Annotated in this window: 52 protein-coding genes and 1 tRNA gene (2 of these 53 cut by a window edge); 37 read left to right on the forward strand and 16 right to left on the reverse strand. The window is 72.0% G+C overall.

Annotation, left to right across the window (positions count from 1 at the left end; all coding sequences use genetic code 11):
* On the reverse strand, window positions 1-531 hold the 5' portion of the coding sequence (locus ACIGXW_RS11085) for a hypothetical protein (RefSeq protein ID WP_399572100.1). Its footprint begins 75 nt before the window's first position; the window shows 531 of its 606 coding nt (coding positions 1-531); it begins with the start codon at window positions 529-531; the stop codon falls past the left edge of the window.
* Between the two features lie 94 nt (window positions 532-625).
* On the reverse strand, window positions 626-1,741 hold the full coding sequence (locus ACIGXW_RS11090; RefSeq protein WP_399572102.1) for a LuxR C-terminal-related transcriptional regulator: 1,116 nt from the start codon (window positions 1,739-1,741) through the stop codon (window positions 626-628).
* Window positions 1,742-1,949: 208 nt separating this feature from the next.
* Here ACIGXW_RS11090 and ACIGXW_RS11095 point away from each other — a divergent pair, with 208 nt between their 5' ends.
* The 3 genes from ACIGXW_RS11095 to ACIGXW_RS11105 all read left to right on the forward strand — a co-directional run bounded on the left by ACIGXW_RS11095 (window position 1,950) and on the right by ACIGXW_RS11105 (window position 3,299).
* The gene (locus ACIGXW_RS11095; RefSeq protein WP_071964414.1) at window positions 1,950-2,255 is read left to right on the forward strand and encodes a helix-turn-helix transcriptional regulator; all 306 of its coding nucleotides are present in this window, start codon (window positions 1,950-1,952) and stop codon (window positions 2,253-2,255) included.
* Between the two features lie 104 nt (window positions 2,256-2,359).
* Complete coding sequence (locus ACIGXW_RS11100) at window positions 2,360-2,947, forward strand: DUF6875 domain-containing protein (RefSeq protein ID WP_399572105.1); 588 nt, start codon at window positions 2,360-2,362, stop codon at window positions 2,945-2,947.
* 169 nt (window positions 2,948-3,116) lie between these two features.
* Window positions 3,117-3,299 carry a hypothetical protein gene (locus tag ACIGXW_RS11105; protein ID WP_071964412.1) on the forward strand — a complete coding sequence of 61 codons (183 nt, stop codon included), beginning with the start codon at window positions 3,117-3,119 and terminating at the stop codon, window positions 3,297-3,299.
* Between the two features lie 179 nt (window positions 3,300-3,478).
* Here the strand turns inward: ACIGXW_RS11105 and ACIGXW_RS11110 are convergent.
* Window positions 3,479-3,550: transfer RNA gene (locus ACIGXW_RS11110), tRNA-Arg, on the reverse strand.
* 106 nt (window positions 3,551-3,656) lie between these two features.
* On the opposite strand from ACIGXW_RS11110, the gene ACIGXW_RS11115 reads away from it, so the two are divergent.
* From ACIGXW_RS11115 to ACIGXW_RS11235, 25 genes are all read left to right on the forward strand, one after another.
* On the forward strand, window positions 3,657-4,157 hold the full coding sequence (locus tag ACIGXW_RS11115) for a PleD family two-component system response regulator (RefSeq protein WP_399572107.1): 501 nt from the start codon (window positions 3,657-3,659) through the stop codon (window positions 4,155-4,157).
* Between the two features lie 44 nt (window positions 4,158-4,201).
* A complete protein-coding gene (nrtL, locus tag ACIGXW_RS11120) occupies window positions 4,202-5,023 on the forward strand; it encodes an ArgS-related anticodon-binding protein NrtL (RefSeq protein WP_399572110.1) in 822 nt (273 codons plus the stop codon).
* 15 nt (window positions 5,024-5,038) lie between these two features.
* On the forward strand, window positions 5,039-6,430 hold the full coding sequence (gene lysA, locus ACIGXW_RS11125) for a diaminopimelate decarboxylase (RefSeq protein WP_360907003.1): 1,392 nt from the start codon (window positions 5,039-5,041) through the stop codon (window positions 6,428-6,430).
* Between the two features lie 104 nt (window positions 6,431-6,534).
* Window positions 6,535-7,827 (forward strand): homoserine dehydrogenase, encoded by a 1,293-nt coding sequence (locus ACIGXW_RS11130; protein WP_071964407.1) that lies wholly within the window; start codon window positions 6,535-6,537, stop codon window positions 7,825-7,827.
* Window positions 7,828-7,871: 44 nt separating this feature from the next.
* On the forward strand, window positions 7,872-8,954 hold the full coding sequence (gene thrC, locus ACIGXW_RS11135) for a threonine synthase (RefSeq protein WP_071964406.1): 1,083 nt from the start codon (window positions 7,872-7,874) through the stop codon (window positions 8,952-8,954).
* A gap of 330 nt (window positions 8,955-9,284) precedes the next feature.
* Window positions 9,285-10,199 (forward strand): homoserine kinase, encoded by a 915-nt coding sequence (gene thrB, locus ACIGXW_RS11140; RefSeq protein ID WP_071964405.1) that lies wholly within the window; start codon window positions 9,285-9,287, stop codon window positions 10,197-10,199.
* Window positions 10,200-10,613: 414 nt separating this feature from the next.
* Entirely contained in the window at window positions 10,614-12,710 is a 2,097-nt protein-coding gene (gene rho, locus ACIGXW_RS11145) for a transcription termination factor Rho (protein ID WP_399572114.1), read from the forward strand.
* Between the two features lie 324 nt (window positions 12,711-13,034).
* A complete protein-coding gene (locus ACIGXW_RS11150) occupies window positions 13,035-14,153 on the forward strand; it encodes an LCP family protein (RefSeq protein WP_399572118.1) in 1,119 nt (372 codons plus the stop codon).
* A 137-nt stretch (window positions 14,154-14,290) separates the two neighbouring features.
* Complete coding sequence (gene rpmE / locus ACIGXW_RS11155) at window positions 14,291-14,515, forward strand: 50S ribosomal protein L31 (protein WP_058046284.1); 225 nt, start codon at window positions 14,291-14,293, stop codon at window positions 14,513-14,515.
* Between the two features lie 112 nt (window positions 14,516-14,627).
* On the forward strand, window positions 14,628-15,707 hold the full coding sequence (prfA, locus tag ACIGXW_RS11160; protein ID WP_399572121.1) for a peptide chain release factor 1: 1,080 nt from the start codon (window positions 14,628-14,630) through the stop codon (window positions 15,705-15,707).
* A 96-nt stretch (window positions 15,708-15,803) separates the two neighbouring features.
* Window positions 15,804-16,649, forward strand: coding sequence for a peptide chain release factor N(5)-glutamine methyltransferase (gene prmC, locus ACIGXW_RS11165; RefSeq protein ID WP_399572123.1), 846 nt, complete (start codon window positions 15,804-15,806; stop codon window positions 16,647-16,649).
* A gap of 65 nt (window positions 16,650-16,714) precedes the next feature.
* Entirely contained in the window at window positions 16,715-17,362 is a 648-nt protein-coding gene (locus ACIGXW_RS11170; RefSeq protein WP_360907013.1) for an L-threonylcarbamoyladenylate synthase, read from the forward strand.
* Window positions 17,359-18,012, forward strand: a complete 654-nt coding sequence (locus ACIGXW_RS11175) for a protein-tyrosine-phosphatase (protein ID WP_360907015.1) — start codon at window positions 17,359-17,361, stop codon at window positions 18,010-18,012. The genes ACIGXW_RS11170 and ACIGXW_RS11175 overlap by 4 nt, the downstream gene beginning before the upstream one ends.
* 73 nt (window positions 18,013-18,085) lie before the next feature.
* Window positions 18,086-19,411 (forward strand): serine hydroxymethyltransferase, encoded by a 1,326-nt coding sequence (gene glyA, locus ACIGXW_RS11180; RefSeq protein ID WP_399572126.1) that lies wholly within the window; start codon window positions 18,086-18,088, stop codon window positions 19,409-19,411.
* A gap of 112 nt (window positions 19,412-19,523) precedes the next feature.
* The gene (locus ACIGXW_RS11185) at window positions 19,524-20,840 is read left to right on the forward strand and encodes an MraY family glycosyltransferase (protein WP_399572129.1); all 1,317 of its coding nucleotides are present in this window, start codon (window positions 19,524-19,526) and stop codon (window positions 20,838-20,840) included.
* A 350-nt stretch (window positions 20,841-21,190) separates the two neighbouring features.
* Entirely contained in the window at window positions 21,191-21,628 is a 438-nt protein-coding gene (locus tag ACIGXW_RS11190) for a hypothetical protein (RefSeq protein ID WP_071964965.1), read from the forward strand.
* Window positions 21,629-21,892: 264 nt separating this feature from the next.
* Window positions 21,893-22,705 carry a F0F1 ATP synthase subunit A gene (gene atpB / locus ACIGXW_RS11195; protein ID WP_071964964.1) on the forward strand — a complete coding sequence of 271 codons (813 nt, stop codon included), beginning with the start codon at window positions 21,893-21,895 and terminating at the stop codon, window positions 22,703-22,705.
* An 82-nt stretch (window positions 22,706-22,787) separates the two neighbouring features.
* The gene (locus ACIGXW_RS11200) at window positions 22,788-23,030 is read left to right on the forward strand and encodes a F0F1 ATP synthase subunit C (protein ID WP_071964963.1); all 243 of its coding nucleotides are present in this window, start codon (window positions 22,788-22,790) and stop codon (window positions 23,028-23,030) included.
* A 40-nt stretch (window positions 23,031-23,070) separates the two neighbouring features.
* Complete coding sequence (locus ACIGXW_RS11205) at window positions 23,071-23,634, forward strand: F0F1 ATP synthase subunit B (RefSeq protein ID WP_071964962.1); 564 nt, start codon at window positions 23,071-23,073, stop codon at window positions 23,632-23,634.
* Window positions 23,631-24,446, forward strand: coding sequence for a F0F1 ATP synthase subunit delta (locus tag ACIGXW_RS11210; protein WP_071964961.1), 816 nt, complete (start codon window positions 23,631-23,633; stop codon window positions 24,444-24,446). Before ACIGXW_RS11205 ends, ACIGXW_RS11210 begins: the two co-directional genes overlap by 4 nt.
* A 148-nt stretch (window positions 24,447-24,594) precedes the next feature.
* Window positions 24,595-26,166, forward strand: a complete 1,572-nt coding sequence (gene atpA / locus ACIGXW_RS11215) for a F0F1 ATP synthase subunit alpha (RefSeq protein ID WP_071964960.1) — start codon at window positions 24,595-24,597, stop codon at window positions 26,164-26,166.
* A 2-nt stretch (window positions 26,167-26,168) separates the two neighbouring features.
* On the forward strand, window positions 26,169-27,089 hold the full coding sequence (locus ACIGXW_RS11220; RefSeq protein WP_399572132.1) for a F0F1 ATP synthase subunit gamma: 921 nt from the start codon (window positions 26,169-26,171) through the stop codon (window positions 27,087-27,089).
* Complete coding sequence (gene atpD, locus ACIGXW_RS11225; protein WP_399572135.1) at window positions 27,090-28,532, forward strand: F0F1 ATP synthase subunit beta; 1,443 nt, start codon at window positions 27,090-27,092, stop codon at window positions 28,530-28,532. It abuts the gene before it with no gap.
* Between the two features lie 129 nt (window positions 28,533-28,661).
* Window positions 28,662-29,039, forward strand: coding sequence for a F0F1 ATP synthase subunit epsilon (locus ACIGXW_RS11230; RefSeq protein WP_360907030.1), 378 nt, complete (start codon window positions 28,662-28,664; stop codon window positions 29,037-29,039).
* 122 nt (window positions 29,040-29,161) lie between these two features.
* On the forward strand, window positions 29,162-29,629 hold the full coding sequence (locus ACIGXW_RS11235) for a DUF2550 domain-containing protein (protein ID WP_399572138.1): 468 nt from the start codon (window positions 29,162-29,164) through the stop codon (window positions 29,627-29,629).
* Window positions 29,630-29,680: 51 nt separating this feature from the next.
* Here ACIGXW_RS11235 and ACIGXW_RS11240 read toward each other — a convergent pair whose 3' ends face one another.
* Window positions 29,681-30,259 carry a hypothetical protein gene (locus ACIGXW_RS11240; RefSeq protein WP_399572141.1) on the reverse strand — a complete coding sequence of 193 codons (579 nt, stop codon included), beginning with the start codon at window positions 30,257-30,259 and terminating at the stop codon, window positions 29,681-29,683.
* 158 nt (window positions 30,260-30,417) lie between these two features.
* Between ACIGXW_RS11240 and ACIGXW_RS11245 the strand changes: the two genes are divergently transcribed.
* From ACIGXW_RS11245 to ACIGXW_RS11255, 3 genes are all read left to right on the forward strand, one after another.
* A complete protein-coding gene (locus tag ACIGXW_RS11245; RefSeq protein ID WP_399572144.1) occupies window positions 30,418-31,620 on the forward strand; it encodes a sensor histidine kinase in 1,203 nt (400 codons plus the stop codon).
* The gene (locus ACIGXW_RS11250; RefSeq protein WP_399572147.1) at window positions 31,617-32,279 is read left to right on the forward strand and encodes a response regulator; all 663 of its coding nucleotides are present in this window, start codon (window positions 31,617-31,619) and stop codon (window positions 32,277-32,279) included. The genes ACIGXW_RS11245 and ACIGXW_RS11250 overlap by 4 nt, the downstream gene beginning before the upstream one ends.
* A gap of 129 nt (window positions 32,280-32,408) precedes the next feature.
* The gene (locus ACIGXW_RS11255; RefSeq protein WP_399572520.1) at window positions 32,409-34,424 is read left to right on the forward strand and encodes a glycosyl hydrolase family 18 protein; all 2,016 of its coding nucleotides are present in this window, start codon (window positions 32,409-32,411) and stop codon (window positions 34,422-34,424) included.
* A gap of 111 nt (window positions 34,425-34,535) precedes the next feature.
* On the opposite strand, the gene ACIGXW_RS11260 is transcribed toward ACIGXW_RS11255, so the two are convergent.
* The 3 genes from ACIGXW_RS11260 to ACIGXW_RS11270 are packed head-to-tail and all read right to left on the reverse strand — an operon-like array spanning window position 34,536 to window position 36,686.
* Window positions 34,536-35,108 (reverse strand): cob(I)yrinic acid a,c-diamide adenosyltransferase, encoded by a 573-nt coding sequence (locus tag ACIGXW_RS11260; protein ID WP_360908803.1) that lies wholly within the window; start codon window positions 35,106-35,108, stop codon window positions 34,536-34,538.
* Between the two features lie 13 nt (window positions 35,109-35,121).
* Complete coding sequence (locus tag ACIGXW_RS11265) at window positions 35,122-35,877, reverse strand: ABC transporter permease (RefSeq protein ID WP_399572149.1); 756 nt, start codon at window positions 35,875-35,877, stop codon at window positions 35,122-35,124.
* 11 nt (window positions 35,878-35,888) lie between these two features.
* Entirely contained in the window at window positions 35,889-36,686 is a 798-nt protein-coding gene (locus ACIGXW_RS11270; protein WP_399572151.1) for an ABC transporter ATP-binding protein, read from the reverse strand.
* A gap of 80 nt (window positions 36,687-36,766) precedes the next feature.
* Between ACIGXW_RS11270 and ACIGXW_RS11275 the strand changes: the two genes are divergently transcribed.
* From ACIGXW_RS11275 to ACIGXW_RS11290, 4 genes are all read left to right on the forward strand, one after another.
* Window positions 36,767-37,408 carry a TetR/AcrR family transcriptional regulator gene (locus ACIGXW_RS11275; protein ID WP_399572154.1) on the forward strand — a complete coding sequence of 214 codons (642 nt, stop codon included), beginning with the start codon at window positions 36,767-36,769 and terminating at the stop codon, window positions 37,406-37,408.
* Between the two features lie 182 nt (window positions 37,409-37,590).
* The gene (locus ACIGXW_RS11280; RefSeq protein ID WP_360908795.1) at window positions 37,591-38,439 is read left to right on the forward strand and encodes a 3-hydroxyacyl-CoA dehydrogenase family protein; all 849 of its coding nucleotides are present in this window, start codon (window positions 37,591-37,593) and stop codon (window positions 38,437-38,439) included.
* 137 nt (window positions 38,440-38,576) lie between these two features.
* Window positions 38,577-38,930, forward strand: coding sequence for an STAS domain-containing protein (locus ACIGXW_RS11285; RefSeq protein WP_071965166.1), 354 nt, complete (start codon window positions 38,577-38,579; stop codon window positions 38,928-38,930).
* A gap of 299 nt (window positions 38,931-39,229) precedes the next feature.
* Window positions 39,230-41,884: an ATP-binding protein gene (locus ACIGXW_RS11290; protein ID WP_399572156.1), complete on the forward strand. Its 2,655-nt coding sequence runs from the start codon at window positions 39,230-39,232 to the stop codon at window positions 41,882-41,884.
* A 73-nt stretch (window positions 41,885-41,957) separates the two neighbouring features.
* Here ACIGXW_RS11290 and nucS read toward each other — a convergent pair whose 3' ends face one another.
* Window positions 41,958-42,629, reverse strand: a complete 672-nt coding sequence (gene nucS, locus ACIGXW_RS11295; RefSeq protein ID WP_360908791.1) for an endonuclease NucS — start codon at window positions 42,627-42,629, stop codon at window positions 41,958-41,960.
* A 206-nt stretch (window positions 42,630-42,835) separates the two neighbouring features.
* Here nucS and ACIGXW_RS11300 point away from each other — a divergent pair, with 206 nt between their 5' ends.
* Entirely contained in the window at window positions 42,836-43,228 is a 393-nt protein-coding gene (locus ACIGXW_RS11300) for an SCO5389 family protein (protein WP_071962670.1), read from the forward strand.
* Between the two features lie 126 nt (window positions 43,229-43,354).
* Here the strand turns inward: ACIGXW_RS11300 and ACIGXW_RS11305 are convergent, their stop codons facing one another.
* Window positions 43,355-44,380: an LLM class flavin-dependent oxidoreductase gene (locus tag ACIGXW_RS11305; RefSeq protein ID WP_071962669.1), complete on the reverse strand. Its 1,026-nt coding sequence runs from the start codon at window positions 44,378-44,380 to the stop codon at window positions 43,355-43,357.
* Between the two features lie 203 nt (window positions 44,381-44,583).
* Here ACIGXW_RS11305 and ACIGXW_RS11310 point away from each other — a divergent pair, with 203 nt between their 5' ends.
* On the forward strand, window positions 44,584-44,916 hold the full coding sequence (locus tag ACIGXW_RS11310) for an ATP/GTP-binding protein (RefSeq protein ID WP_071962668.1): 333 nt from the start codon (window positions 44,584-44,586) through the stop codon (window positions 44,914-44,916).
* A 13-nt stretch (window positions 44,917-44,929) separates the two neighbouring features.
* Here ACIGXW_RS11310 and ACIGXW_RS11315 read toward each other — a convergent pair whose 3' ends face one another.
* The 7 genes from ACIGXW_RS11315 to scy form a co-directional block, all read right to left on the reverse strand.
* Entirely contained in the window at window positions 44,930-45,880 is a 951-nt protein-coding gene (locus tag ACIGXW_RS11315) for an ABC transporter permease subunit (protein WP_071962667.1), read from the reverse strand.
* The gene (locus ACIGXW_RS11320) at window positions 45,877-47,049 is read right to left on the reverse strand and encodes an ABC transporter ATP-binding protein (protein ID WP_399572158.1); all 1,173 of its coding nucleotides are present in this window, start codon (window positions 47,047-47,049) and stop codon (window positions 45,877-45,879) included. The genes ACIGXW_RS11315 and ACIGXW_RS11320 overlap by 4 nt, the downstream gene beginning before the upstream one ends.
* 90 nt (window positions 47,050-47,139) lie before the next feature.
* On the reverse strand, window positions 47,140-48,000 hold the full coding sequence (locus tag ACIGXW_RS11325) for a hypothetical protein (protein WP_399572160.1): 861 nt from the start codon (window positions 47,998-48,000) through the stop codon (window positions 47,140-47,142).
* Window positions 48,001-48,046: 46 nt separating this feature from the next.
* The gene (locus ACIGXW_RS11330) at window positions 48,047-48,817 is read right to left on the reverse strand and encodes an ABC transporter permease (RefSeq protein WP_071962664.1); all 771 of its coding nucleotides are present in this window, start codon (window positions 48,815-48,817) and stop codon (window positions 48,047-48,049) included.
* Between the two features lie 2 nt (window positions 48,818-48,819).
* Complete coding sequence (locus ACIGXW_RS11335) at window positions 48,820-49,818, reverse strand: ATP-binding cassette domain-containing protein (protein ID WP_071962663.1); 999 nt, start codon at window positions 49,816-49,818, stop codon at window positions 48,820-48,822.
* 167 nt (window positions 49,819-49,985) lie between these two features.
* Window positions 49,986-50,924 (reverse strand): cellulose-binding protein, encoded by a 939-nt coding sequence (locus ACIGXW_RS11340; protein WP_071962662.1) that lies wholly within the window; start codon window positions 50,922-50,924, stop codon window positions 49,986-49,988.
* 122 nt (window positions 50,925-51,046) lie between these two features.
* Window positions 51,047-56,015: the 3' portion of a polarized growth protein Scy gene (gene scy, locus ACIGXW_RS11345; protein WP_399572163.1), read on the reverse strand. 137 nt of this gene lie beyond the right edge of the window; 4,969 of the gene's 5,106 nt are visible here — the last part of the coding sequence; the start codon falls outside the window, past its right edge — the gene reads right to left on this strand; it ends in the stop codon at window positions 51,047-51,049.

Consider the following 56,015-nt stretch of genomic DNA (forward strand, 5'->3'; position numbering starts at 1 on the left):
ATCAGGCGTTCCGGCCTCCGGGGCGGCGAGAGGAGGAAAGGCGAGGGCCAGCAGCGGCGCGGCGCACTGCCGGCCCGAGACGGTGAGGCGGAAGCCCCGCGGTACGTAGAGGACTTCGCCCTTGTGCAGCCGCATGCGCAAGGGGTCCGGGCGCCCCGGCGGCTGGACGCCGCAGTCGCAGCCACGGTCGACCGGGACGATCAGCAGATCGCCGTCGGCCGTGATCCGCCGTCCCGGCGGGCCGGGCGGGGCGCAGGCGTAGAAGGCGGTCACGGGGCGTTCGAGCGCGCCGCCCAGAGAGCCGGCCAGCGGTTCGGCTTCCGGGCCCGCGGGGACCGGCTCGCCCCGGGCCGGCGCGGCCGCCGCGGCGATCCGGGCCGCGGCCCGCGCGGCGAGGCCGTCGAGGAGGCCGGCCGGCTCGGTCTCCGGCCACACCAGGGCGGCGCTGTGCCCCCGGTGCACCGACAGGGCCAGCGCGATGTCCCCGGCGTACGTGCGGATGTCCCCGCCCGTGACGTCGGCGTTGTGCATGGGCCCCCTCCGGCCGGTCGGCACACCTGGGAGGATCCTCCCCGGCCCGGGCCGGGGGTGCCAGTCACGAATTCACGGTCCCGTGACGGGCCCTTCACGCATCGGCCGTCCCCCGGGCGCCCGCCGGACCCTTCTGCTCCGCTTCGTCGCCCCCGGTCAGGCCCGCACGGGCGGCCAGGATGCCGGCCTGGAAGCGGCTCTCCGCGCCGAGGGTCTCCATGATGTCCGCGATGTGGCGGCGCGTCGTGCGCAGCGACATGCCCAGCCTGCGGGCGATCGACTCGTCCTTCAGACCGGCCGCCAGCAGCCGCACGATCGTCAGGTCCACCTCCTTGGCGACGCGTTCGAGCCCGTCCTGGCCGGCCTCCGAGAACGGCGTGGCATGGGTCCAGGTCTGCTCGAAGATCTCGCAGAGGTAGGCGACGACGGACGGCTCCCGGATGGCAACGGCGCCCCAGGTGCCGAGGCGGTCGGGGATGAACGCCAGCTCGCGGTCGAAGATGATGATCCGCCCGAACAGCTCGTGCGCGGTGCGGTACTCCGCCCCCAGCGCCGAGGCCGCGGCCACGTAGGCCTGGCTGGGCCCGTTGAACCGGGCGGTGTGGTGGTAGAGCGTACGGATGCGGATGCCGCGCTCCAGCAGCGCGGTGTCACGGGCGAGGGCCTCGGTCATGGCCTCCGGGTCGCGGGTGCCGCCCGGCTGGACGGTCGTCATCTCCGTACGGCACTCGGCGGAGGCCCGGTTGAGGGCGGCCCGCACCTCCTCCAGGCTGGGGATGACCTCCAGGGCGCCGGGGGAGGCCTCGGCGCGGCCGCGCAGGAAGCGCTCCCGCAGCCGCTCGAAGTCGTCGCGCACGCGCTGCAGACGCAACTGGTCCTGGTGGATCGACTCCTGCAGCGGAGCGGTCAGCGCGGTGACGACCGCGTCGGGGTCGACGGCCCGGGCCCGGGCGTGCGGGCCGGTCGTGGCCCCTGCCGTCCGGCCGGCCGGGGCCTCGGGGATCACCAGCCGAAGGGCCGTCAGTTTCTCGAGTGCCGCCCGGGTATCGTCGGGGCTGAGCCCCAGGTCGGAGGCTGCGCGCAGCGGATCGGCGCTGTGGTGGTCGAGCACCCAGCCGTAGACGGCGGTCTCGTTCTCGCCGAGAGGGGCCGGGCCGTGGGCTGTCGATGAGGTGTCAGAGGCGCGATCGTCGCATATGTTCATACTCATTCCCTGCTCGCCTTGCTGCCAGACAGCTTGGTGATCCGTTCCATGCGTGGTGGTACGGCCGGGAATCCGGCAAGCTGTCCCCTGCTGGCCAGGCCCCCCACCACGGGACGCCCCGCACCCGGACCACTGTGCGGATCTTAACGACGAATGCCCGTAATAGCGGTCAACTGAAGGCGCCCGTGCCCCTCGAGGAAGACAGGAAGACAGGATGAGTCAAGGGATACCGCAGGCTCTGGCGGTGCTCTCCGAGCGGGAACTGGAGGTGCTGGGCCACCTCGCGGACGGCCACACCTACGCCGCCATCGCCCGCCGCATGGGGGTGAGCGCCCACACCGTCGACACCTACCTGCGTCGTATCCGCGGCAAGACCGGCATCCGCAACCGCACCCAGCTCGCCCTCCTCGCCGCCTCCTTCGGCCGTCCCCACCCGGCCGCGCCGCCGGCGGCGTCGCCGCTGGCCTCGATGCCGCGCCTGGCCGCCTGGCCGCCGCGTACGGGTCCCGACATCACGTGACTTGAGGGGCGCCTGCGGGGGCAGAAAACTCTCTCGTATCCACCGTCTCGAGAGAGGGACCGAATGCTCCGTGGTCCATGCCGTCCGTTCACCGAGGCCGCTCGGTGATCCCCCTCGCCCTGAACGCCTCCCGGGTCCTGGCCGACCCGAAGGCCCCTGCCTGGGCGGCGGACACCGCCCGCTGGGCCCGCGACGAACTGGGCAGCCCCGTACCCGCCCTCGGCCGCCCCGGCACACTGTGCCCCTACATGCCCAAGGCGCTGCGTGAGGAGCGCGTCGAACTCCTCGAATGCCCCCTGCCCGGCCTGAGCGCCGCCGATCTGACGACCCATCTGAAGCGCGCCGCCCGGGAGTTCGCCGAGGAGGCCGGCCGCCTGGAGCCGGCGGAGGCGCTGCTCAGCTGCCGCATCGTGGTCTACACCGCGCTGGCCGTGCCGGACCGGGTGCTGACCGAGGTGCGCCGCCGGGTGAAGCCGCTCCTGCTCGCCCAGGGCCTGACGACCGGCGAGTTCTTCCCGGAGAACGACGACAGGAGCGTGCGCAACGCCACCGTGCCGATCGCCCGGTCGCCCTGGCCGGCCCTCGTCCTGCGACACTCCACCCCGCACGACCGGATCTTCCTCGCCGACCAGCCGGAGCTCTACCGGCTCTTCCGCGAGGCGGGCCCGGGCGTAGCCGCCACCGCGGCGTAACCAATCACCCCTGATGCCCTACTTGGGGATGCTTTATCCCCCATTCCCTTTCGTGCACGGCAGTTTGGTGACATACGTGATCACTGGCCGCCGGGTCGCATGCCCCCGCATAGTGGTTCTGCCGGCCGCGACCGGCGCACCTCCACACCCCGCGATACAAGAGGACCCCATGAAGCGCATCGCCGCCCTGGTCACCGCCGCCGTCGCCGCGGCCCTCCTCGCCGTGGCCGTCACCCCCGGCCACGAGGCGGCAACCGCCGGGACCACCCAGGCGAGCGCGGTTTCCCAGCACGTCGTGGCCGCCCCGGCGCCCCACCGCCCGGGCAACCCCGACAGCAGCTGGGGCGGCTGACCTCCCCCCACAGCCGCCCACCCGAGGCCCCGGCCGTCGAACCCCCCAATCGACGGCCGGGGCCCCACCATGCGCCCGCACGCCCTCGCCCCGCCGCACCCGCGAAGATCCGCATACGCAAAAGACCCCGCCTCCAGCATTTCTGCTGGCGGCGGGGTCTTCCGGCACTTCCAATGAAGTGCCCCCGGCAGGATTCGAACCTGCGCACACGGCTCCGGAGGCCGTTGCTCTATCCCCTGAGCTACGGGGGCGTGTCATCCGCTCGTTCGCGGCGACGGAAAGAACATTACCAGCTCCCGGGGGGTGTGCGGCAACGGTGATCGAAAACTGGCCGGTGGTCGCCCGGGTGGGGTGGAAGTGGGGAAAAGCCGGACGCGGGAAGGGGGGCGCGCCTACTCTCGGGTTGTGCCTGGCTTGTCCGGCCGGGTCCTTGTTGTGGACGACAACAAGGTCATCCGGCAGTTGATCAGGGTCAACCTCGAGCTCGAAGGCTTCGAGGTCGTGACCGCGGCCGATGGTGCCGAGTGCCTGGAGATCGTGCACCGGGTACGGCCCGACCTGGTGACCCTCGACGTCGTCATGCCCCGGCTCGACGGACTGCGCACGGCCGCCCGGCTGCGGGCCGACGCGCGGACGCGGGACATACCGATCGCGATCATCAGCGCCTGCACCCAGCCGGAGGCGGAGAGCGGGTGGACCGTCGGAGTGGACGCGTTTTTGGCCAAGCCCTTCGAGCCCTCGGAGATGGTCCGGCTCGTACGGCGGCTCATGCGCCGCCATGGGGGAGAAGGGGAGGAAGGGGTGCCGGAAGCCATGGCGCCCGGGGAGGCCGGGCCGGTCGTCCGTCCCGCTGGGTGAAACCTGTTCGCGGAGCGGGCCCCCTTCTCCCCTAGGCTTGCCCTGTGACCCCCGCCGATCTCTCCCGCACCGTGTTGCACACCGTGCGCCGCGCCGTCGAGGCCGACGAGCTGCGCGCCACCGTGCCGGCGCGGGTCAGCCTGCGGGTGCCGCCCCGCCCGGGATGCGGGGACTACGCCACCAACGTCGCCCTCCGGCTCGCCAAGGAGAGCGGACGCCCCGCCCGGGAGATCGCCGAGGTGCTGCGCCGCCGGCTGGCCGCCGAGCCGGGCATCGCCCGCGTCGACATCGCCGAACCCGGGTTCCTCAACATCACGGTCGAGGGCGCCGTCGGCGGCCGGATCGTGGCGGAGGTGCTGGGCGGCACACTGCGGGGCGAGCCCTACGACCTGCGGCCCGGCCCGGCGCTCGTGGAGAGGCTCGGGTCCGACGCCGCCCGCTGGAGCCTGCTCTGCCCGCCCGGTCTCGACCGGGACCTGCTGCTCGTCCAGCGCGAGAGCAACCCCCTCTTCCGGGTCCGCTACGCCCACGCCCGTACCCACGCCCTCGTCCGCAACGCCCGTGACCTGGGCTTCACGGCCGACGCCGGCGGCGAGTGCGCCGACGAGTGCGCCGGCCCCCTCCTCGCCGCGCTCGCCGACCACGCCCGCGTCAGCTCCACGCGCGCCCCCGAGCGGCTCGCCCGGCACCTCGAGCGGACCGCCGACGCCTATCTGCGGTGGCAGGCCGACTGTCCCGTGCTGCCCCGCGGGGACGAGAAACCCTCGGTCGTCCACCGCGCCCGCCTGGCCCTCGCCGAGGCCACGGGCAAGGTGCTCGCTGACGGCCTGCACCAGCTCGGCATCACCGCACCCGCACATCTGTAAAAGGGGATCGCCACCATGAGCCGCTCCGCCCACCCCGCCGGGCCCCGTTACGCCGACGTCCTTCCCGAGGGTCACTACACCGCGCCGCCCGCCGACCTCAACGCGCTCGACGCGCGCGTGTGGTCCCGTACCGTCGACCGCGACGCCGAGGGCGTCGTCACCGTCGGCGGGATCGGCGTCAAGCAGCTCGCCGAGGAGTTCGGGACGCCGGCCTACTTCCTCGACGAGGACGACTTCCGCGCGCGCTGCCGCGCCTGGCGCGACGCCTTCGGGCCCGACGCCGACGTCTTCTACGCGGGCAAGGCCTTCCTCTCCCGGGCCATCGTGCGCTGGCTGCACGAGGAGGGCCTCAACCTCGACGTCTGCTCGGCCGGCGAGCTGGCCACCGCCCTCGACGCCGGCATGCCCGCCGAGCGCATCGCCCTGCACGGCAACAACAAGTCCACCGAGGAGATCACCCGCGCCGTCGAGGCCGGCGTCGGGCGGATCGTCCTCGACTCCTTCCAGGAGATCGTGCGCGTCGCGCACATCGCCGAGCGGCTCGGCAAGCGCCAGCGCGTACAGATCCGGGTGACCGTCGGCGTCGAGGCGCACACCCACGAGTTCATCGCCACCGCCCACGAGGACCAGAAGTTCGGCCTTCCGCTCGCCGGCGGACAGGCGGCCGAGGCCGTGCGGCGGGCGCTGAAGCTCGACGGGCTGGAGCTCATCGGCATCCACTCCCACATCGGTTCGCAGATCTTCGACACGTCCGGCTTCGAGGTCGCGGCCCACCGCGTCGTCAAGCTGCTCGCCGAGGTCCGCGACGAGCACGGCATCGAGCTGCCCGAAATCGACCTGGGCGGCGGGCTCGGCATCGCGTACACGCCCGACGACGACCCGCGCGAGCCGCGCGAGATCGCCGCCGCCCTGCGCGACATCGTCACCCGCGAATGCGCGGTCGCCGGACTCGCCGTGCCGCGGATCTCCGTCGAGCCCGGCCGCGCGATCGTCGGCCCGACCGCCTTCACGCTCTACGAGGTGGGCACCCTCAAGGAACTGCCGGGCCTGCGGACCTACGTCAGCGTCGACGGCGGCATGTCCGACAACATCCGTACCGCGCTGTACGACGCCGAGTACTCCGTCGCGCTGGCCTCCCGCACCTCCACCGCCGAGCCGATGCTCACGCGTGTCGTCGGCAAGCACTGCGAGTCCGGTGACATCGTCGTACGCGACGCCTTCCTGCCCGCCGACCTCGCGCCCGGCGACCTGCTCGCCGTCCCGGCCACCGGCGCCTACTGCCGGTCGATGGCGAGCAACTACAACCACGCACTGCGGCCCCCGGTCGTCGCCGTGCGGGACGGCGCGGCACGCGTGATCGTCCGACGGGAGACGGAAGAAGACCTTCTCCGTCTCGACGTCGGCTGACCGGAACGACGAGATCGAGATCTCGGATACTGGACCGGGGGAGGAATCCCCCGTCCGGTGAGTGAGACTGGTACCTACCGAAGATGCATGAGAAACGAGGTCGGATGATGCGTACGCGTCCGCTGAAGGTGGCGCTGCTGGGCTGTGGAGTCGTCGGCTCTGAGGTGACGCGCATCATGACGACGCACGCGGAGGACCTCGCGCAGCGCGTCGGGGCGCCCGTCGAGCTCGTCGGCATCGCCGTGCGCCGCCCCGACCGGGTGCGTGAGGGGGTGCCCGCCGAGCTCATCACCACCGATGCGACCGCCCTGGTCAAACGCGGCGACATCGACGTGGTCGTCGAGGTCATCGGCGGCATCGAGCCCGCCCGCTCCCTGATCACCACGGCCTTCGAGCACGGCGCCAGCGTCGTCTCGGCCAACAAGGCGCTGCTCGCCCAGGACGGCGCCGCCCTGCACGCCGCCGCCGAGCAGCACGGCGCGGACCTCTACTACGAGGCCGCGGTGGCCGGCGCGATCCCGCTGGTGCGGCCGCTGCGCGAGTCCCTCGCCGGCGACAAGGTCAACCGCGTGCTGGGTATCGTCAACGGCACCACCAACTTCATCCTCGACAAGATGGACTCGAGCGGTGCCGGCTACTCCGAGGCGCTCGACGAGGCCACCGCGCTCGGCTACGCCGAGGCCGACCCGACCGCCGACGTCGAGGGCTTCGACGCCGCCGCGAAGGCCGCCATCCTGGCCGGCATCGCCTTCCACACCCGGGTGCGCCTCGACGACGTCTATCGCGAGGGCATGACCGAGGTCACCGCAGCCGACTTCGCTTCCGCGAAGCAAATGGGCTGCACCATCAAGCTCCTCGCCATCTGCGAGCGGGCCGCCGACGGCCGGTCCGTCACCGCCCGGGTGCACCCGGCGATGATTCCGCTCAGCCACCCGCTGGCCTCGGTCCGCGAGGCGTACAACGCGGTCTTCATCGAGGCCGAGGCGGCCGGTCAGCTGATGTTCTACGGGCCCGGCGCGGGCGGGGCGCCGACCGCCTCCGCGGTCCTCGGCGACATCGTCGCGGTCTGCCGCAACAAGCTCGCCGAGTCCACCGGCCCCGGCGAATCCGCTTACACGCGGCTGCCGGTGAGCCCGATGGGCGATGTGGTGACGCGCTATCACATCAGCCTCGACGTGGCCGACAAGCCGGGCGTCCTGGCCCAGGTCGCCACGGTCTTCGCCGAGCACGGCGTCTCCATCGACACGGTCCGCCAGAAGGGCAAGGACGGCGAGGCCTCCCTGGTCGTGGTCACGCACCGGGCCGCCGACGCCGCCCTGACGGCGACGGTCGAGGCGCTGCGGGCGCTGGAGACGGTCCGCGGCGTCGCGAGCATCATGCGGGTCGAGGGCGAGTAAGGCGAATACAGGATCCAAGGGGATCTGAGGGGATTACGAAAGCAATGTCTGCCAACAACAGCCGCCCCGGCACCCACCAGTGGCGCGGCATCATCGAGGAATACCGCGACCGCCTTCCGGTCACCGCCGACACGCCGGTCGTCACCCTGGGCGAGGGCGGTACCCCGCTGGTGCGGGCGCAGGTGCTCTCCGAGCGCACGGGCTGCGAGGTGTACCTCAAGGTCGAGGGCGCCAACCCCACCGGGTCCTTCAAGGACCGCGGCATGACCATGGCCATCACCCGGGCCAAGGAGGAGGGGGCGCGGGCGGTCATCTGCGCCTCCACGGGCAACACCTCCGCCTCCGCCGCGGCCTATGCCGTACGGGCGGGCATGGTCTGCGCCGTCCTGGTGCCGCAGGGCAAGATCGCGCTCGGCAAGATGGGCCAGGCCCTCGTCCACGGCGCGCGCATCCTCCAGGTCGACGGCAACTTCGACGACTGTCTGGACCTGGCCCGCGCGCTGTCCGACAACTACCCGGTCGCGCTGGTCAATTCGGTCAACCCGGTCCGTATCGAGGGCCAGAAGACCGCGGCGTTCGAGATCGTGGACGCGCTCGGCGACGCGCCCGACATCCACGTCCTGCCGGTGGGCAACGCGGGCAACATCACCGCCTACTGGAAGGGCTACCGGGAGTACGCGGCCGACGCGATCTCCACGCACCTCCCCCGGATGTGGGGCTTCCAGGCCTCCGGTTCCGCGCCGATCGTGCGCGGCACGCCGGTGAAGGACCCGCACACCATCGCCACGGCGATCCGCATCGGCAACCCCGCCTCCTGGCAGTTCGCCGAGCAGGCGCGGGACGAGTCGGGCGGCCTCATCGACGAGGTGACCGACCGACAGATCCTGGCCGCCTACCGGCTGTTGGCCTCCCAGGAGGGCGTCTTCGTCGAGCCCGCCTCGGCCGCCAGCGTCGCCGGCCTGCTCAAGGCCGCCGAGCAGGGGCTCGTCGACCCGGGGCAGCGGATCGTCTGCACGGTCACCGGGAACGGGCTCAAGGACCCGGACTGGGCGGTGGCCGGTGCGCCGCAGCCGATTACCGTGCCGGTGGATGCGGGTGCGGCTGCGCAGCAGCTTGGGCTTGTCTGAGGTCGTCGCGCGGGTGCGGACGGGTGGGTGAGTTGTGCCCACCCTCCCCCAGCTACCGCTGGGAGGTGCCCCCAGCCCTGCGGAACGATTGCCCACAACCGCGGCGGCGGCCCGCCCGCAACCCGGCGAAAGCCGACAGAAGCACAGGTAATAGTGCGACACGCATCGTGCGCCTCCTGTGCGCCCTATGTCGCCACTGAACCTTCCTTCGATAGGCTGTGCTCACTCCGCCCCGTCGCTGACCGTGCCGCCCCCACGCGGCATCGCCGTCGCGGCCCTTGTGGATGTCGCACGCCCTACCAAGGCCACACCAAGGAGAGTCATCGAGCGATGGCCGGTCCCGCTTTCCGCGCCGCCGCCGTCCGAGTGCGCACCCCTGCCACCAGCGCAAATCTCGGTCCCGGCTTCGACGCCCTCGGCCTGTCCCTGGGGCTCTACGACGATGTCGTGGTCCGGGTGGCGGAATCCGGGTTGCACATCGACATCGCCGGGGAGGGCGCCGACACCCTCCCGCGCGACGAGAGTCATCTCCTCGTACGGTCCCTGCGCACCACCTTCGACCTGCTCGGCGGCCAGCCGCGCGGCCTGGAGGTCGTCTGCGCCAACCGCATTCCGCACGGGCGGGGCCTGGGCTCCTCCTCCGCCGCGATCTGCGCGGGCATCGTCGCCGCCCGCGCGGTGACCATAGGCGGGGCCGACAGACTCGACGAGGCGGCCATGCTCGAGCTGGCCACCGAGATCGAGGGCCACCCCGACAACGTCGCCGCCTGTCTGCTCGGCGGATTCACCCTCGCCTGGATGGAGTCGGGCGTCGCCCGGGCCATTCGGATGGACCCAGCGGATTCCATCGTTCCGGTGGTCTTCGTGCCGTCCAGACCCGTACTGACCGAGACCGCGCGCGGGCTGTTGCCGCGCAGCGTCCCCCATGTGGACGCGGCCGCCAACGCCGGGCGCGCGGCGCTGCTCGTCGAGGCCCTGACCAGGCGCCCCGAGCTGCTGCTGCCGGCCACCGAGGACCGGCTCCACCAGGAATACCGCGCCCCGGCGATGCCGGAGAGCGTGGCCCTGGTCAACCGACTGCGGGCGGACGGCGTCCCTGCGGTCATCTCCGGTGCGGGCCCCACGGTGCTCGCACTGGTCGAGAACGGTGCGGCCGAGAAGGTCGCACGGCTGGCGGGCGAGGGGTGGGCGGCCAACCGGCTGGCCCTCGACGCCGGGGGGACGAGCGTGCTGCCGCTCGCCTGACCAGTGGCGCCCGGGGGAGCCCGGGCCCACGAAAAACGCGGTTGCCGGTCTTGGAGAGGGGGAATGTTTGTGGGATCCGGTAGTGTTAACCTCAAGTCTGCACTCGAAGCCACATCGGCTCGGTGCACTGTGTCCCGATCAGGGACCGCTTTTCTTCCGGGAGCCTCCCAAACTGCCTGAGCAGCCTGCCTGAGCAGATTCGAGCACGCTCCGGAATCGGCGTGGGCGACATGAGTGAAGCGTTATGTCGTGCCCTTCCCTCATTCTTCACGCCGGCACCAATGCACTGATTCTTCCGCCGTAACGCGGCGGACCACCGCCCCGGCCCGGTCCGAACATCAGGACCGCAGCCGGACAGCACAACCGGTCGCCGAGCCAGACAGGCCGACGCCCGCTCCAGGGAAGGACCCCTTCGTGAGCGACACCACCGATCTGATGGGCGTGAACGCCGGCGCCGCCGGCAATGCCTCCGCGCCCGCCACGGACGCTCCCGCCGCGCCTGCCACCGGTGCTGCCACCGCCCCCAAGCGGCGCCGCTCGGGCACGGGCCTCGACGCCATGGTCCTGGCCGAGCTCCAGCAGCTCGCTTCCGGCCTCGGCATCAAGGGCACCGCGCGGATGCGCAAAGGCCAGCTGATCGAGGTCATCAAGGAGAGGCAGGCCGGCTCCTCCGCCGCGCCCGCCAAGGCCGACCAGGCCCCGGCGGCCTCGGAGACCGCCGAGACCAAGCCCAAGCGTCGTGCGACCTCCAGGGCCCGTACGGGTGAGGCCGCCGCCGAGAAGCCCGCCGAGAAGGCTGCCCAGCAGCAGATCGAGATCCCGGGCCAGCCGAGCAGCGACGAGGCCCCGGCCGGTGAGCGCCGCCGTCGGCGCGCCACCGCCGCCGCGGGCAGCCCCGAGCCGGCCGCCGAGGCCGCTCGTACCGAGACCCGTACCGAGGAGCGCACCGAGGCGAAGGCCGAGGCCGCGGCGGACACCGCCGAGGGCAAGGCCGCCAAGGGCGCCGAGCGCCAGGACCGCGGCGAGCGCGGCCAGAAGGGCGAGCGTCGCGAGCGCGGTGAGCGTGCGGAGCGGGGCGACCGTGCCGAGCGCGGTGACCGTGCCGAGCGCGGTGACCGTGCCGAGCGCGGTGAGCGTGCCGAGCGCGGTCAGCGTGAGCGCGACCGTGACCGTCGTGGCAACCGCGACGGCGACGCCGGCCAGCAGCAGCGCGGGGACCGCCAGCAGCGCGGCGACCGCGGTCCGCAGGGCGGCCCGCAGGACGAGGACGACTTCGAAGGTGGCCGCCGTGGCCGCCGCGGCCGCTACCGCGACCGCCGTGGCCGTCGTGGCCGCGACGAGTTCGGCGCGAACGAGCCGCAGCTCGCCGAGGACGACGTCCTGATCCCCGTCGCGGGCATCCTGGACATCCTCGACAACTACGCCTTCATCCGGACCTCCGGCTACCTCCCGGGCCCGAACGACGTCTACGTCTCCCTCGCCCAGGTCCGCAAGAACGGCCTGCGCAAGGGTGACCACGTCACCGGTGCGGTCCGTCAGCCGAAGGACGGCGAGCGGCGCGAGAAGTTCAACGCCCTCGTCCGCCTCGACTCGGTGAACGGCATGGCGCCCGAAACCGGGCGCGGCCGCCCCGAGTTCGGCAAGCTCACCCCGCTCTACCCGCAGGACCGCCTGCGGTTGGAGACGGACCCGGGCGTGCTGACGACCCGGATCATCGATCTGGTCGCCCCCATCGGCAAGGGCCAGCGCGGTCTGATCGTGGCCCCGCCGAAGACCGGTAAGACCATGATCATGCAGGCGATCGCCAACGCGATCACCACCAACAACCCCGAGTGCCACCTGATGGTCGTCCTGGTCGACGAGCGTCCGGAAGAGGTCACCGACATGCAGCGGTCGGTCAAGGGCGAGGTCATCTCCTCGACCTTCGACCGCCCGGCCGAGGACCACACCACCGTCGCCGAGCTGGCCATCGAGCGCGCCAAGCGCCTGGTGGAGCTGGGCCACGACGTGGTCGTCCTGCTGGACTCGATCACCCGTCTGGGCCGCGCCTACAACCTGGCCGCCCCGGCCTCGGGCCGCATCCTGTCCGGTGGTGTCGACTCGACCGCGCTCTACCCGCCGAAGAAGTTCTTCGGTGCCGCGCGCAACATCGAGGACGGCGGCTCGCTGACCATCCTGGCCACCGCGCTGGTCGAGACCGGCTCGCGCATGGACGAGGTGATCTTCGAGGAGTTCAAGGGCACCGGCAACATGGAGCTCAAGCTCGACCGGAAGCTCGCCGACAAGCGCATCTTCCCGGCCGTGGACGTCGACCCGTCCGGCACCCGCAAGGAGGAGATCCTCCTGGGTGGCGAGGAGCTGGCGATCGTCTGGAAGCTCCGCCGGGTGCTGCACGCGCTCGACTCGCAGCAGGCCATCGAGCTGCTTCTCGACAAGATGAAGCAGACGAAGTCCAACGCCGAGTTCCTGATGCAGATCGCCAAGACCACGCCGTCCAACGGCAACGACTGATCCGCATCCGCTCCGCGAACCTCCCCGTCACACTCGTGGCGGGGAGGTTTCGTCTTGTCGCCCCCCGCCGGCCACCACATCGTGATCTTCCTGTGACCTTTTGAGAGATGCGCCACAGCGACCGGGCCCGCCGGCGGCCGGAATCAAAGACGGCCATTTGGCCGAAATCGCAGGTGGCGCGGGGCGCGACGGCCCCGCGGACACCCCCGCGGCCAGCCACTTTCTAAGACGGTCCTCAGATTCCGCTGTGCAACCCTGTCGCAAGCTCACCCGTCTGGGCAGCAGGGGGTAGCCGGAAAGACACAGCGAAGGACTGAGGAGCCCATGGCTGACGACAGCAGGAGTACGACGGCGGGTTCGCGCCGCCGCCGTGCCGGCGGTAAGCGCGGTCGCCGTCGCAAGCCCCCGGTGCGCCGCAAGGGCCGTCGAATAGCCGCCTGGAGCGCCGCGGCCCTGGTCGTGCTCGGCGGCGCGGGCGCGGGGTTTGTGTACTTCAAGCTCAACGGCAACCTCAACAGCGTCGACATCAACGCGGCCCTGGGCAAGAACCGCCCCGACAACGTCGACAACGGCTCCCAGGACATCCTCGTCCTCGGCTCCGACTCGCGCGCCGGCGACAACGGCAAGTACGGCCGGGACGAGGGCAGCTCCCGCTCCGACACGGCGATGATCGTCCACGTCTACGCGGGTCACAAGAAGGCCAGCGTCGTCTCGATCCCGCGCGACACCATCGTCGCCCGGCCCGAGTGCACCACGCCCAGCGGCAAGAAGGCCCCGGCGGTCAAGCGCGGGCAGTTCAACGAGGCGTACTCCCTCGGCGGCGCCGCCTGCGCGGTCAAGACCGTCGAGGCGATGACCAACATCCGCATGGACCACTATCTGGAGGTCGACTTCGCCGGCTTCCAGAAGCTGATCGACAAGCTGGGCGGGGTGGAGGTCACCACCACCAAGGCCATCCGCGACAAGGACAGCCACCTCAGCCTCGACGCCGGCACCCACAAGCTCAACGGCGAGCAGTCCCTCGGCCTCGTCCGCACCCGCAAGGGCGTCGGCGACGGCAGCGACCTGGGCCGCATCAAGCTCCAGCAGGCCTTCATCAAGGCCCTGCTCGACCAGATCAAGTCCGTCGGGGTCTTCACCAGCCCCACCAAGCTCTACGGAATCGCCGACACCGCCACCAAGGCGCTCACCACCGACCGCGAGCTGGCCTCCGTCGACAAGCTCTACAGCTTCTCCAACGGGCTGAAGGGCATCGGCTCCGACGACATGCACATGGTCACGCTGCCCGTGACGGACGACCCCCGGGACCCCAACCGGGTCGTCCCGCTCGTCACCCAGGCCCAGGAGATCTGGACGGCACTCCGCGCCGACCAGCAGATCCCCGAATCCGCGCTCAAGGACGGCGCCGGCACCAAGACCGACGCCGACGGGGTCGTGCGGTAGACCTGCGGGAATAACCGGCCGCCACCCCCCGTTTTGGGGGATACGGCCAGGACTGGCAGACTGGTACGTCGGCCCCGGTTCACGTAAGGCAATCCCGCCTCTACGACCCGGAGCCCTCCCGAACCTAGGAGAACCCCTTGAAGCGCGACATCCACCCGGAGTACGTCGAGACGCAGGTCAGCTGCACCTGTGGCGCCTCGTTCACCACGCGTAGCACCGTTGCCGACGGCACCATCCGCGCCGACGTGTGCTCCGAGTGCCACCCGTTCTACACGGGCAAGCAGAAGATCCTCGACACCGGTGGCCGTGTGGCGCGGTTCGAGGCCCGCTTCGGCAAGGCCGCCGGGTCGGCCAAGAAGTAGCGACCCGCAGGCGCCGGTCCTCGGTCGCCCAGTTTCGGCTGGGCGACCGGACCGGCGCTTTGTCGTCCAGCAGGCCCGCGGGGCCGTCACTTCCAGCAGCTAGGGAAATTCGATGTTCGAGGCAGTCGAGGAACTGATCGGTGAGCACGCCGACCTCGAGAAGCGGCTCGCCGACCCCGCCGTGCACGCGGACCAGGCCAACGCCCGCAAGCTCAACAAGCGCTATGCCGAGCTGACCCCGATCGTCGGGACCTACCGCTCCTGGAAGCAGACCGCGGACGACATCGAGACCGCGCGCGAGTTCGCGGCCGACGACCCCGACTTCGCGGCCGAGGTCAAGGAGCTGGAGAAGCAGCGCGAGGAGCTCACCGAGAAGCTGCGCCTGCTGCTGGTGCCCCGTGACCCCAGCGACGACAAGGACGTCATCCTCGAGATCAAGGCGGGCGCGGGCGGCGACGAGTCGGCGCTGTTCGCCGGCGACCTGCTGCGCATGTACCTGCGCTACGCGGAGCGCGTGGGCTGGAAGACCGAGATCATCGACACCACCGAGTCCGAGCTCGGCGGCTACAAGGACGTCCAGGTCGCGGTGAAGACCAAGGGCGGCAACGGCGCCACCGAGCCCGGCCAGGGCGTCTGGGCCCGGCTGAAGTACGAGGGCGGCGTCCACCGCGTCCAGCGCGTGCCCGCCACCGAGTCCCAGGGCCGCATCCACACCTCCGCCGCCGGCGTGCTCGTCACGCCCGAGGCCGAGGAGATCGACGTCGAGATCAACATGAACGACCTGCGGATCGACGTCTACCGCTCCTCCGGCCCCGGCGGCCAGTCCGTGAACACCACCGACTCCGCGGTGCGCATCACCCACCTGCCCACCGGCGTCGTCGCCTCCTGCCAGAACGAGAAGAGCCAGCTCCAGAACAAGGAGCAGGCCCTGCGCATCCTGCGCTCGCGGCTGCTCGCCGCGGCCCAGGAGGCGGCGGAGCAGGAGGCCTCGGACGCCCGGCGCAGCCAGGTCCGCACCGTCGACCGCTCCGAGAAGATCCGGACCTACAACTTCCCGGAAAACCGCATCTCGGACCACCGCGTCGGCTTCAAGGCGTACAACTTGGACCAGGTGCTCGACGGCGAGCTGGATCCCGTGATCCAGGCGTGCGTGGACGCCGACTCGGCGGCGAAGCTCGCTGCCGCGGGCTGACGGTGCCGGCGGTGCCGGCTGTGCTTGCCAAGTGATGAAGAATCGAGCCCGTCCGGCCACAGTGGACGACCGGGGCGCCGACGCGAGAGGAACAACGTGAACCTGCTGCTAGCAGAGGTGGCGCAAGCCACTCAGCGGCTGGCCGACGCCGGCGTACCGTCTCCGCGCTTCGACGCGGAGGAGCTGGCCGCCTTCGTGCACGGCGTCAAGCGCGGCGAGCTGCACAACGTCAAGGACGCCGACTTCGACGCCCGCTACTGGGAGGCCGTCGCGCGCCGCGAGGCCCGCGAGCCGCTGCAGCACATCACCGGCCGCGCCTTCTTCCGCTACCTGGAGCTCCAGGTCGGGCCCGGCGTCTTCGTGCCCCGCCCCGAGACCGAGTCGGTCGTCGGCTGGGCCATAGACGCCGTGCGGGCCATGGACGTCGTCGAGCCCCTCATCGTCGACCTGTGCACCGGCTCCGGGGCCATCGCCCTGGCCCTGGCCCAGGAGGTGCCGCGCTCGCGCGTGCACGCCGTGGAGCTCGACGAGGGCGCCCTGGGCTGGGCCCGCAAGAACGTGGCGGGCTCCCGCGTCCAGCTCCACCACGGCAACGCCCTGACCGCCCTGCCCGAGCTGGACGGCCAGGTCGACCTGGTGATCTCCAACCCGCCGTACATCCCGCTCACCGAGTGGGAGTACGTCGCCCCCGAGGCCCGCGACCACGACCCCGAGCTCGCGCTGTTCTCCGGCGAGGACGGCCTCGACACCATCCGCGGCATCGAGCGCACCGCGCACCGGCTGCTGCGGCCCGGCGGCGTCGTCGTCATCGAGCACGCCGACACCCAGGGCGGCCAGGTCCCGTGGATCTTCACCGAGGAGCGGGGCTGGGCCGACGCGGCCGACCACCCCGACCTGAACAACCGGCCCCGCTTCGCGACGGCCCGCAAGGCGACTCCGTGACGGCCCCGACCGCCCCGGCAGCCGACCGGCACCAGACCAAGACCCAGTACGAGGAGGTCCGTTAGATGGCACGGCGATACGACTGCAGCGACGCGACCGACCGCAAGACCGGTCTGCGCGAAGCCGCCGCCGCGGTCCGCCGCGGCGAGCTGGTCGTGCTGCCCACCGACACCGTCTACGGCATCGGTGCGGACGCCTTCAGCCGCGAGGCCGTCGGCGACCTCCTCCAGGCCAAGGGCCGGGGCCGGGGCATGCCCTCGCCCGTCCTGGTCGGCTCCCCGAACACCCTGCACGGCCTCGTCACGGACTTCTCCGAGCAGGCCTGGGAGCTCGTCGACGCCTTCTGGCCCGGCGCCCTGACCCTGGTCGCCAAGCACCAGCCGTCGCTGACCTGGGACCTGGGCGAGACCCGGGGCACCGTGGCCGTGCGGATGCCGCTGCACCCGGTGGCCCTGGAGCTGCTCACCGAGTTCGGCCCCATGGCCGTCTCCAGCGCCAACCTCACCGGTCACCCCGCCCCGCAGGACTGCGACGCCGCACAGGAGATGCTCGGGGACTCCGTCTCCGTCTACCTCGACGGCGGCTCCACGCCCGCCGACGTGCCGTCCTCCATCGTGGACGTCACCGGCCAGGTGCCCGTCCTGCTGCGCGCCGGCGCCATCAGCGCCGAGCAGCTGCGCGAGGTGGTACCCGAACTCGAGGTGGCGAATTGATCGCCGCGCAGGGGCGTGGCATAGCGGGACCGGACACCACCACCGACACCTTCCGCATCCTCCACGTCAGCACTGGCAACGTCTGCCGCTCGCCCATCACCGAGCGGCTGACCCGCCATGCCCTCGCCCACCGCCTCGGCGACCCCTTCGCGGGCGGCCTGGTGGTGGAGAGCGCCGGCACCTGGGGCCACGAGGGCGCGCCCATGGAGGCCCACGCCGCCACGGTCCTGGCCGACTTCGGCGCCGACGCCCACGGCTTCACCGGCCGTGAGCTCCTCGACGAGCACGTCATCCGCGCCGACCTCGTCCTGACCGCCACCCGCGACCACCGCGCCCAGGTCATTTCCATGGGCCACTCCGCGGGTCTGCGCACCTTCACGCTGAAGGAGTTCACCCGGCTGGTGCGGGCCATAGACCCCGCGACCCTTCCGGACCCCGAGCGGGCCGGCGGGGTGGTCGACCGCGCCCGCGCCCTGGTGCAGGCCGCCGCCGCCCTGCGCGGCTGGCTGCTGGCGCCCACCGCGGACGCCGACGAGGTCCACGACCCCTACGGCGCCCCGATCACCTTCTTCCGCTCCATCGGCGACGAGATCAACCAGGCCCTCGACCCGGTCGTCACCGCCCTCACGGGAGTCGCGTCCCGCTCCTGAGCAGCGACCCCGCGGACCGGGGCCTACATTGGGTGGTGAGCCCATCGCACCCGCCCACAGCTCGGAGCCCGCGATGTCCGCGACGCCTCTCACCCCCGCGCCCGCCCGGGCCGCCGGCGCGGCACCCACCACCGAAGCGGCGGAGCAGGCCGGCCCGCACCCCGCGTGGGGGCACGGCTTCGAGGCCCTGCTGCGGCAGGACCCCGAGCTCGCCGGGCTCCTCCTGGGCGAGACCGAGCGCCAGGCGACCGGACTGCAGCTGATCGCCGCCGAGAACTTCACCTCGCCCGCCGTGCTCGCCACCCTCGGCTCCCCGCTCACCAACAAGTACGCCGAGGGCTACCCGGGCGCCCGCCACCACGGCGGCTGCGAGCTCGTCGACCTCGTCGAGCGCATCGCCACCGACCGCGCCAAGACCCTCTTCGGCGCCGAGCACGCCAACGTCCAGCCGCACTCCGGCACCGCCGCCGTACTGGCCGCCTACGCCGCGCTGCTGCGCCCCGGGGACACCGTGCTGGCCATGGGCCTGCGGCACGGCGGCCACCTCACGCACGGCTCCCCGGCGAACTTCTCGGGCCGCTGGTTCGACTTCGTCGGCTACGGCGTCCGCGAGGACACCGGCCTCATCGACTACGAGCAGGTGCGCGCCCTGGCCCGGGAGCACCGCCCCCAGGCCATCGTCTGCGGCTCGATCTCCTATCCCCGCCACCCCGACTACGCCGCCTTCCGCGAGATCGCCGACGAGGTGGGCGCGTATCTGATCGTCGATGCCGCGCACCCCATCGGCCTGGTCGCCGGGGGAGCGGCGCCCAACCCCGTCCCGTACGCGGACGTGGTGTGCGCCACCACCCACAAGGTGCTGCGCGGGCCGCGCGGCGGGATCGTCCTGTGCGGGGCGCGGCTGGCGGAACAGGTCGACCGGGCGGTGTTCCCGTTCACCCAGGGCGGTGCCCAGATGCACACGGTCGCCGCGAAGGCCGTCGCCTTCGGGGAGGCCGCGACGCCGGCGTTCACCGCCTACGCCCACCGGGTGGTCGCCAACGCCCGCGCCCTGGGGGCCGCCCTGGCCGCCCAGGGGCTCGTCCTGGCCACCGGAGGCACCGACACCCACCTCCTGGTCGCCGACGTCGCACCGCTGGCCCTGGACGCCGCCACGGCCCGCCGCCGCCTCGCCGCGGCCGCGATCGTGCTGGACGTGTGCGGGCTGGCCCACGGCACCGCCCGGGGGCTGCGCCTGGGGACCGCGGCGCTGACCACCCAGGGCATGGGTGAGGCGGAGATGAGGCACGTGGGGATGCTGCTCGGTGCGGCGCTGCGCGGGGAGGGGCGGGAGGGCCAGGTGCGCGCCGAGGTGGCGGATCTGGCCGGAAGGTTCCCGCCCTACCGGTCCCACATGTGATCATTTGCAACCACTCGGGCCCGGCCGGCGTCTTCACCTGCATTCACGGATCAGGGGCGGACGCGAATATGGTGTGGGGCTGTGATGTCCAGCGCGATCCCTGGGGCAGTCCGTGCGTGAATACCTGCTGACGTTGTGCGTCACCGCGGCCGTCACCTATCTGCTGACGGGCCCGGTGCGGAAGTTCGCGATCCTGGCCGGCGCCATGCCGGAGATCCGCGCGCGCGACGTGCACCGGGAACCCACGCCGCGGCTCGGGGGCATCGCGATGTTCGGCGGTCTGTGCGCGGGACTGCTGGTGGCCGCGCACCTGTCGAACCTCAAGCACGTCTTCGAGCTGTCCAACGAGCCGCGCGCGCTGCTCTCGGGCGCGGGCCTGATCTGGCTGCTGGGCGTGCTGGACGACAAGTGGGGCGTGGACGCCCTGGTCAAGCTCGGCGGACAGATGATCGCCGCCGGTGTGATGGTGCTGCAGGGCCTGACGATCCTGTGGATCCCGGTGCCCGGTGTGGGCACGGTCTCGCTGACGCCGATGCAGGGCACGCTGCTGACGGTCGCGCTGGTGGTGATCACCATCAACGCGGTGAACTTCGTCGACGGCCTGGACGGGCTGGCCTCGGGCATGGTGTGCATCGCCGCCGCCGCGTTCTTCCTGTACGCGTACCGGATGTGGTTCGGGCACGGCCTGGAGGCCGCCGCCCCCGCGACGCTGTTCGCGGCGATCCTGATGGGCATGTGCCTGGGCTTCCTGCCGCACAACATGCACCCGGCGCGGATCTTCATGGGCGACTCCGGCTCGATGCTCATCGGCCTGGTCCTGGCGGCGGGAGCCATCTCCGTCACCGGTCAGGTGGACCCGGACGCGCTCAAGCTGTGGGCCGGTTCGGAGCGGGCCGCGGTGCACACCATGGTGCCGGTCTACATTCCGCTGCTGCTGCCGCTGACGGTGATCGCGGTGCCGGTCGCGGACCTGCTGCTGGCGGTCGTGCGCCGTACGTGGAAGGGCCAGTCGCCGTTCGCCGCCGACCGCGGGCATCTGCACCACCGGCTGCTGGAGATCGGCCATTCCCACAGCCGGGCCGTATTGATCATGTATTTCTGGTCCGCGCTGATCGCCTTCGGGGCGGTGGCCTATTCCGTGAATTCGGCGAGTGTCTGGATCCTGCTGCTGGTCGTCGTGCTCAGTGCGGTCGGTCTGGTGCTGCTGCTGATGCCGCGTTTCACGCCCCGTGCGCCGCGCTGGGCGGAGCAGTTCGTGCCGCCCCGCTACCGGCGCCGGGCCGTGCCCGCGGCGGCCGTGGAGCAGCCGCAGGCGGCCGCGGAGGGCGGTCCGCAGCGGGAGCCGGTGCCGGCGGGCCTGCACGGGGCGACGGCGATCGGGGACCGCTCGCGCTTCACGCACCGCGGAAAGATCGGCAGCAATCACTGAGCGGTGGAATGCGTGACGCAACGCCGCATATAAGCGATCTTGAACGGCCGAAATCATCCGTCGGCGACGGTCCCGGACGGCCTAAAGAGGGCGTGCGGAGCGTCCGCAATAGCAGACTCTCAACCCCTTCGTCAGCCCGATGACCTGCGGATTGACCCTTCCGTGTGACATGCGGCACACGATGTAGGTAAAGACCTCATCAAATAGTTTGTGATACCGTTCACGAAACCCGGTGCTAGAGCCGAAGGACCGTAGTGCGGCGGCCCTTCGTCGCGAGCCATGTCTCATCCCCGGGGATACGCTCGTCCACGACGAATCGTTGCTTCCGACCTTCGCCGGAGAAACCCTTCATGCAGTCCAACGACGCCCGAACGCTTTTGCAGTGCGCCGTGCCGACCGCCGTTGTCGGCGTTGTCGCCGCCGTCGTCAGCTCGGTGCTCGCCGGCGGCAAGGGGGGGATCGGAGCCGTTGTCGGCGTGGTCCTCGCCGGCGGGGTGATGGCGACCGGTCTGGTCATCCTCAACCGCACCGCCAGGCACCTGCCCCACCTGTTCCAGGCGATGGGTCTGGTGCTCTACCTGACCCAGATCCTGCTGGTGGCCGTCTTTCTCGTGGTCTTCAAGAACACCACGCTCTTCAGCACCAAGGCCTTCGCCTTCTCGCTGCTCGCCGCGACCCTGACCTGGATCGCGGCCCAGGCCCGTGCCTACATGAAGGCGAAGATCCTTTACGTGGATCCGGAGTCCGGCGAGGCGCAGAAGTCCGCGCCGGCCGGGTCTCCGTCATGACCGGTAGGGCCGGAATAAATGCCCGTGTGCTCACCTGCTATCGTCCGGTGCCATCTGAGGTGCAGCGGACGCAGGCAGCCGAATCCCCGGGATTCCCGGGTGAGAGTCGGCTTCCCGTGCAGCTGACGCCTGCGATGACTTCCGGCCCCCGGCCGACCCGCCGCATCCCCATCCGTAAGTCCAGTCCAGTGCCGTTCCGTGGCCGTGCGCCGCGCCGACACAACGAGGTTGCCGTACCTATGCGCCACGCTGAAGGAGCTCGCGGTGAGTGCTGACCAGACACTGCTCGCCTTCGAGACCGATTGCCACATCTTCGATGGGTGCGGCTTCCCGGCCCCAGGGCTCCACTCGTTCGTCTTCGAACCGCTCTTCACGATCGGCGGCTTCGAGTTCAACAAGCCGATGCTGCTGGCCCTGCTGGGCTCGCTCGTCATCGTGGGGTTCTTCTGGGCGGCGTTCGGCAAGGCCAAGGTGGTCCCGGGCAAGCTGCAGATGATCGGTGAGGCGGGCTACGACTTCGTCCGCCGCGGTCTCGTCTACGAGGCGCTCGGCAAGAAGGAGGGCGAGAAGTACGTCCCCTTCATGGTCTCGCTGTTCTTCTTCATCTGGATCATGAACGTCTGGTCGATCATCCCGGTCGCCCAGTTCCCGGTGACGTCGATCATCGCCTACCCGGCCGGTCTCGCCCTGGTCGTCTACGTGCTGTGGGTCGGTCTGACCTTCAAGAAGCACGGCTTCGTCGGTGCCTGGAAGAACATCACCGGCTACGACAAGTCGCTCGGCTGGATCCTGCCGCTGGTCGTCGCGCTCGAGTTCCTCTCGAACCTGATCATCCGGCCCTTCACCCACGCGGTGCGACTGTTCGCCAACATGTTCGCCGGTCACATGCTGCTCGTGATGTTCTCCGTCGCCAGCTGGTACCTGCTGAACGGGATCGGCATCGCCTACGCGAGCGCCTCGTTCGTGATGACGATCATCATGACCGCCTTCGAGCTCTTCATCCAGGCCGTCCAGGCGTACGTCTTCGTCCTCCTGGCCTGCAACTACGTCCAGGGCGCGCTCTCCGAGCACCACTGAGTCAGCCCGTCTCCGCCCCCCAGTCCAACAGACGTCCGGTGGCCAACCCCCACCGGTCCGTGAAAGAGAAGGAAGAACCGGCATGTCCGCTCTCCAGACCCTTGCCGCCACCGACACCGTCAGCGGCAACGTTGCTGCGATCGGCTACGGCCTCGCCGCGATCGGCCCCGGCGTCGGCGTCGGCATCATCTTCGGTAACGGCACCCAGGCCCTGGCCCGCCAGCCCGAGGCCGCGGGCCTGATCCGCGCCAACCAGATCATGGGTTTCGCCTTCTGTGAGGCGCTCGCCCTGATCGGCATCGTCATGGGCTTCGTTTACAAGTAAACCGACCCATCGACCAACCTTTTCGACGAAAGGCACTGATGTGACCGCCCTGACGCACCTGGCGTCCGAGGAGATGGAAAACCCTCTCCTCCCGCCGATGCCAGAGCTCGTCATCGGCCTTATCGCCTTCCTCATCGTCTTCCTGTTCCTCGGCAAGAAGCTCCTCCCGAACATCAACAAGGTTCTGGACGAGCGCCGGGCGGCCATCGAGGGCGGCATGGAGAAGGCCGAGGCCGCCCAGGCCGAGGCTCAGCAGGTTCTCGAGGACTACCGGGCCCAGCTCGCCGACGCCCGCCACGAGGCTGCGCGTCTGCGCCAGGAGGCGCAGGAGCAGGGCGTCGCGCTGATCGCCGAGATGCGGTCCGAGGGCCAGCGGCAGCGTGAGGAGATCATCGCTGCCGGTCACGCCCAGATCGAGGCCGACCGCAAGGCCGCCGCGGCCACGCTGCGCCAGGACGTCGGCCAGCTGGCCATCGACCTGGCCGGCCGGATCGTCGGCGAGTCCCTCACGGACTCCGCCCGCCAGAGCCGGACCATCGACCGCTTCCTCGACGCCCTCGAGGACAAGTCGGTCGACGTGAAGAAGGCCGAGGCGAGCCGATGAGTCTTGCGAGCCGGGAGGCCCTGGCCTCCGCACGCGAGAGCCTCGACGCGCTGGCGGACAACACGTCCGTGGACGCGGCGAAGCTCGCCGAGGATCTCACCGCCGTTACCGCGCTGCTCGACCGCGAGGTCTCGCTGCGTCGGGTCCTCACCGACCCGGCGCAGTCCGGCGAGGCCAAGGCCGAGCTGGTCGGCCGGCTGCTGGCCGGTCAGGTCGGCGGCGAGTGCGCCGACCTGGTGGCGGGCATGGTCCGCTCCCGCTGGTCGCGCTCGCGCGACCTGGTCGACGCGGTCGAGGAGCTGGCCAGTGGCGCCGACCTCGTCGCGGCCGAGCGCGCCGGCGACCTGGACGACGTCGAGGACGAGCTGTTCCGCTTCGGCCGGATCGTCGCCTCGAACCCGGAGCTGCGCGCCGCGCTGACGGACAAGGTCGCCGACCGGTCCGCCAAGGCGACGCTCCTCCGCGAGCTGCTGGGCGGCCGGGCCAACCCCGTCACCGAGCGCCTCGTCGTCCGACTGGTGACCGCGCCGCGTGGCCGTAGCCTGGAAGGTGGGCTCACCGCCCTCTCCAAGCTGGCCGCCGAGCGCCGGGACCGCATGGTCGCGGAGGTCGTCTCCGCGGTGCCGCTGAACGAGCAGCAGAAGCAGCGCCTCGGCGATGCGCTCGCCAAGCTGTACGGACGGCGTGTCCACCTCAACCTGGACGTCGACCCCGAGGTCCTCGGCGGCATCCAGGTGCGGATCGGCGACGAGATCGTCAGTGGGACCATCGCGGACCGTCTCGCCGAGGCGGGCCGCCGGATGGCCGGCTGACCAGCCACCAACTCAAGAGCATGTACTGACGGCCCGAGTTGGGTCGACGGTGTCACTCTGGGGGCCCAGAGCAGCACGGCTGCTGTGGGAGCAAGTCCCCAGACCCCCAGAATTACTTCGGGCCCAACAAGGAGAGCAGGGAACCCAGATGGCGGAGCTCACGATCCGGCCGGAGGAGATCCGGGACGCACTGGAGAACTTTGTCCAGGCGTACAAGCCGGACGCGGCCTCGCGCGAGGAGGTCGGTACGGTCAGCGTTGCCGGCGACGGCATCGCGAAGGTCGAGGGTCTGCCCTCGGCCATGGCGAACGAGCTGCTGCGGTTCGAGGACGGAACCCTCGGTCTCGCCCTCAACCTCGAGGAGCGCGAGATCGGTGCGGTCGTCCTCGGCGAGTTCAGCGGCATCGAGGAGGGCCAGCCGGTGCAGCGCACCGGTGAGGTGCTCTCCGTCGCGGTCGGCGAGGGCTACCTCGGCCGCGTCGTCGACCCGCTGGGCAACCCGATCGACGGCCTCGGCGAGATCGCGACCGAGGGCCGCCGCGCCCTCGAACTGCAGGCCCCCGGCGTCATGGTCCGCAAGTCGGTCCACGAGCCGATGGAGACCGGCTACAAGGCCGTCGACGCGATGACCCCGGTCGGCCGTGGCCAGCGTCAGCTGATCATCGGTGACCGCCAGACCGGTAAGACCGCGCTGGCCGTCGACACGATCATCAACCAGCGCGACAACTGGCGCTCGGGCGACCCGAAGAAGCAGGTCCGCTGCATCTACGTCGCCATCGGCCAGAAGGGCTCCACCATCGCGTCCGTGCGCGGCGCGCTGGAGGAGGCCGGCGCCCTGGAGTACACGACCATCGTCGCGGCTCCGGCGTCCGACCCGGCCGGCTTCAAGTACCTCGCGCCGTACACCGGCTCGGCCATCGGCCAGCACTGGATGTACCAGGGCAAGCACGTCCTGATCGTCTTCGACGACCTGTCGAAGCAGGCCGACGCCTACCGCGCCGTCTCCCTGCTGCTCCGCCGCCCGCCGGGCCGCGAGGCCTACCCGGGTGACGTCTTCTACCTGCACTCCCGTCTGCTGGAGCGCTGCGCCAAGCTCTCCGACGAGATGGGCGCGGGTTCGATGACCGGTCTGCCGATCGTCGAGACCAAGGCGAACGACGTGTCGGCGTTCATCCCGACCAACGTCATCTCCATCACCGACGGCCAGTGCTTCCTGGAGTCGGACCTCTTCAACGCCGGTCAGCGCCCCGCGCTGAACGTCGGTATCTCGGTCTCCCGTGTCGGTGGCTCCGCCCAGCACAAGGCCATGAAGCAGGTTTCCGGCCGCCTCCGCGTGGACCTCGCCCAGTACCGCGAGCTGGAGGCGTTCGCCGCCTTCGGTTCCGACCTGGACGCGGCCTCCAAGGCCTCGCTGGAGCGCGGTAAGCGCATGGTCGAGCTGCTGAAGCAGTCGCAGTACGCGCCGTACGCCACCGAGGACCAGGTCGTCTCCATCTGGGCCGGCACCACCGGCAAGATGGACGACGTCCCGGTCGAGGACATCCGCCGCTTCGAGCGCGAGCTGCTGGACTACCTGCACCGCGAGCACAAGGGCCTGATGGACAGCATCCGCGAGGGCGGCAAGATGTCCGACGACACGCTGCAGTCCGTGGCCGACGCGATCACGTCCTTCAAGCAGCAGTTCGAGACCTCGGACGGCAAGCTGCTGGGCGAGGGCTGAGCATGGGTTCCCAGCTCCGGGTCTACAAGAGGCGGATCAAGTCCGTCACTGCGACCAAGAAGATCACCAAGGCGATGGAGATGATCTCCGCCTCGCGCATCGTCAAGGCACAGCGCAAGGTGGCCGCGTCCACTCCGTACGCCAGTGAGCTCACCCGGGCAGTGACCGCGGTTGCCACCGGCTCCAACACCAAGCACGCCCTGACCACCGAGGTCGAGAACCCCGTCCGGGCCGCGGTCCTGCTCGTCACGAGCGACCGCGGTCTGGCCGGCGGCTACTCCTCCAACGCGATCAAGGCCGCCGACCAGCTCACCAACCGCCTCAAGGCGGAGGGCAAGGACGTCGTCACGTACATCGTCGGCCGCAAGGGCGTCGCGTACTACGGCTTCCGTGAGCGCCCGGTCGTCGACTCGTGGACGGGCTTCACCGACAGCCCGACCTACGCCGACGCCAAGAAGGTCGCCGGCCCGCTGATCGAGGCCGTCGTCAAGGACACGGCCGAGGGCGGCGTGGACGAGCTGCACATCGTCTTCACGGAGTTCGTGTCGATGATGACGCAGACGCCGGTGGAGAAGCGGTTGCTGCCGCTGAGCCTCGAAGCGACGGCCGAGGAGTCGGAGGCGGTCAAGGACAAGATCCTGCCGCTGTTCGACTTCGAGCCGTCCGACGAGGGTGTGCTCGACGCACTGCTGCCGCGGTATGTCGAGTCCCGGATCTACAACGCCCTGCTGCAGGCCGCCGCTTCCGAGCACGCGGCCCGCCGCCGGGCGATGAAGTCGGCGACCGACAACGCCGAAGATCTCATCAAGTCGTTCACGCGGCTTGCCAACGCGGCCCGACAGGCCGACATCACCCAGGAAATCAGCGAGATCGTCGGTGGCGCGAGCGCCCTGGCCGACGCGACCGCGGGGAGTGACCGATAAATGACCACCACTGTTGAGACGGCCGCCGCGACGGGCCGCGTCGCCCGGGTCATCGGCCCGGTCGTCGACGTGGAGTTCCCCGTCGACGCGATGCCGGAGATCTACAACGCCCTGACCGTCGAGGTCTCCGACCCGGCCGAGGCCGGCAAGAAGAAGACCCTGACGCTCGAGGTCGCGCAGCACCTGGGCGAGGGCCTGGTGCGCTCCATCGCCATGGAGCCCACCGACGGTCTGATCCGTCAGGCCCCGGTGACCGACACCGGCGACGGCATCACCGTGCCCGTCGGCGACGTCACCAAGGGCCGGGTGTTCAACACCCTCGGCAAGATCCTGAACGACCCCGAGGCTGAGTCCGAGGTCACCGAGCGCTGGTCCATCCACCGCAAGGCCCCGGCGTTCGACCAGCTCGAGTCGAAGACCGAGATGTTCGAGACGGGTCTGAAGGTCGTCGACCTCCTCACCCCGTACGTCAAGGGCGGCAAGATCGGTCTGTTCGGTGGTGCCGGTGTCGGCAAGACCGTTCTGATCCAGGAAATGATCATGCGTGTGGCGAAGCTGCACGAGGGCGTTTCCGTCTTCGCCGGCGTCGGTGAGCGCACCCGTGAGGGCAACGACCTCATCCACGAGATGGCGGACTCCGGCGTTCTGGACAAGACCGCGCTGGTCTTCGGCCAGATGGACGAGCCCCCGGGCACCCGTCTGCGCGTGGCCCTGGCCGGTCTGACCATGGCGGAGTACTTCCGCGATGTGCAGAAGCAGGACGTGCTGTTCTTCATCGACAACATCTTCCGCTTCACCCAGGCCGGTTCCGAGGTCTCGACCCTGCTCGGCCGCATGCCGTCCGCGGTGGGTTACCAGCCGAACCTCGCCGACGAGATGGGCCTCCTGCAGGAGCGCATCACCTCGACCCGTGGTCACTCGATCACCTCGATGCAGGCGATCTACGTCCCCGCGGACGACCTGACCGACCCGGCCCCGGCGACGACCTTCGCGCACCTCGACGCGACGACCGTTCTGTCGCGTCCGATCTCGGAGAAGGGCATCTACCCGGCGGTCGACCCGCTGGACTCGACGTCCCGCATCCTGGACCCGCGCTACATCGCGCAGGACCACTACGACGCCGCCATGCGCGTCAAGGGAATCCTGCAGAAGTACAAGGACCTCCAGGACATCATCGCGATCCTCGGCATCGACGAGCTCGGCGAAGAGGACAAGCTGGTCGTCCACCGCGCCCGCCGTATCGAGCGCTTCCTGTCGCAGAACACCCACGCGGCGAAGCAGTTCACCGGTGTCGACGGCTCCGACGTGCCGCTGGACGAGTCCATCGCCGCGTTCAACGCCATCGCCGACGGTGAGTTCGACCACTTCCCGGAGCAGGCCTTCTTCATGTGTGGTGGTCTCGAGGACCTCAAGAAGAACGCCAAGGAGCTGGGCGTCTCCTGATCCGAGGGCCCGCAAGGGCCCCGCGATCGTCCGTCCGGGGGCGGGGCACTCCCGCCCCCGGACGTCACGTCCCCTATTCTTTGACCCAACACCCGCCGCGCCCGGCGGGTGGAGACCCGAGGAGCCACGTTGGCTGCTGAGCTGCACGTCGAGCTGGTCGCGGCGGACCGAAGCGTCTGGTCCGGCGAGGCCACCATGGTCATCGCGCGTACCACATCGGGTGACATCGGCGTCATGCCCGGGCACCAGCCGCTGCTCGGTGTGCTGCAGTCCGGCCCGGTGACCATCAAGACCACCGACGGTTCCACCGTCGTCGCGGCGGTGCACGGGGGATTCATCTCGTTCGCCGACGACAAGCTCTCGCTGCTCGCCGAGATCGCGGAGCTTGCCGACGAGATCGACGTCGAGCGTGCCGAGCGGGCGCTCGAGCGTGCGAAGGCGGAGGCCGACGCGGCCGCCGAGCGTCGCGCGGATGTCCGGCTGAAGGCGGTCACGGGCGTTCGCTAGCCCGACCCGCTTCGAGTACGTCCCTCAGCCGCGGACCGGCCTGGAACAATTCCAGGGCGGTCCGCGGCTGAGGCAATAACGCAGGTGCGATTGCTCTAGATGATGCGAGGAGGTCGGTGGAGATGGTCGTCCTCGCTCTGCTCGTGAGCGGCATCGTCGTGCTGCTGGTGCTTTTGGGGCTCTTCGTCTTCGGGCTGCGCAGGCGGCTCATCCAGCGGTCCGGCGGCACCTTCGACTGCAGCCTGCGCTGGAACGTCCCCGAGGCCCAGGAGCCGGACACCGCCCCCGAGCCGGCCGGCAAGGGCTGGGTGTACGGCGTCGCCCGCTACAACGGTGACCGGATCGAGTGGTTCCGGGTCTTCTCGTACGCGTACCGGCCGCGCCGCACCCTGGAGCGGGACTCCATCGAGGTGCTGCGCCGCCGGACGCCACAGGGCGAGGAGGAGCTGGCGCTGCTCTCGGACGCCATCGTCCTGGTCTGCGTGCACCGCGGCACGCACCTGGAGCTGGCGATGAGCGAGGACGCCCTGACCGGCTTCCTGGCCTGGCTCGAGGCGGCCCCGCCCGGGCAGAGAGTCAATGTCGCCTGAATAGGGGTGCTCTCTGAATGGGGGTCCCCCCGGACGAAGTCTGGGGGAGGGTCAACGTCGCTTGACGAGGTCCGGGCGCTCGGACTTCGAGGTCTCCACGGCCTTCCGCTCCTTGGGCCAGATCGTGTAGCTCAGCGCGATGATCACGTTGATGCCGATCACCCACAGCATCTTCGACTGCCAGGTCCGCAGCGAGCTGATGTCGCCCGAACCCACGTACCAGATGGCCGCCTGCAGCAGGCCCATCGCCACCACGGCCGCGAGGATCCACTTCCCGGCGGTCTTCCACTCGTGCACCGTGCGCGCCATGCCGTACTTGGGCGGCTTCACCGGCGGCGGGCCCCCGGCGAAGCGGTGGGCGAAGCGCTGGTCCACCCACCTGATGGTGGAGTGGCCGAGCCCCACCGAGAAACCGATGTAGACGGCGGCCAGGCCGTGCTTCCAGTCCGCCTGGGCGCCGTTCTTCAGGTCCACCGCCGTGGCGATCAGCAGGACCAGCTCCAGGACGGGCTCCAGCAGCAGCACCGCGGCCCCCGTGCGGGGCATGCGGGCCAGGTAGCGCAGGCTCAGGCCCCCGGCCAGCAGCACCCAGAAGCCCACCTCGCAGATGACGATCAGCGTGACGATCACAGCACTCTCCTTTCCTCGTCCCCAGCGTGACCGCCGCCACCAGCGGATTCGTCGTCGCACGTGACGATCTGCGACTGCATCCTTCGATGTACTGACGCCTTCGTGAAGAAGCGAGGCAGCGGACGCCCGCACCCCGCGCGCCGTGCTGAGATGGACCCATGTCCGTCCGCCTCCCGGTAAGTCCGCCCGATCGCGTCGCGCTGTTCATCGCCGCCGCCGGACTGGCCGGCGGGATCCTGCTGTACGCGCTGGGGCTGCGCAGCTCGCCCGTGACGGAACTGCCGGGGCGGTTCGCGCTGGTGGCGCTGGTCGTCATGGCCGGGGCCGAGCTGCTGCGCCGGCGCGCGCCGCTGACGGCCCTGGCCATCGGGACGGGGGCGTTCACGCTGGACGTCTGCGCGGGCAGCCTCGTCGCCAACGTCGGCATGTACACCGACCTCGTCTACGCGGCGGTGCTCTACGGCCCGCCGGCCGCCTACCGCCGGATCCCGCGCGCCACCGAGGCGATCACCGTGCTGGGGACGCTGCTGGCCGTGGCGCTGATCCGCAACCCCACGTCGCTGCTGGTCGGGATCGCGCTGGCGGTCGTCCTGGTGGCGCCGGCGTGGACGGGCGTGGGGGTGCGGGTGCACCGCGACGCGGCCCGGGCGGCGCGGCTGGCCGCCGAGCGGACCGCGCTCCTGGCGGAGCTGGACCGGCGGGAGGCGGTGGTGGCGGAGCGGGCGAGGATGGCCCGGGAGCTGCACGACATGGTCGCCGGACACCTGTCGGCCATCGCCATACACTCCTCGGCCGCCCTGTCGATCGACGAGCCGGAGGCGTCCCGCGAGGCCCTTGGCGTCATCCGGCAGAACAGCGTCCAGGGGCTCGCCGAGATGCGCCGGCTGATCGGTCTGCTGAGGGAGGCGGCCGGTGCGGACGAGCCCGCGCCCACGCCCCGGCTCGACGGCCTCGACGCGCTGCTGGAACGGGCCCGTACCAGCGTGCACGACGACCGCTTCTCGTTCGTCCTGCGCGACGTGCGGGGTGCGGGGAAGCTGCCGGTGCCGGTGGAGCTCGCGGCCTACCGCATCGTCCAGGAGTCGCTGACCAACGTGGTCAAGCACGCGGCGCCCGGCCCGGTGACGGTGGAGCTGACCCGGGACGGGAACGGCGCCGGACCGCTGACCGTACGGGTGGCAAGCCGGCTGGGCGGCGACGCGGGGCCGCGCGCCCCGGGGGCCGGGGCGGGGCTGGTCGGCATGCGTGAGCGCGTCGGGCTGCTGGGCGGGGCGCTGACGGCGGGCCCGGTGGCCGACGGCGGCAAGGTGTGGGAGGTACGGGCCGAACTGCCCGTCGACAGCGAGGAGAAGATCTCATGACGGTCCGCGTCGTCGTCGCGGAGGACCAGGCCGCCGTGCGGTCCGGGCTCGTGCTCATCCTGCGCTCGGCGCCCGACATCGAGGTCGTCGGGGAGGCCGGCGACGGGGAGGAGGCCGTGCGGCTGGCCCGGGAGCTGCGGCCGGACCTGGTGCTGATGGACGTCCAGATGCCGCGCATGGACGGGGTCTCCGCCACCCGGCTGATCACCGCCGAACAGCTCGCCGACGTGCTGGTGCTGACCACCTTCGACCTCGACGAGTACGTCTTCGGGGCGCTGCGGGCCGGGGCCGCGGGCTTTCTGCTCAAGGACAGCGAGGCCGGTGAGCTGGTCGCGGCGGTGCGGACCGTCGCGCGCGGGGAGGGCCTGATCTCCCCGGCGGTCACCCGCCGCCTCATCGCGGAGTTCGCCCGCCCCACGCCCGTACGCTCCCCCAACGGCCCCGACCCGGCCGTGCTGGACGTGCTCACCCGGCGGGAGCGGGAGGTGCTGGCCCGGGTGGGGGAGGGGCTGTCGAACGCGGAGATCGGGGAGCGGCTGGGGATGGCGGAGGCGACGGTGAAGACCCACGTCAGCCGGCTGCTGGGGAAGCTGGAGCTGCGCAGCAGGGTGCAAGCGGCCGTGCTGGCCCAGGAGTTGGGTCTGGTCCAGACCTCTTGACCATTGGTACGGACCTTCTTACGCTCCCCTCACAACGCGCACCCCCCACCCTGTCCGACCTCACCAGGGGAGCACCCCTTGAGCACAGGAAACCTGGGCCGTTACAGACGCAGCAGACACAGCAGACGCATCACCCGTATCACCGCCAGAGCCGTCACGGCCGCCCTGGCGGCCCTGCTGCTCCCGCTCGCCACGCTCGTCGGCCTGGCCTCCCCGGCCCATGCCGCGCCCTCCGCGACGGCGACATTCGTCAAGACCTCCGACTGGGGGACCGGCTTCCAGGGCCAGTGGACGGTCAAGAACACCGGCACCACGGCCCTCGACGGCTGGACCGTGGAGTGGGACTTCCCCGCCGCCACCACGGTCGGCTCCTTCTGGGACGCCCTGGTCACCGGCTCCGGCGGCCACGTCACCGCCAAGAACCGCGAGTACAACGGCGCCCTCGCCCCCGGCGCCAGCGCCACCTTCGGCTTCGTCGCCTCCGGCAACGGCGAGCCCTCCGGCTGCACGCTCAACCGCGGCCCCTGCGACGGCTCGTCCGGCGGCGACAGTGTGCCGGGCGCGCCGGGCGCACCCGTCTCCACCGGCGTGAGCGCGACCAGCGTCTCGCTGAAGTGGACCGCTGCCACGGACGACAAGGGCGTCAAGAACTACGACGTCCTGCGCGGGGGCGAGAAGGTCGCCACCGTCGCCAAGCTGGCCTACACCGATACCGGCCTGAGCCCCGGCACCGAGTACACCTACACGATCGTGGCCCGCGACACCGCCGACCAGACCGGCCCGGCCAGCGCCGCGCTGACCGTACGGACCACCGGCGGGGGCGAGCCCCAGCCGGGCGGCGACTACATCAAGGCCGGCTACTTCGTGCAGTGGGGCATCTACGGCCGTGGCTACACCGTGAAGTCCCTTGACGCCACGGGCGCGGCCGCCAAGCTCACCCACATCAACTACTCCTTCTCCAACATCGACCCGACCAACCTCACCTGCCTCAATGGCGTCACCAAGGCCACCACCCCCAACCCCCAGGACCCCAGCCAGGGGGACGGCGCCGGCGACGCCTGGGCCGACTACGAGAAGGGCTTCGGCGCCGGCGAGTCCGTCGACGGCGTGGGCGACACCTGGGACCAGAAGCTGGCCGGCAACTTCAACCAGCTGAAGAAGCTCAAGGCCAAGTACCCCAGGCTCAAGGTCAACATCTCGATCGGCGGCTGGACGTACAGCAAGTACTTCTCGGACGTGGCGAGGACGGACGCCTCGCGGCAGAAATTCGTGAAGTCCTGCATCGACATGTACATCAAGGGCAACCTGCCGACGACCGGCGGACGCGGTGGCGCCGGCGTCGCGGCCGGCATCTTCGACGGCTTCGACATCGACTGGGAGTGGCCCGGCGCCGAGGGACACGCCGGCAACCACGTCTCCAAGGACGACAAGGCCAACAACACGCTGCTCTTCGCGGAGTTCCGCAAGCAGCTGGACGCGCTGGGCGCGACGACGGGGAAGAAGTACCTGCTGACGGCCTTCACCCCGGCCGACCCCGCGAAGATCGACGCCGGCTGGGACATCACCACCAAGGACGGCACGCCGAGCGTCCTGGATTACATGGACTTCGCCAACGTCCAGGGCTACGACTTCCACGGCTCCGGCAGCGACAACAGCTGGGAGCCGAACCGCACGGGCCACCAGGGCAATCTGTACGCGGACGCCAAGGATCCGTACGAGACGAAGTTCAGCGTGGAGCGGACCGTCCAGACCTATCTCGACGCCGGCGTCGACCCCCGCAAGGTGGTCGTCGGCCTCGCCTTCTACGGCCGCGGCTGGCAGCAGGTCGCCGACGGCGGCGCCCGCGGCGTCTGGCAGAGCGCGGGCGGCGCGGCCCCCGGCCAGTTCCCCGAGGAAGCCGGTACCCGCGGCTACGACAACCTGCTGGCGTCCGTGCCGAACCTGACGGTTCATCACGACGAGACGACGGTCGCGACGTACGGCTACACCGGGGCGGGCGGCCAGTGGTGGACCTTCGACGACGCGTGGTCGATCGGCAAGAAGACCGCTTGGCTGAAGCCGAAGAAGCTGGGCGGCGTCATGATCTGGGAGATGTCAGGTGACAGCGGCACGCTGATGAGGGCCGTGGACGAGGGCTTGCGGTAGCCGTCACCGGCAGAGGTTCGTCCTCGATCGCCGGACGGGCTGGCTGTGCTGTGTCCTCAAACGCCGGACGGGCTGAAATTCAGCCCGTCCGGCGATCGAGGACCGGGAAAGCTACCGGTTCTCGCCCGGCACCCACAGGATGTCGCCGAGCTCCTTGTTCGCCGTGCGCGCCAGGATGAACAGCAGGTCCGACAGGCGGTTGAGGTACGTCGCCGTCAGGTGGTTCATGATGTCGCCGTGGACCTCGAGCGCCGCCCACGTGGAGCGCTCGGCGCGGCGTACCACCGTGCAGGCCTGGTGCAGCAGCGCGGCGCCCGGCGTGCCGCCGGGGAGGATGAAGCTGCGCAGCTTCTCCAGGTCCTCCAGGAACCGGTCGCAGTCCGCCTCCAGCTTGTCGATGTAGGACTGCTCGACGCGCAGCGGCGGGTACTTGGGGTCCTCGACGACGGGCGTGGCGAGGTCGGCTCCCACGTCGAAGAGATCGTTCTGGACCCGTACGAGTACCTTGACGACCTCCGGCGGCAGCTGGCCCAGCGCGATCGCGACCCCGATCGCGGCGTTCGCCTCGTTCGCGTCGGCGTACGCCGCGATGCGGGTGTCGGTCTTCACGGTGCGGCTCATGTCGCCGAGGGCGGTGGTGCCGTCGTCACCGGTGCGGGTGTAGATGCGCGTCAGATTGACCATGGTCCGAGCGTAGTCACGCCCCGGCCCGGCGGAAGTACCGCGTGCCCGCCGCCATCGACGCCGCCATCAGCACGAGGGCCGCCAGGGTGCCGTGCAGCAGGGTGGGGGAGGCGTAGTCGCCGGCGAAGGCGGCCCGTACCGCGTCCACCAGATAGCGCAGCGGCACCAGGTGCGAGAGCGCGTCGAGCCAGCCGGGAGCCAGACTCATCGGCAGCAGCAGCCCGGAGAGCAGCATCACGGGCACGGTGACGGCGTTGACGACGGGGGCGAACGCCTGCGGCACCGGGGCCTTCATGGCCAGCGCGTAGGAGAGGGACGCCAGCGACAGGGCCAGCGCGGCCGTGAAGGCGAGGCCGATGAGGAGGCCGGGCAGCGGGGCCCGCAGGCCCATGGCCAGGGCCACCGCGACCAGCAGCACGGACTGGAAGAGCAGCAGGGTGGCGTCCTTCAGGACCCGCCCCAGCAGCAGGGCCGCCCGGCTCACCGGCGTCACCCGCATCCGTTCGAGAACCCCCTGCTGCTTCTCGACGATGAGTCCGAGCCCGGCGAACGTGGAGCCGAAGAGGGCCAGTTGGAGCAGCAGGCCGGGCACCAGGACCTGCCAGGAGCTGCCGGGGCCGCCGAGCGGCACGTCGGTCAGCAGCGGCCCGTAGAGCACGAGGTAGAGCGCGGGCATGAGCGCGCCGAAGAGCATGGCGGCCTTGGAGCGCAGGGTCTGGCGCGCGTAGCGGCCGTAGACGACGGCGATGTCGGAAAGGAGAAGGCGCATGGGATCGGCTCCTAGACGGCGAGGGGGGCGGCGTCCCGGGGCGCGGCGCCGCGCCCGGTGATCGCGAGGAAGGCGTCCTGCAGCGTGGCCGTGGGCGAGCCGGCGTACCGGGCCTTGAGCTCGGCCGGGGTGCCCTCGGCGGCGACGGCGCCCTTGTCGACGACGACCAGCCGGTCGGCGAGCGCGTCGGCCTCATCCAGGTAGTGCGTGGTGAGGAAGACGGTCGTGCCCCACTCGGAGCGGATGCGGCGGACGAGGTCCCAGAGGTCGGCGCGGCTGCCGGGGTCGAGCCCGGTGGTCGGCTCGTCGAGGAAGAGGATCTCCGGCCGGTGGGTGAGGGCCATGGCGATGTCGAGCCGCCGCCGCTGTCCTCCGGACAGCGCGCCGCAGGGCCGCTCCAGCAGCCCCTCCAGGCCCAGTTCGGCCGCCAGCTCCTCCGCGCGGTCCTGCGCGTCCGACGTGCGCAGCCGGTAGAAGCGGCCCTGGGTGACCAGTTCCTCGCGTATGGACACGCCGGGGTCCACGCCGCCGGACTGGGCGACGTAGCCGGTCCGGCGGCGTACCCCGGCGGGGTCGCGGACGAGGTCGTGCCCGGCGACGGTCGCGGTGCCGCCGGTGGGCGCGAGCAGGGTGGTGAGCATGCGCAGCGTGGTGGTCTTGCCCGCGCCGTTGGGGCCGAGGAAGCCGAGGATCTCCCCGCGCCGGACGGCGAGGTCGATGCCGCGTACGGCGTCGACGGGGCCGCGCGGGGTGGTGAAGGTCCGGGCGAGCCCGGTGGTGCGGATGCTGAGGGTTTCCGGTGCGTCCATGACCGCAAGAAAAGCAGAGGCTCTTAAAGTTTGCAATGACTCCAAGTTTTCATCGGGTGCAGCGAAGCTACGATGGGGGCATGACCGAAGGGCTCAGGGAGCGGAAGAAGCGGCAGACCAGGCAGCACATCTCGGATGTCGCCACCGGTCTGTTCCTGGAGCGCGGCTTCGACGCCGTGACGATCGCGGAGATCGCGGCGGCCGCGGACGTTTCCGTCAACACCGTCTACAACTATTTCCCCGCCAAGGAGGACCTCTTCCTCGACCGCGAGGACGACGTGGTCCAGTGGCTGGCCACGGTCGTCCGTAGCCGCCCCGCCGGGGAATCGGCGGCCGAGGCCGTGCTGCGTGCCCTGCGCGCCGAAGTGGTGGCGCTCTCCCCGCGGCTCGGGCTCATCGACGGCTACGACCGCTTCATGCGGGTCATCGGCCGGTCGCAGGCGCTGCGCTCACGGCTGTTCGACATGCGCCACCGGGCCGTCGGGGCGGTGGTCGACGTGCTCGCCGAGGAGGCCGGCGCGGAGGCGGACGGCCCGCTGCCCGCCCTGGTGGCCAGTCAGCTGGGCTGGATCCACGGTCACGTCGTGGAGTTCATCCAGCACGAACTGATGGCCGGGCGCACGGCGGCCGAGGCCTCCCGTGCGGCGCTCGGCGTGCTGGACGAGATCGAGACCCTGCTCGGCGACCGGCTCCTCGGCTACGCCCGCCGACCCGCCGTGTGATCGATGGGGCCCAAGTGGCCCCTCTGCACCGTGAGGTCGCGGCTCCGGCCGTCTCAGTGTGATGTCCGTCATTCGGGACGTGACGCGCATCTCTTACTGCCCAACCGCGCGCCGACGAGCGCTAATCTCCGGGCGGAGAACGTAAATGAACAGATACATGCACAGGGAGTAAGGGGACAGCCGTGGCCAAGAAGCTCGCCGTCATCGGTGCCGGACTGATGGGATCGGGGATCGCGCAGGTCTCCGCCCAGGCCGGGTGGGACGTCGTGCTCCGGGACGTCACCGACGCCGCGCTCACGCGCGGGACGGACGGCATCAAGGCCTCGTACGAGAAGTTCGTCTCCAAGGGGAAGCTGGAGGCCGCGGCCGCCGAGCAGGCGCTGGCCCGGATCACCACGACCACCGACCTCGACGCGACCGCCGACGCCGACATCGTCGTCGAGGCCGTCTTCGAGGACATCGACACCAAGCGGGACATCTTCCGCACCCTGGACGGCCTGGTGAAGGACGAGACGGTGCTGGCCTCCAACACCTCCGCCATCCCCATCACCAAGATCGCGGCCGCCACGTCGCGCCCCGAGCGGGTCGTCGGCGCGCACTTCTTCTCCCCGGTGCCGATGATGCAGCTGTGCGAGCTGGTGCGCGGCTACAAGACCAGCGACGAAACCCTTGCCAAGGCCCGTGAGTTCGCCGAGGGCGTCGGCAAGACCTGCATCGTCGTCAACCGCGACGTCGCGGGCTTCGTCACCACCCGCCTGATCTCGGCGCTCGTCGTCGAGGCCGCCAAGCTGTACGAGTCGGGCGTGGCCAGCGCCGAGGACATCGACATCGCCTGCAAGCTGGGCTTCGGCCACGCCATGGGGCCGCTGGCGACCGCGGACCTGACGGGCATCGACATCCTGATGCACGCCACCGGCAACATCTACACCGAGTGCCAGGACGAGAAGTTCGCCCCGCCGGAGATCATGCGCCGCATGGTCGACGCGGGCGACCTCGGCCGCAAGAGCGGCCAGGGCTTCTACCAGCACTGAGGCCGAACCGTCCACTGGGCTTCACCCCGTGGGGTGAATTCGGTATCGGTTCGCTTACAGGCGGCAACTTTGTCGTGTGAGAGGCAGTCAGTTCTTTAGAGCCACAACCACATCACGCACCACTCCCGGGAGCGCATATGCACATCAGGGGCGACCACGCCGAACTGGTCGTCGGGGGGCGCCTCGACGTCCGCAACGCGGCGGACGCCCGTACGGTCCTGCACTCCGCCCTCGACGCCGGAAGAGGCGACCTCGTCCTCGACCTGACCGAGCTGGACTCCTGGGACGCCACGGGCCTGGGCGTCATCATGGGCGCCCACCGCCGCGCCGGGCGCACCGGCCGGCGGCTGGTCCTGCGCGGAGTGCCCGACCGGATGCAGCGCCTGTTGGTGGCCACCCGGCTGCACCGCATCCTCGCGATCGAGGGGGGCGAGGGCGTCGAGGCGAACCGCGTCGACGCCGCCCCCCAGCAGCCCCTGCCGAGAGTCTGAGCACCCGTCGGGCACGCCCGCGGCCCCCGTACGGGACGAGGGGCGCCGGACGGGAGTGATGAGCCCCCTGCGGTGCGAGTACCCCGATCCTCACGAGACTGTGACGTCCCGCTGCGACGTGGCACCCTCCCGGTCGTAGATACTGTGCCAAGGTCTGTTCGGTTTCCCGCCGCCACGACGGCCCACGGCGGGCACCGGACCGGAATCGACGGCCCGGGCAGCGCCCGGCCGGAGGTCGAAGGAGTGCGGACAGGCCGGAGGGCACGACGGCACGCCACGCATCTTGGGGGCTCTGAACCATGGACCCGACGAACAGGGGATCCGAGGAATTCCACGACGACGAGCGCACTCCCGCCGAGGACGGCGGCACGCGGCGCCCGCCCCGCGACGCCGTCCCGCCGCCGGAGGCCCCCGGCGGCGGCCAGGGCCCCGTCCGCGTCGTCCAGCTCGTCTCGGGTGACTACCTGCTCACCGTCAACCCCCTCGACGGCAGCGAAATAGAGCCCTGCCCGCCCGGCGCCCTGCCCGCCCGTCCCGAGCGCCACGGCCCCGAGCAGCGCGCCGAGCTGCGCCGCGCCGCCACGCCCCCCGTGCCCGCCCGCCAGGCCGGCCCCGAGCTGCCCCTGCTGCACCGCGAGGAGGAGCGCGAGAGACTGGGCCGGCTCCTCTCCCGCGGCCGCTCCGTGCGCCTGACCGGCCCCTCCGGCTCCGGGCGCAGCGTCCTGCTGGACGCCGTCGCCGAGGACTGCGCGGACCTCGCGCCCGACGGCGTCGTCCGCCTCAGCGGCTACCACCGCACCCCCACCGACCTGCTGCACGAGCTGTTCGCGGCCGTCCACCACGCGCCGCTGCACCGCCTGGACCGCACCGAACTGCTGGCCGCCGTCCACGAGATCGGCGCGGTCGTCGTCGTGGACGACCTCGAGTTCGGCGGGGCCACCCTCGACGAGCTCCTCGACGCCACCCCCGAGTGCGCCTTCCTGCTCGCCGCCACCCCCGACGTGGCCGCCCCCTCCGCCGACTCGCACCTGGAAGAGGTCTTCCTCGGCGGACTGGACCGCACCGGCTGCCTGGAGCTGCTGGAGCGGGCCGTGGACCGGCCGCTCACCGACGACGAGGCGGACTGGGCCGCGGACCTGTGGTTCGAGTCCGAGGGGCTGCCGCTGCGCTTCGTCCAGGCCGGTGCGCTGCTGCGCCGGCGCGACGCCCAGGCCCTGGGCCCGGCGGCCGTCGACGAGTACGGCGTCTTCGCCGAGCGGCCCTACGTCGCCGACGGGGACCCCGACGTCGCCGCGACGGGCGACGGCGCCCAGGACGTTCCGCTGCCGAGCCTCGCGCAGGCCGCGGCGCCCGCCGTCCTGCTCTCCTCCCGGCTGTCCAAGGCGGCCCGCGAGACCCTGAGGTTCGCGGTCGCCCTCGGCGGCGAGGTGCCCCACCAGGCGCATCTGCCCGCCCTGGCCGGGGACACCCACGCGGACGCCGCCGTCGGCGAGCTCCTGGCCTGCGGCCTGATCACCACCGTCGGCGCCCACTACCGGCTGGCCGCCGGCATCGCCGACCAGCTGCTGGCCGCGGACTACGGCAGCGACGCCGCCGACAAGGCGCACACCGCCGCCCAGCACTACGCCTGGTGGGCCGGGCACCCGTCGGTGACCCCCGAGCGGATCGCCGTCGAGGCCGACGCCATCCTCGCCGCGATGGGCGCCCTGATCGGCGACGCTGAGGCCGGGCACCGCGCCGCCGCCGTGCTGCTGGCCCGTACCGCCGCACCGGCGTTCGCGGCGGCGCTGCACTGGGGGGCGTGGGAGCGCAGCCTGCGCTGCGGTCAGGAAGCCGCCCGGCTGGCGGGCGAAGTCGGCGAAGAAGCGTATTTCCACCACGAGTTGGGCGTGCTGGCCCTGTGCAGCGGCAACCTCGACCGGGCCCGCGCCGAGCTGGAGGCGTCCATCGGGCTGCGCGGTGTCCTCGCGGACAAGCGCGGCGCCGTCGCCGGCCGGCGGGCGCTGGCGCTGGTCGCCGACCGCTCCGGCCTGGCCATGGGCGCCCGGACGGTGCCCGGCGGCGCCCCGCAGCGCACCGGATCCGCGCCGGTGCCCCCGCTGCCGCCGCTGCCCACGGTGCCGCCCCTGCCGGGCGGTACGGACGGGCGGCCGCGCGTCGGCGACGGCCGCACCTCGGCCGGCGAGGAGGTGCCGGACGCACGCAGCGAGGAGTCGGCCGCGCCGCCCGCGAAGCCGGTGTTCGCCGCCCGGCGCCCTGACGACTCGACGACCGCGGTCGTCCCCAAGATCCTGGCCCCCGGCGCGGCGGCCCACCCGCCGGCCGCCCCGCCGCGCCCCGCCGCGGCGTCGCAGCCCCGCTCGTGGGCGCAGAAGCTGATGTCCGGCGGCAACAGGCGCAATCTCCTCGCCGCGTGCGCGGGTGCCGTCCTCGCGGCCGTGCTCGGCACCGTCGTCACCCTCGGCGCCACGTCGGGCGGCAAGGGCGGCCCGCAGACGGACACGGTCCAGCCGGGCCGGTCGGCGACCCAGCAGGACGGCGACGGCGGCCTGAGCGCCGACGAGCCGGCGGCCGGTGAGCCGGGCGCGCCGCAGGTGCAGGACCGGCCGCGCAAGCCCGGGCAGACGCCCGGCCCGAGCGGATCACCGAACGGGCCCGTCCCCTCCGGCAGCGCCTCGCCGTCCGCGTCGCAGCCGGGCGGGGACCCGGCGTCGCCGTCGCCGAGCAGGCCGGGCCGGCCCTCGCAGAGCCCCACGCGCCCCTCGCCCGGCGGTGGGGAGACCCCGACGCCGAAGCCCACGCCCACCAAGACGGGCGACGGCGGTACGCCGACGAAGCCCGCCGAGACGACGCCCACGACGCCGACCCAGCCGGCCACGGGCAGCAGCTCCAACTCGGCGAGCGGACCGGCGCCGGCCACCTCGTCGACGGGCGTCGGCACGCCCGTCGCCTAGAGCGGACACACACGACCGCGCCGGGCGGGCCGGATCTCTCCGGCCCGCCCGGCGTTCGCGCACGTTGGGTCCGTCAGAACAGCCGCAGCTTGTCGTCCTCGATGCCGCGCATCGCGTCGTAGTCCAGGACGACGCAGCCGATGCCGCGGTCCGTGGCGAGCACCCGCGCCTGGGGCTTGATCTCCTGGGCGGCGAAGATGCCGCGCACGGGCGCGAGGTGCGGGTCGCGGTTGAGGAGCTCCAGGTAGCGGGTGAGCTGCTCCACGCCGTCGATCTCGCCGCGGCGCTTGAGCTCCACGGCCACCGTGGCGCCGTCCGCGTCACGGCAGAGGATGTCCACCGGGCCGATGGCCGTGGGGTACTCGCGGCGGATGAGGGTGTAGCCCTCGCCGAGGGTCTCGATGCGGTCCGCGAGGAGCTCCTGCAGGTGCGCCTCGACGCCGTCCTTGATCAGGCCGGGGTCGACGCCGAGCTCGTGCGAGGAGTCGTGCAGCACCTCTTCCATGGTGATGATGAGCTTCTCGCCCGCCTTGTTGATCACCGTCCAGACGCCGACGCCCCCTTCGACGTCCTCCTTGAGGGTGCACGGCGGGGACATCCAGTTGAGGGGCTTGTAGGCACGGTCGTCCGCGTGGATGCTGACGCTGCCGTCCGCCTTGACCAGAATCAGTCGGGGGGCGGAGGGCAGATGGGCGGTGAGCCGGCCCGCGTAGTCCACGGAGCAACGGGCGATGACGAGACGCATGGTGTGTCACGCTACTCGACTTACGCCACTCCACGCGATTCGCCCTGGACCGTCCCTCGGGCTTTGGCCAGTTGTCGGTGTTCTCCTGGTGGGGCCGCAGTGGCCGGATTACCGTTGAAGCGGGCGGTCGCCGTACGGGCACAGGGCGTCGTCGTCCGCTCGCCCATCCCTGAGACCCCGCCCGCGGGGTCGCGAGAGGAGAACCCATGTCGCTCGACGTCTCACCGGCCCTCCTTGAACAGGCCGAGCGAGGCGAGGTCGACGAAGCCGACTTCGTCGACTGCGTCCGGAACTCCCTGCCCTACGCGTGGGAGATGATCAGCTCTCTGGTGGACCGGCTCCAGGTCGAAGGCGGAGAGTTCGCCGACAACCGGACGCCGCCCCCGGACGAGCAGGCCCGCGGCCAGCTGCTGCGCGCCCTGGCGAGTGACGCGATCCGAGGAGCGCTGCAGCGACACTTCGGGGTCCGGCTGGCGTTCCAGAACTGCCACCGGGTGGCGGTCTTCCCCGTCGACCGGTCGGTGGACGAGCGCCTGGCCCGTTTCACCTCGGTCCGGGGCCAGCTGCTCAACCAGTCGCCGGAGCTCCGCGACTGCTGACGCGTTCCGTGCTGCCGCTCCGAGTCCGGGAGGTGGGGTAGAGAGCGGGGGGCGGCAGCTCCGCCGGCGCCCGGCCCAAGGGACGGGCGAGCTCGGACGGCGGACCGGACCGACAGCGGCCGAGCCTCAGGCGAGCAGCGGCAGCACTTCGGCGCCGAGCCGGCGCAGGTTCTCCTCGGTGGCCGCCAGATCGCCCGAGCCCTCGGCCAGGAGGGCGAAGCGGTTGATGCCCGTGCGCTCGGAGGTGGCCGCGAGCCGGTCCGCGCACAGCCGGGGCGAGCCGACGGGATGCAGCTCGCACAGCAGCTCCGTATAGGCGAGGGGATCGCGCATCGGGCGCGCTCTGCCGTCGACCGTCACATGGGCCGACAGGCCGTAGTGGAACCACCCCGGCATCGCCTTCAGCAGCGTCTGCGCCGCCTCCTCGCGGCGGTCCGCGATCTGTACGACGCCCGCCGCCACATGACCGGCCGCGGCCACCTCCTCCGGCGAACTCCCCGACTCCAGGGCGCACTTGCGCCAGAAGGCGACCATCCCGGCCTTCTCCTCGTCCGTGCTGTGCATGCCGAGCAGCATCGGCAGCCCGTGCGCCGCGGCCAGTCGCACGCTCGCGGGCGAGGTACAGGCGACGATCACGCCGGGCCCGGCGGAGCCCAGCGCGTCGTCCGGCCGCGGCACGACGGGCACCTCGCGGAAGGCGAACCGCTCCCCGTCGCTGCCGACCCGGGGTTCGCGCAGCCACCGCATCAGCAATTCGAGCGATTCGGGGAACCCCTCTTCGTACGCCCCCAGGCCTGAGTTGAACACCTCCAGGTCGACCCACGGGCCGCCCCGGCCCACCCCGAGGGTGAAGCGGCCGCCCGAGGTCAGGTGCAGCAGCGCCGCCTGCTCGCCCAGCGCGACGGGGTGCGTGGTGGGGAGCACGCTCACGGCGGTGCCGACCTCGATGGCACGGGTACGGCCGAGCAGGAGGGCGGCCAGGGTGACGGCGGACGGACAGACTCCGTACGGGACGAAGTGGTGTTCCGCCAGCCAGACGGCGGCCAGCCCCGCCTCCTCGGCGACCTCGGCCGACCGCACGGCCCGGTACAGCGCCTCCTCGTGGCCCTGGCCCGGGAACTGGGCGGCCAGGACAAATGCTCCAACGCGCATCGCTCTTGTTCCTCCTAGCGACCGACGCGGCACCCCCCTGGAGGCAATAACGGCTGACACGTGCCAAAGGTACGGCCGAGCGTGAAGTTTTCATGATGATCGGAGCGCAGGCGCCATAGGGGCGCGAGGATGCCGGGCCGGGGCGGTGACCGTCCCGCGTAGGCTGTTCGCGACCCGTAGCCCCAGACCTTCCGAGGTGCCCCGTGTCCCCGCGCCGAAACCGCCCGCGAGGCGGCGCCGACAAACACACCCCCCTCCCGCGCGACGGGAGCGGCGAGCGGTACGGCCTGGAGCGCACGGAGAGCTGGCAGGGCGAGGAGTGGGCGGTCCGCATGATCGGCGGCGGCGCGGCGGCCAAGCACTACCGCTGCCCCGGCTGCGACCAGGAGATCCCGCCGGGGGTGCCGCACGTGGTCGCCTGGCCGCAGCACGGCGCGGGGGTCGACGACCGGCGCCACTGGCACAAGGCCTGCTGGAACGCGAAGGACCGCCGGAGCGCGCGGCTCCAGCGGTCCCGTAACGCGCCGAGGTACTGAGGGCGTCCCCGGCCTAGGCGTCGCGCCGCAGCAGCGAGGCGTACGCACCGGCCAGGGCGGCCGCGGCCACGCCCAGCATGATCCACAGCGGGTCCCAGCCCGTGGGGCCGTCGGTGACCGCGTCGGCAGCGCTCATGTAGAACGCCGACATCTGGTTGGGGATCGAGTACTCGAACAGACCCTTGCGCAGGTCCTCGAGGGTCTCGCCCATCATGAACATCGCCATGACCAGCGGCAGCAGCACCACGCCCAGCATGACCGTGATGGCCCCGGCGGAGTGCCGCAGCAGCGTGCCGACGGCGAGCGCCAGCAGGCCCAGCGTCGCCACGTACAGGCTCACGCCGACCGTCGCCCGCAGCCACTCCTCCCCGGTCGGATCGGTGGAGGACCGGTCGCCCAGCAGCGCGACGTCCGCCATCGCCACGAGCACGGTCGACACCAGCGTGATCATGAACGTCAGCAGGAAGAAGACGATCGCCTTGGCCGTCAGCACGCGGCCGCGGTTCGGGCAGGCGGTCAGGGTCGTACGGATCAGGCCCGTGCCGTACTCCGACGAGATCGTCAGCACCCCCAGCGTGATCACGCAGACGATGCCCAGCAGGATGCCGAAGAAGCCCAGCGACAGCGGGGAGGTGCGCTCCAGCGAGCCGTTCGTGCTGCTGTACGCCACCGCGACCAGCAGGCCGATGCCCACGACGAGCAGGACCATCACACCGAGCGTCCACATCGTCGAGCGGACGGAGCGGATCTTGGTCCACTCGGAGAGCAGGGCGTCGGCGAGGGTGGCCTTGCGGATCGGGATCGGCGATACGTAGCCGACCGGGCCGCCGGCGGGCGCCTGGCCGGGCCAGTAGCCCGCCTGCGGGGCGTGCTGCTGGGCGTAGGCGGGCGCGCCCACGGGCGGCTGCTGCGGGTGCTGCGGGGCGTGCTGCGGGGGCGCGGGGGGCTGCTGCGGGGTGGTCATCGGGCGTCCTCGCTGTCGCGCTTGGTCAGGTCGGCGGGGGCGGTCACGGGAGCGGGGGGCGTGGCGGCGGGCTGCTGCGGCGCGGCCGCGGCCGCGGGGGCGGCGGGCTGCGGCTGCGGGGGCTGGGGCTGGGCGTAGGGGTTCGGCTGCTCGCCCGGCAGGACCGGGTACGCCTGCTCCGGCCAGCCCTGCGGGGCCGCGGCGGGCTGCTGCCACGGCTGGGCGGCCGGCTGGAGGCCGGCGCGCTGGTCGGCGGTGGAGCGGTAGTCGACCGCGCCCTGGGTCATCCGCATGTACGCCTCCTCCAGGGAGGCCTGGTGCGGGGAGAGCTCCCACAGACGGACGTCCGCGCCGTGCGCGAGGTCGCTGATCCGCGGCAGCGCCAGCCCCGTCACCCGCAGGGCGCCGTCCTGCTCCGGCAGGACCTGCGCACCGGCCTCGACCAGCGCGGCCGTCAGCTTCTCGCGGCCCTCCGGCTCGCCCTCGGGCGTACGGACGCGCGCGAAGTCCGCGGAGTTCGCGGAGATGAAGTCCTTGACGCTCATGTCGGCCATCAGCTGCCCGCGCCCGATGACGATCAGGTGGTCGGCTGTCAGCGCCATCTCGCTCATCAGGTGCGAGGAGACGAAGACGGTGCGGCCCTCCGCGGCCAGCCGCTTCATGAGATTGCGGACCCAGAGGATGCCCTCGGGGTCGAGCCCGTTGACCGGCTCGTCGAAGAGCAGCACCTGCGGGTCGCCCAGGAGCGCGGCGGCGATGCCCAGGCGCTGGCCCATGCCGAGGGAGAAGCCCTTGGAGCGCCTCCTGGCCACGTCCTGCAGGCCGACCACGCCGAGGACCTCGTCCACGCGGCGGGCCGGGATGCCGGAGAGCTGGGCGAGCGACAGCAGGTGCTGACGGGCGCTGCGCCCGCCGTGCACGGCCTTGGCGTCGAGCAGCGCGCCGACCTGCCGCGGGGCGTTGGGGAGCTTGTGGAAGGGGTGGCCGCCGATGGTGACCCGGCCGGACGTGGGCATGTCCAGACCGAGGATCATGCGCATGGTGGTCGACTTGCCGGAACCGTTGGGCCCCAGGAAGCCGGTGACGGCACCCGGTCGCACCCGGAACGTCAGGTTGTGCACGGCTGTCTTGGCGCCGTAGCGCTTCGTCAGACCGACTGCCTCGATCATTCTCCGCCCCTTGCGAGCTTGGTCAGGGCGATAGCCCCCGTAAGGGTTAGGAGGATAGACGAGGGGTTGACGGTTCCCGATATGCGTGAGTTATGGCGGCGGTAAGGAGGAGGTCTCCTCCAGTTCGTCGTACGAGCGTGCCGCCGCGCCGCCGCCCGCCGGGAGCCCCTCCGACCTGCGCACCCAGCCCTCGGCCGCGAACACCCGGGCCCCCGCCGCCCGGACCTGCGGGTCGGCCGCCGCCCGCGCGACCCAGCCCGCCGGGTCGGGGCCGAGCAGGGCGCGCAGCCGCGCCGAGCCCAGCAGGAGGGCGGCGAGCAGGGCGCTCTGGTCCCCGCCGCCGGGGCGGACCAGCCCGCTGCCGGGGTCGGTGAGCACGCCCCACTTGCTGACGTACAGATACGCGCCCGCCAGCCGCGCCCCGGACGGCAGGCTCAGCGCGAACGCGTCGCCGGGCAGCAGGACCCGCCGGTAGTTGAGCTCCGTGGCGTCCACGACCGCGAGCTGCTCGGCGTCCAGCCAGCCGGCCACGAGCACGCGCTCGGCGGCCGGGTCGGCGTACGGCGCCGCCGCCACGTACCCGAAGCGGCCGATGTGGCCGGAGCAGCCGACCCCGATGCCGCGCGTGCGGACCGGCACCATCGGAACGGTGGCCGCCAGGCCCTCACGGGTGAGCTTGTGGGCGAGCTGGGCGGGGGAGGCGTTGGACCCCACGGCGAGGACCGGGTGACGGCGGCCGGTGGCCGCCCCGCCGAGGGAGGCGAGGGCCTGGTCGAGCGTCGCGGCGCCGATGCGCCACGAGCCGAGCCGCCCCGGCCCCGGGGCCAGCGCCAGCAGCTCCTCACCGGCCAGCAGCACGGGCTCGGTGACCGGCCGGCCGGGATAACTGAGCGGATGCCGCGCGGGAGCGACGTCCAGCCCGAGATCCCGCAGGGTGCGCCGCCGCGTCATGCCGGGTTCTCTCCCCACGCCGGGCCCGGACCGAAACGGGCCCGCCCTACGCGTCCCGCCTCTTCAGCAGGACGTAGCCGCCGATCAGCGCCGCCACCACCCACAGCACCATGATCGTGAAGCCGCCCCACGGCCCGTACGGCGCGTCGTCCCCGGCCGTGACGACCTGCATCACCTTCTGGCCCGCCTGGTCCGGCAGGTACTGCCCCACCTTCTTCGTGGCCGGCACATTGCCGAGGATGGCGGAGATGAGAAAGAAGAACGGCATCAGAATGCCGAGCGAGAGCATGGGGCTGCGCAGCATCGCCGCCACCCCCATCGAGAACACCGTGATCAGCGTCATGTAGAGGGCGCCGCCGAATACCGCGCGCAGGACCCCGGGGTCGCCGAGGTGCGCCTTGTGGCTGCCGAGCATCGCCTGGCCGACGAAGAACGCCACAAAGCTGGTGACCATGGCGACCACGAATGCCAGCAGCGTGGCGACAATGATCTTGCTGAAGAGAAAGACGCCGCGCTGGGGAACGGCCGCCAGCGAAGTGCGGATCATTCCGGTGCTGTATTCGTTGGAAACGACCAGCACGCCGAAGACGATCAATGCCAGCTGACCGAGTCCCATACCCGCGAAGCTGAGGAACGTCGGATCGAATCGGATCTTGTCCTCGACCGACAGATTGTCGAAGTCCTTCTTGCTCAAAGCGCTGATCAGCGCGCCGAGGGCGACCGTGACGACCACCGCGATCCCGAGCGTCCACACCGTGGAGCGCACCGATTTGATCTTCGTCCATTCCGACGCGAGAACCTGATTCACCGCCGCCATCGTCAGGACCCCTTCATCTTTTTCTCCCGCCAACCGGCCCCCCAGACCGCCGCCTCACCGCCCGCCCCCGGCGGCGCCCCCGCCGGCGGCCGGTGGTCGTCGTGCGCGTGGTACTCCACCGACCCGGCGGTGAGCCGCATGAACGCCTCCTCCAGCGAGGCCTGCTGAGGACTCAGCTCGTGCAGCACGATCTGGTGCCGGGCGGCCAGCTCGCCCAGGTGCGGGGCGTCCTCGCCCTCGACCTCCAGGGAGCCGTCGCCGCCGGGTGCGAAGTCGATGCCCGCGCCGTGCAGCACGTCCCGCAGCCGCTCCTGGTTCGGGGTGCGCACCCGGACGTACGAGCGGGAGTTCTCCCTGATGAAGTCCGCCATGCTCGTGTCCGCGAGCAGCCGCCCCTGGCCGATGACCACGAGGTGGTCGGCGGTCAGCGCCATCTCGCTCATCAGGTGGGAGGAGACGAAGACCGTACGGCCCTGGGTGGCCAGGTTCTTCATGAGGTTGCGGATCCAGTGGATGCCCTCGGGGTCGAGTCCGTTGACCGGCTCGTCGAACATCAGGATCTGCGGGTCGCCCAGGAGCGCGGCGGCGATGCCCAGGCGCTGGCCCATGCCGAGCGAGAAGCCCTTGGAGCGCTTTCCGGCCACCGACGACAGGCCCACGGTGTCCAGGACTTCACGAACGCGCGTACGGGGGATGCCGTTGCTCTGCGCCAGGCACAGCAGATGGTTGTAGGCGCTGCGACCGCCGTGCATCGCCTTGGCGTCCAGCAGGGCACCCACGACCTTGAGCGGGTCGTGCAGTTCGCGGTAGTGCCGGCCGTCGATGCGGACCGTGCCGCTGGTCGGATTGTCCAGATCGAGCATCATCCGCATGGTCGTGGACTTGCCCGCGCCATTGGGGCCGAGAAAGCCGGTGACGATGCCGGGCCGCACGGTGAACGTGAGGTGATCCACGGCGCGCACGTCGCCGTAGTGCTTGGTCAGACCCGCCAGCTCGATCATTCAGCCACGGTAAGGGCGCCCCGGCCGGCCCGCCACCGGTGGCACGGCCTCCGGGGAAACCGGCAGGAAGCACTCAGCGCGCCCGGCCGCCACCCGAGGCGGCGACAGGGCGCGCTGAACACAGGATCCCCCGAACGAGCGACGTACGTTCCGTGCAGCGTGCCGCGTCAGCGGCTCTGCTGGGCCGGGACGCCGCGCGAGATCGGCTCGTCATCACCCGGAACCCCGGCCGCGGCCACGGCCGCTCCGGTCAGCGTGGCCAGCATCTCGCGGACGTTGGTCAGCTGGGCGTTGATGCTGTCGCGGCGGTTGGTGAGCGCCGCCAGCTCGCGCTCGGATTCGCTGCGGATGCGGTCGGCCTTGGCATTGGCGTCGGCGACGATGTCCTCGGCCTGACGCTGCGCGGTCTCCACCGTCTGCCGGGCCCGGCGCTCCGCGTCCGTGCGCAGCTTCTCCGCCTCCAGGCGCAGCTGCTCGGCGCGGTGCTCGATCTCCGCCAGCCGCTTCTCCGCCTTGGCCTGGCGCGAGGCCAGGTCGCGCTCGGACTGCTCGCGGCGCTTGGCCAGGTTGGTCTCGAAGTCCGCCGCGGCCTGGGCGGCCTTGGCACGGGTCTCCTCGAAGAGGGCGTCCGCCTCCTCGCGCTTGGACTGCGCGTCCTTCTGCGCCTCGGCACGCAGCGTGGCCGCGTCGCCCTTCGCCTTCTCGACGATCCGCGCGCCCTCGTCCTCCGCCTTCGCCTTGCGGTCGGCGGCGAACGACTCGGCGTCGTTGCGCACCTGCTGCGCGGCCGACTCGGCCAGCTCGCGGTGCTGCTCGGCGGCGCGCCGGGCCTCTTCCCGCAGGTCCTTGGCCTCTTCCTCGGCCAGCCGGAGAATCTTCTCGACCCGCGCGCCGAGCCCCGCGTACGACGGCTCCGCGTCATTGATCTGTGCCTGAGCGTTCTGCGTCTCGAGGTGGAGCTCCTCGATGCGCTTTTCCAGCGAGGTGATCCGCGCCAGGGCGCTGTCACGGTCCGCTACGAGCTTGGTAATGCGGTCGTCCACCTGGCCGCGGTCGTATCCACGCCGCACCAACTCGAAGCCGAAGGGGGAGGAAGTGTCGCTCATGGGGTTCCTGTCATAAGAGACCGGTGAGGTGATAGAGGAATCCTAGGGGCGTGAGCGGCGTCTCATCGAGCAGATGGAAGTAGACAGTTGAGGATTCCGGAAACCGACCCCTCGATTGAGTGTTACTTCTGTGACTGCTTGCCACCCGATCGAGTTGCGCCGGCACCAGCCGCCGCCTTCACCCCGCCCTCCTTGGAGCCGCCTGCCCCGGGGGACTCAAATGATTCCAACGCTTCCAACACGTCCTGGACACGGGAAATCTCGGCCTGAATGTCCTCGCGACGACGGACCAGGACCTCCAACTCCCGCTTTCCCTCCTCGAGAAGGCGCGAGGCCTCCTGCTGAGCCTCGGTGCGCAGGCGCTCCGCCTCGCGTACGGCGGCGGTCTTCTTCTGCTCCGCCTCCTTGATCAGCGCGTCCGCCTTCTTCACGGCGGTGATGCGCACCTTGCTGGCCTCGCCCTGGGCGTCCGAGATCAGCTTCTCCGCCTTCTCCTCGGCGTTCGCCAGCTGTTCGGTGGCCGCCGCGACGAGCTTGTCGCAGCGCTCGCCCGCGGACTGCATCGCCTCGGACGCCTCCCGGCGCGCCCGCTCGTGCAGCTCCTCGACCTCGCCCTCGAGCCGCGAGCGCAGCTCCTCGGCCCGGTCCCTTATGGCCGTGGCGTCCCCACGGGCCTCGGCGAGCAGGGTGTTGGCGTCCGTACGCGCCTGCTCCACCAGCGCGTTGCCCTCGCCGGTGGCCTCCTTGACGATCCGTTCGGCCTCCTTGCGGGCCGCGCCCACCATGGTGTCGGCCTGCTCCTCGGCCGCCGTGGCGGCCCGTACGGCCTCCTCCTGGGCCTTCGCGATCAGCGCGTCCGCCTGCTCGGCGGCGTCCGCCAGCCGCTTGGCGCCCGCGTCCCGCGCCTGGTCCACGGTCCGCTCGGCCTCGGCACGGGCCTCGGCCCGCAGCCGCTCCGCCTCCAGGACCGCGTCGGCCTTGATCTTCGCGGAGTCGGCACGCGTGCTGTTGGCGTCCTCCTGCGCGGCGGCGAGGGCCTCGGCGGCCTCGGCCGCCATCCGCTCGGCCTCCGCCGTCGCCTCGGTGACCAGCGTGTCCGCCTGCTCGGCCGCCTCCGCGCGGCGGGCGTTCGCCGCCTCCCGCGCCTCGTCGGCGGTCCGCCGGGCCTCGTCGCGGGCGCTCTCCAGCACCGCGTCGGCGTCCGACCGCAGCCGCTCCGCCTCCCCGGCGGCCTCGGCCAGCACCCGCTCGGCCTGCGCGTCGGCCTCCGCCCGGCGCGCGTCGGCGGCCTCGGTGGCCTCCGCCAGCGCACGGGCGGCCTCGGCGGCCATCTTCTCCGCCTCGCTCGTGGCTTCGGCGATGAGCTCGTCGGCCTGCTGCGCGGCCTCGGCGCGGCGGGCGTTCGCCGCCTCCCGCGCCTTGTCCACGATGCGGTCGGCGTCGTCCTGCGCGGACGAGGTGAGCTCGGCCGCCTCGTCGACGATGCGCTCGGCCTCCGCCCGGCCCTCGGTCCGGATCTTGTTCGCGTCCTCGCGGGCCTCGGCGCGCGTACGCGCCGCGTCCTGCTCGGCCGACGCCAGCGCGTCGGAGGCGTCCGTGCGCATCTGCTGCGCCCTGGCGGACGCGTCCGCCACCACCCGCTCGGCCTCGGCGGTCGCCTTGGCGAGGACGGCCTCGGCCTGCTCGTCCGCCTTGGCCTTCTTCTCGGCCGCGGCGACCCGCAGCCGCTCCGCCTCCGCGGTGGCCTCGCCCAGCGTGCGATCGGCCTGTCCCTCGGCCTCGGCCCGGTGGGCGTCGGCCTGCTCGCGGGCCTCGGTGACGATGCGGGCGGCCTCGGCGGCCATCTTCTCCGCCTCGCTCGTGGCCTCGGCGATGAGCTCGTCGGCCTGCTGCGCGGCCTCGGCGCGGCGGGCGTTCGCCGCCTCGCGCGCCTCGTCCACCGTGCGGGCCGCCTCGGCCCGCAGTCGCTCGGCGTCCGCGGCGGCCTCGGCCCGGTGGGCCTCCGCCGCCTCGCGGGCCTGCTCCTCGAAGCGGGCCGCCTCGAGCCGGGCGGCCTCGACCATCTCGGCCGCCTCGGCGATCAGCCGGTCCGCGTCCGCGGACGCCTCGGCCCGGTGACCCTCGGCCTCCTCGCGGGCCTCGGTGACGATGCGGGCGGCCTCGGCCGCCATCTTCTCCGCCTCGCTCGTGGCCTCGGCGATCAGCTCGTCCGCCTGCTGGGCCGCCTCCGCACGACGGGTACCGGCGTCCTCGCGGGCCCCGTCCAGGACGCGGGCCGCCTCGGACCGCAGCCGCTCGGCATCGGCGTCGGCCTCCGCCCGGTGCGCCTCGGCCGCCTCGCGCGCCTCCTCGACCGTGCGGGCGGCCTCGCCGCGAAGCCGCTCCGCCTCCTTCGCGGCCTCGGCGATCACCCGGTCCGCGTCCGCGGACGCCTCCGCCCGGTGGGCGTCGGCGCTCTCCCGGGCCTTCGCCACGGTGCCGGCCGCGTCCGCGGCCAGCTTCTCCGCCTCGGCCATGGCCTCGGCGAGCAGCTCGTCGGCCTGCTGGGCCGCCTCGGCACGACGGGCGTTGGCCGCCTCCCGCGCCTCGTCCAGCACCCGGGCCGCCGCGCTCTCCACCCGCTCGGCCTCGGCCGTGGCCTCGGCGACCGTGCGCTCCGCCAGCTCCTTCGCCGCGTCCGAGGCCGCCTTGGCCTCCGCACGCGTACGGGCGGCGTCCTCGTCCGCCCGCTCGCGCTCGGCGTAGGCCTCGGCCCGGACCCGGTCCGCCTCGATCTGGGCGTCGGTGACCGTCCGCTCGGCGTTGTGCTCGGCCGCCGACCGCAGGCCGGCGATCTCCTCCTCGGCCTGCTCGTGCAGCCCGGCCACGGAGTCACGCACCTGCTGCGCGGTCTGCTCGGCGGCGGCCACGAGCTCGCCCGCCCGCTGCTCCGCCTCCTCGACCAGGCGCCGGCCCTCCTCCTGCGCCTCGGCGACCCGCTTGCGCGCCGAAGCCAGCAGCTCCTCGCTCTGCTCGCGCGCCGCCTCGCGCTCGGCCTGCGCCTCGGTACGGGCGTCCCCGAGCAGCTCCTCCGCCTCACGACGGCGCCGGGCGGCCTCCTCCTGCGCCGCGGCCAGCGCCTCGGCCGCCTCGGCGGCCGTGCGCTCGGCGGCGGCGTTGGCCTCGGCGCGGACCCGGTCGGCGCTCTCCTGCGCCTCCGAGCGCAGCCGCTCGGCCTCCTCCTCGGCCTCGCCCAGCAGCCGCGCCAGGGTCGCCTCGCCCTCGGCACGCGCCTCCGACGCCTCCGCGGCCGCCTCGGAACGCAGCCGCTCGGCCTCCTCCTCGGCCTGGGCCCGCAGCGTACGGACCCGCTCCGCGGACTCCGCGCGCTGCCGCTCGGTCTCCTCGGCCGCCTCGCGGCGCAGCCGCTCGGCCTCCGCACGGGCCTCGCGCAGCGCCGTCTCCGCCGCCTCGAGGCGCTGCTCGGCCTCGCCCTGCAGCCGGGCCAGCTCCTCGGCGGCCTCCTCGGTGCGCGCCCGCGCGGCGCGCTCGGCCTCCTCGCGCACACGGCGGGCCGCCTCGGCGGCCTCCTCGCGGGTGCGCTCGGCGTGGTCCTCGGCCTCCTCGGCCATCTCCTCGGCCTCGGCGCGGGCCCGCTCCAGGGCCTCCTCGGCCTGCTTGCGCAAGCCGGCCGCGCGCTCGGCCGCCTCGGCCCGTACGCGCTCGCTCTCGGCGCTCGCGCCGCCGCGGGTCTCCTCGGCGTCGGCCTTCGCCTTGACCAGGAGCTCCTCGGCGGTGCTGGCCGCCTCCTCGATCTGCTGGACCGCCTCACGGCGGGCCTCGCCACGGATCCGCTCGCCCTCGGCGACGGCCTCGGCCCGCAGCTGCTCGGCCTCGCCGCGCAGCCGCCGCGCCTCCTCCTGGAGCTCGACGGTGCGGGCGCGGTACTCCTCGGTGTCGTCCTTCGCCTCGCCCTTGAGCTGCTCGGCGGTGTCCGCGGCCTGGGCCCGCAGCCGCTCGGCCTCGGCCTCGGCCTCCCGGCGGATCCGCTCGGCCTCGGCCGCGGCGGCCTTGGTCGTGGCCTGGGCGTCCTGCGACGCCTTGGCCAGCACCTCCTCGGCCGTACGGGCGGCCTTGGCGAGCTGCGCGGCGGAGTCCTCGGCGACGGAACTGCGCGCCTTCTCGGCGGCCTCGGCCAGCAGCCGCTCGGCCTCGGCGGCGGCGTCGGCCCGCAGCTGCTCGGCCTCGGCCCGCAGGGTCTCGGCCTCCTTGGTGGCCTCGCTCACCAGGCGGGCGATCTCCGCCCGGGCCGTACGGGTGCGCTGCTCGTTGTCCGACTCGGCGGCGGACAGCCGCCGGGTGGCGGCCTCCTTCGCCTCGGTGACCAGCTTCTCCGCCTCGGCGCGCGCCTCGCGCAGCGCCGTGTCGGCCTCCTGGATGCGGGCCTCGGCGGTGCGCGTCATCTCCGCGGCCGCGGTACGGGCCTGGTCGGACTCGGCGCTGGTGCTGGAGCGCAGCTGCTCGGCGTGGTCGGTGGCCTCCTGCGCCTGCGCGGAGGCGGCGGTCAGCAGCCGCTCGGCGTCCGTGCGCGCCCGGCGCAGGATCGCTTCGGCTTCGGCACGGGCCTCCTCGGCTGCCGCGCCGAGCCGCCCGCTGGCCTGCTCGGCCAGCCGCTGGGCCTCGGCGCGGGCGGCCGCGAGGGACTGCTCGGCCTCGGCCCGCGACTCCTCCAGCAGCCGGCGGGCCTGGGACTCCGTACGGGCCCGCAGCTGCTCGGCCCAGGCGACGTTCTCGTTGACGTGCGACTCGACGGTGCGGCGGCGCTCGTTCAGCTCCTCGTCGAGGCGCTGGCGGCGGGCCACCGCCTCGGCGTGCAGCTCCGCCTCCATGCGGGCCTGCTGCTCGGCGTGCTCCTGCAGCAGCCGCTGCGTCTGGGCCCGGGCCTCGCGCAGCTCGCGCTCGGCGTCGGAGCGCAGCTGCTCGGCCTGGATCTGGGCATTGCGGAGCAGCTGCTCCGCCTGGTACCCGATGTCCGCCGAGTCATAGGCGGGACGGTGGGCGAGGTTGCGACGCGCCTCGTGGAGCTTGGCGCGCAACACCTCGACCTGGTAG

It is taken from the genome of Streptomyces sp. NPDC053079, assembly GCF_044546695.1.
In the GTDB taxonomy this organism is placed as follows: Bacteria; Actinomycetota; Actinomycetes; order Streptomycetales; family Streptomycetaceae; genus Streptomyces.

What these genes read in the sequence shown, in the direction of transcription:
- ACIGXW_RS11090 (WP_399572102.1), bottom strand. Translation starts at nt 1,741, where the DNA reads ATGAGTATGAACATATGCGACGATCGCGCCTCTGACACCTCATCGACA.
- ACIGXW_RS11095 (WP_071964414.1), top strand. Translation starts at nt 1,950, where the DNA reads ATGAGTCAAGGGATACCGCAGGCTCTGGCGGTGCTCTCCGAGCGGGAA.
- ACIGXW_RS11105 (WP_071964412.1), top strand. Translation starts at nt 3,117, where the DNA reads ATGAAGCGCATCGCCGCCCTGGTCACCGCCGCCGTCGCCGCGGCCCTC.
- lysA (WP_360907003.1), top strand. Translation starts at nt 5,039, where the DNA reads ATGAGCCGCTCCGCCCACCCCGCCGGGCCCCGTTACGCCGACGTCCTT.
- ACIGXW_RS11130 (WP_071964407.1), top strand. Translation starts at nt 6,535, where the DNA reads ATGATGCGTACGCGTCCGCTGAAGGTGGCGCTGCTGGGCTGTGGAGTC.
- thrC (WP_071964406.1), top strand. Translation starts at nt 7,872, where the DNA reads ATGTCTGCCAACAACAGCCGCCCCGGCACCCACCAGTGGCGCGGCATC.
- thrB (WP_071964405.1), top strand. Translation starts at nt 9,285, where the DNA reads ATGGCCGGTCCCGCTTTCCGCGCCGCCGCCGTCCGAGTGCGCACCCCT.
- ACIGXW_RS11150 (WP_399572118.1), top strand. Translation starts at nt 13,035, where the DNA reads ATGGCTGACGACAGCAGGAGTACGACGGCGGGTTCGCGCCGCCGCCGT.
- prfA (WP_399572121.1), top strand. Translation starts at nt 14,628, where the DNA reads ATGTTCGAGGCAGTCGAGGAACTGATCGGTGAGCACGCCGACCTCGAG.
- ACIGXW_RS11170 (WP_360907013.1), top strand. Translation starts at nt 16,715, where the DNA reads ATGGCACGGCGATACGACTGCAGCGACGCGACCGACCGCAAGACCGGT.
- glyA (WP_399572126.1), top strand. Translation starts at nt 18,086, where the DNA reads ATGTCCGCGACGCCTCTCACCCCCGCGCCCGCCCGGGCCGCCGGCGCG.
- ACIGXW_RS11190 (WP_071964965.1), top strand. Translation starts at nt 21,191, where the DNA reads ATGCAGTCCAACGACGCCCGAACGCTTTTGCAGTGCGCCGTGCCGACC.
- ACIGXW_RS11200 (WP_071964963.1), top strand. Translation starts at nt 22,788, where the DNA reads ATGTCCGCTCTCCAGACCCTTGCCGCCACCGACACCGTCAGCGGCAAC.
- ACIGXW_RS11210 (WP_071964961.1), top strand. Translation starts at nt 23,631, where the DNA reads ATGAGTCTTGCGAGCCGGGAGGCCCTGGCCTCCGCACGCGAGAGCCTC.
- atpA (WP_071964960.1), top strand. Translation starts at nt 24,595, where the DNA reads ATGGCGGAGCTCACGATCCGGCCGGAGGAGATCCGGGACGCACTGGAG.
- ACIGXW_RS11220 (WP_399572132.1), top strand. Translation starts at nt 26,169, where the DNA reads ATGGGTTCCCAGCTCCGGGTCTACAAGAGGCGGATCAAGTCCGTCACT.
- atpD (WP_399572135.1), top strand. Translation starts at nt 27,090, where the DNA reads ATGACCACCACTGTTGAGACGGCCGCCGCGACGGGCCGCGTCGCCCGG.
- ACIGXW_RS11235 (WP_399572138.1), top strand. Translation starts at nt 29,162, where the DNA reads ATGGTCGTCCTCGCTCTGCTCGTGAGCGGCATCGTCGTGCTGCTGGTG.
- ACIGXW_RS11245 (WP_399572144.1), top strand. Translation starts at nt 30,418, where the DNA reads ATGTCCGTCCGCCTCCCGGTAAGTCCGCCCGATCGCGTCGCGCTGTTC.
- ACIGXW_RS11250 (WP_399572147.1), top strand. Translation starts at nt 31,617, where the DNA reads ATGACGGTCCGCGTCGTCGTCGCGGAGGACCAGGCCGCCGTGCGGTCC.
- ACIGXW_RS11260 (WP_360908803.1), bottom strand. Translation starts at nt 35,108, where the DNA reads ATGGTCAATCTGACGCGCATCTACACCCGCACCGGTGACGACGGCACC.
- ACIGXW_RS11265 (WP_399572149.1), bottom strand. Translation starts at nt 35,877, where the DNA reads ATGCGCCTTCTCCTTTCCGACATCGCCGTCGTCTACGGCCGCTACGCG.
- ACIGXW_RS11270 (WP_399572151.1), bottom strand. Translation starts at nt 36,686, where the DNA reads ATGGACGCACCGGAAACCCTCAGCATCCGCACCACCGGGCTCGCCCGG.
- ACIGXW_RS11275 (WP_399572154.1), top strand. Translation starts at nt 36,767, where the DNA reads ATGACCGAAGGGCTCAGGGAGCGGAAGAAGCGGCAGACCAGGCAGCAC.
- ACIGXW_RS11285 (WP_071965166.1), top strand. Translation starts at nt 38,577, where the DNA reads ATGCACATCAGGGGCGACCACGCCGAACTGGTCGTCGGGGGGCGCCTC.
- ACIGXW_RS11290 (WP_399572156.1), top strand. Translation starts at nt 39,230, where the DNA reads ATGGACCCGACGAACAGGGGATCCGAGGAATTCCACGACGACGAGCGC.
- nucS (WP_360908791.1), bottom strand. Translation starts at nt 42,629, where the DNA reads ATGCGTCTCGTCATCGCCCGTTGCTCCGTGGACTACGCGGGCCGGCTC.
- ACIGXW_RS11300 (WP_071962670.1), top strand. Translation starts at nt 42,836, where the DNA reads ATGTCGCTCGACGTCTCACCGGCCCTCCTTGAACAGGCCGAGCGAGGC.
- ACIGXW_RS11305 (WP_071962669.1), bottom strand. Translation starts at nt 44,380, where the DNA reads ATGCGCGTTGGAGCATTTGTCCTGGCCGCCCAGTTCCCGGGCCAGGGC.
- ACIGXW_RS11315 (WP_071962667.1), bottom strand. Translation starts at nt 45,880, where the DNA reads ATGACCACCCCGCAGCAGCCCCCCGCGCCCCCGCAGCACGCCCCGCAG.
- ACIGXW_RS11320 (WP_399572158.1), bottom strand. Translation starts at nt 47,049, where the DNA reads ATGATCGAGGCAGTCGGTCTGACGAAGCGCTACGGCGCCAAGACAGCC.
- ACIGXW_RS11325 (WP_399572160.1), bottom strand. Translation starts at nt 48,000, where the DNA reads ATGACGCGGCGGCGCACCCTGCGGGATCTCGGGCTGGACGTCGCTCCC.
- ACIGXW_RS11330 (WP_071962664.1), bottom strand. Translation starts at nt 48,817, where the DNA reads ATGGCGGCGGTGAATCAGGTTCTCGCGTCGGAATGGACGAAGATCAAA.
- ACIGXW_RS11335 (WP_071962663.1), bottom strand. Translation starts at nt 49,818, where the DNA reads ATGATCGAGCTGGCGGGTCTGACCAAGCACTACGGCGACGTGCGCGCC.
- ACIGXW_RS11340 (WP_071962662.1), bottom strand. Translation starts at nt 50,924, where the DNA reads ATGAGCGACACTTCCTCCCCCTTCGGCTTCGAGTTGGTGCGGCGTGGA.